Source organism: Nocardioides caldifontis (assembly GCF_008087345.1).
Lineage (GTDB): Bacteria > Actinomycetota > Actinomycetes > Propionibacteriales > Nocardioidaceae > Marmoricola_A > Marmoricola_A caldifontis.
The window spans coordinates 223,331-279,068 of the sequence record NZ_ML701735.1 but is presented as its reverse complement, the minus strand read 5'-3'; the positions used below and the strand labels follow the sequence as shown (position 1 = coordinate 279,068).

Here is a 55,738-nt window from a genome sequence, read left to right as displayed (position 1 = left end):
GGACGTGGCCCGCCGCGACGTCGTGCACGTGGGCACGACCGAGCCGGTGTGGCAGCCCCAGCAGTCGCTGCGCACCTTCCTCGACGTCGAGCACCCCGAGCGGCCGTACGTGAAGACCTCGCTGTCGATCCAGAACATGGGGTTCGTGCGCGGCCTGTCGCCGAAGTACATGCGGGGCACCCCGGCCATCAACGACTGGGTGGCCGGCGTCGTGGCGGACGACCCGGTGCTGCAGGAGGCCGGCTTCTCGGTGCTCCGCGAGTTCGCGGCGGTGGGCTACTCGGGCGACGTCTACCACTCGTTGGGGTTCCCGAACGGTCACCAGACCCTGCTCAGCTGCCTGTGGCGCGAGAGCCCGGTGCCCCGCCTGCAGGGAGGCGAGCGGCTGGCCACCATGGCGTCGCTCCTGCACCGCGACACCGAGGGCGGGGCCTTCGTCGCCGAGCTCGTCGCCGCCTCCGGTGTCGGTGGCCGTCGCTGGCTCCGCGCGTACCTCGACGCCTACCTGCTCCCGGTGGTGCACTGCCTCCTCCGCCACGACCTCGCCTTCATGCCGCACGGGGAGAACCTCATCCTCGTGCTCCGCGACCACGTGCCGGTCCGGGTGGTCATCAAGGACATCGGCGAGGAGGTCTGCCTGATGGGCGACACCCCGCTCCCGGCCGAGGCCGAACGGATCCGGCAGGACGTGCCCGAGCACCTCAAGGGGCTCTCGCTCCTCGTCGACGTCCTCGACGGTTTCCTCCGCCACCTCGCGGCCACGATGCACGAGGCAGGAGTCCTCGACGCGGACACGTTCTGGCGCGAGGTAGCCCAGGTGGTCCTCGACCACCGCGCGGCCCACCCCGAGCTCGAGCTGCAGGCCAAGCGCTACGACCTCTTCCGTCCGCGGATCGAGCGGTCGTGCCTCAACCGCCTGCAGCTGCGCAACCCGAAGCAGATGGTCGACCTCGCCGACCAGGCGCAGTCGCTGATCCTCGAGGGCACCCTGGCGAACCCGCTCGCGCCCTTCGGCCCCTAGGGTCGAAGGGGTGACGAGCCACGGCATCCCGCACCACACCGCCGGCGACGTCCTGACGGTCGCCCGGGAGCAGGGGCACTCCGTCGCCCTCGACCGCACGTGGCAGCTGGAGAGCGTCCGCCGCGAGGTGGAAGGGACCACGGCCGCCCTGCTCGGCGAGCGGGGGCTGGCCTGGGACCGGTTCTCCCGTCGCGCCCGGCTCGCCGCGCTCGCCCGCCGTGCGTACGACGCCCTGGACCCCGCGACCACCCGCTTCGTGCAGGCGTACGTCGACGGGGTGAACGCCGGCCTCGCCGAGGCCCCCGTCGTCCCGGAGCTCGAGGAGCTCGACGCCCGCCCCGGCCCGTGGGAGCCGTGGACGCCGCTCGGCGTCTTCCTCGTCCAGCACGTGCTGTTCGCGTCGTTCCCGCAGAAGCTGTTCCGCCGCCACGTCGAGCGGCTGGCCGGCTGCGACGTCGCCGCCCTGCTCCACCACGAGGGGCTGGCCACCGCGGGGAGCAACGCCTGGGTGGTCGGCGGCGGGCGGACCGCCTCCGGGCTGCCGCTGCTCGGCGGCGACCCGCACCGCACCTTCGAGATGCCCAACGGCTACCAGCAGGTCCGGCTGACCTGCACCGACCCCGACGACCCCTTCGACGTCGCCGGGTTCACCTTCCCGGGCGTGCCCGGCGTGCAGCACTTCGGCCATGCCGGAGCGGTCGCGTGGGGGATCACCAACGCGATGGGCGACTACCAGGACGTCTTCGTCGAGCGGCTCGAGCGGAGGGGCGACCAGGTCGTCGCCGCGACACCGGACGGGTGGGGTGCCGCGGAGCGGCACGTCGAGCACGTCGAGGTGCGCGGGGGAGACGTGGTCGAGGTGGAGGTCGTGACGACCCCGAACGGGCCGGTCGTCAGCGGCGGCCCCGACGGCGAGGCGTTCGCGCTGCGCACGCCGACGTGGGTGCTGGGCGAGGTCGGGTTCGCGGCCCTGCTGCCGCTGCTCCGGGCGCGGTGCACCCAGGACGTGGTCGACGCACTGGCGCACTGGGTGGAGCCGGTCAACAACCTCGTGGTCGCCGACGCCGCCGGCGACGTGCGGCAGCAGGTGGTCGGCCGGGTGCCGCGCCGGGCCGAGGAGAACCGCTGGCGCCCCGTCCCCGCGTGGGAGCCGGACCACGGCTGGGACGGCTGGGTGGCGCTGCCGGGACGCTCGGTCGGTCCTGACGAGCACCTGGTCACCGCCAACCACCGGATGGACGCCTCGTTCGACGCCGTCGGTGTCGACTTCGCCCCGCCCGGCCGGTCCCGCCGCCTCGATGCGCTGCTCGACGGCCGGAGCGACCTCACCCCGGACGACTTCGCGGCGATGCACCGCGACGTGCTCGCCGGGCAGCCGGCGGTCCTCGCCGAGGCGCTCGCCGCCCTCGACGCGTCGTCCGGCACCCCTGGGGCGCAGGCACTGCTCGCGGAGCTCCGCGCCTGGGACCAGCGGTTCGAGGTCGACAGCACCACCGCCGCGGCGTACGTCGACGTCCGCGACGCGTTCGTGCAGCGGCTCGCAGCCGCGCCGCCCCTCGACGCCGTGACGCGGGAGGAGCAGCCCCACGGGCCGCTCCTCGGGCTCTGGTTCGACCTGCCGCGCCAGCTGCAGGGCAGCCTCGGCAGCGTCCTCTCCGACCTCGGCCGGACCCTCGTCCCGGACCTCGACGACCACCTGCTGGCCGCCGTCGAGGAGGTCGCCGCCCGGCCGCGTCGCCCCTGGGGCGAGCGGCACCGCTACCGGCCCGCGCACGTCCTCGGCCACCGGCTGCCCGACGAGCCCGCGCTGCCCGGCGACAACGACTGCGTGCGCTGCGCCGGCGGCGTGCCCGGATCCGACGCCGTGGTCCGCGGCTCGGTGGCCCGCTACGTCTGGGACCTCGCCGGCCACGGCACGAGCGGCTGGGTGGTGCCGCTCGGCGCTTCCGGCGACCCGCGCAGCCCCCACCACCACAACCAGACCCGAACCTACGCGGAGGGAGGGCTGCTGCCGGTGACCCGTTGCTCTTCTCACAAGGAGTGGTCGGCCTCACGGAGCGGCTCCTAGGCTGGACGATCATGGAGCACCTGTCCCTCCTGGCTGACGGCCGGGAGCACGAGCACGGTCGTGAGCGGGCCCGCTGGGAGAAGGCGGCCGCCGACGTCCTCCGCAAGGCCGGCCGGATGAAGGCCGAGGACCCCGACTCCCTGGTCTGGGAGAAGCTCACCCGCACCACGCTCGACGGCATCGAGATCGCCCCGCTCGGCACGGTGGAGTCCCTCGACGGGCTCCCGGACGCCGGACTGCCGGGCGCCGCGCCGTACACCCGCGGCAGCGCGGTCTCGCGCACCGAGCAGGGATGGGACGTCCGGGCGCACCTGGCCGACCCCGACGCCGCGCAGGCGGCCGCGGCCGCCCTCGACGACCTGGAGAACGGCGTCACCAGCCTCTGGCTCACCGTCGGCCGGGGCGGGGTCGCGGCCGGCGACCTGCCCACGGTCCTCGAGAAGGTGTACGTCGACCTCGCGCCCGTGGTCCTCGACTCCCCGGACGACCCCGTGGCCGCCGCCGAGGCGTTCTGCGCCGTGCTGGCCGACCGTGACGTCACGCCGGCGCCCGGCACCTCGCTGGGCGGCGACCCCGTGGGCGCCGAGGTCCGCGGACACATCGGACGGGACCCGCAGGAGGTCGTCACCCGGCTGGTCGAGCTCGCGCGCGAGCACGGCACGCTGGCGCTGACGGTCGACGCGACCGCGGTCCACGACGCCGGTGCGACCGACGCCCAGGAGCTCGGCTACTCGCTCGCACTCGGTGCGGCGTACCTCCGGATGCTCACCGACCGCGCCGGCCCGGGGCTCGACGTCGCCACCGCGGCGGCGCTGGTCGAGTTCCGCTACGCCGCGACCGACGAGCAGTTCACGACGATCGCCAAGTTCCGCGCCGCCCGCCGCGCGTGGCACCGGGTGCTCGAGCTCTCCGGCGCGCCCGACGCTCCCGGCCAGCTCCAGCACGCCGTCACCAGCCGGCCGATGTACACCAAGTACGACCCTTGGGTGAACATGCTCCGCGGCACCGTCGCCGCCTTCGCGGCCGGCGTCGGCGGGGCGAGCGCGGTCACCGTCCTCCCGTTCGACCACGCGATCGGGCTGCCCGACGGCTTCTCGCGGCGCAACGCCCGCAACACCTCGCTGCTGCTGATCGCGGAGTCGCACGTCGCCCGGGTCACCGACCCCGGCGGTGGCTCCTACGCGCTCGAGAAGCTCACCGACGACCTCGCGCGCGCCGGCTGGGACCAGTTCCAGCGCATCGAGGCCGAGGGCGGCGCGCACGCGTCGGTCCGCAGCGACACCGGGCTGCTCACCCGGATCCGCACGCAGGCGGTCGAGCCGCGGCAGCGCCAGATCGCCAAGCGGCGCCGTCCGATCACCGGTGTCAGCGAGTTCCCGAACCTCGAGGAGACGCTCCCGGAGCGCCGCCCGCACCCCGAGGGCGCCGCGGTGGTGACGCGCTACGCCGAGCCGTACGAGGTGCTGCGCGACGAGCCGGCCGCCACGCCGGTCTTCCTGGCCACGATGGGCCCGGTCGCCCACCACACCGCCCGCGCCGGCTTCGCGGCCAACCTGCTCGCCGCCGGCGGTGTGGACACCGTCCAGGCCGGGGCGACGAACAGCGTCGAGGAGGTCGTGTCGGCCTACCGGTCGAGCGAGCCGATGAGCCCGGTGGTCTGCCTCGCCGGCACGGACCAGGCCTACGCGGAGTGGGGGAGCGAGCTCGCCGCCGAGCTGCGCGAGGCGGGTGCGTCGTACGTCGTCCTCGCGGGCAAGCCGGGGGACAGGACCGTGCCCGTCGGCAAGGTCGACGACAGCTGCGCGATGGGTGTCGATGCGCTCGCCTTCCTGGGCCGGGTGCGGAAGGAGCTCGCGAAGTGAGCATCCCGGAGTCGTTCGCCGACCTGACCCTGGACGGGGAGGCCCCCACCACGGCCGCCGCGCCCGAGCCCGGCGTGCCCTGGCAGTCGCCCGAGGGGATCGACGTCAAGCCGCTCTACACCGCGGCCGACCTCGAGGGGCTCGACGCCCTCGACACCTACCCGGGGCTGAGCCCGTTCCTGCGCGGCCCCTACCCGACGATGTACACCACCCAGCCGTGGACGATCCGCCAGTACGCCGGGTTCTCCACCGCCGAGGAGTCCAACGCCTTCTACCGCCGCAACCTCAAGGCGGGCCAGAAGGGGCTGTCGGTCGCCTTCGACCTCGCGACCCACCGGGGCTACGACTCCGACCACCCGCGGGTGCGCGGCGACGTCGGCATGGCGGGCGTGGCGATCGACTCGATCTACGACGCGCGGACCCTCTTCGACGGCATCCCGCTGGACCAGATGTCGGTGTCGATGACGATGAACGGCGCGGTGCTGCCGGTCATGGCGCTCTACATCGTCGCGGCCGAGGAGCAGGGGGTGAAGCCGGAGCAGCTCGCGGGGACCATCCAGAACGACATCCTCAAGGAGTTCATGGTCCGCAACACCTACATCTACCCGCCGCTGCCGAGCATGCGGGTGATCAGCGACATCTTCGCCTACACCGCCGAGAAGATGCCGCGGTTCAACTCGATCTCGATCTCCGGCTACCACATGCAGGAGGCCGGGGCGACCGCCGACCTCGAGCTCGCGTACACGCTGGCCGACGGCGTCGAGTACGTCCGCGCCGGCCTCGCCGCCGGGCTCGACATCGACCGCTTCGCACCGCGGCTCAGCTTCTTCTGGGCCATCGGGATGAACTTCTTCATGGAGGTCGCGAAGATGCGCGCGGCCCGGGCCCTGTGGGCGCGGCTGGTGAGCGACTTCGACCCGAAGAACCCCAAGTCGCTGTCGCTGCGCACCCACTCGCAGACCAGCGGCTGGTCCTTGACCGCGCAGGACGTCTTCAACAACGTCCAACGCACCTGCATCGAGGCGATGGCCGCGACCCAGGGCCACACCCAGTCGCTGCACACCAACGCGCTCGACGAGGCGATCGCGCTGCCGACCGACTTCTCGGCGCGCATCGCCCGCAACACCCAGCTGCTGCTCCAGCAGGAGTCCGGCACCACCGGGATCATCGACCCCTGGGCCGGCTCCTACTACGTCGAGCGGCTCACCCAGGACCTCGCCGAGCGGGCCTGGGCACACATCCAGGAGGCCGAGCAGGCCGGCGGGATGGCGAAGGCGATCGAGGCCGGGATCCCGAAGATGCGCATCGAGGAGGCGGCCGCCCGCACCCAGGCGCGGATCGACTCCGGGCTCCAGGCGGTCGTCGGCGTCAACACCTACCGGCCCGCCGAGGTCGACGAGCTCGACGTGCTCAAGGTCGACAACGCCGCGGTGCTCGCCTCCCAGGTCGCGAAGCTCGAGCGGCTCCGCGCGGAGCGCGACCCCGACGCCGTACGACGCGCACTGGCGGCGCTCACCGAGGCCGCCGAGAGGGGCGGGTCGGACGGCTCCATGGAGTCCAACCTGCTGAAGCTGTCCGTCGACGCCGCCCGCGCGAAGGCGACGGTCGGGGAGATCTCCGAGGCGCTGGAGAAGGTCTGGGGCCGCCACCAGGCGGTGATCCGTACGATCTCCGGTGTGTACCGCTCCGAGGCCGGCAGCGACAACGAGACCGTCCAGCGGGTGCTCGACGCCACCGCGAAGTTCGAGGAGGACGAGGGGCGCCGCCCCCGCATCCTCGTCGCCAAGATGGGGCAGGACGGCCACGACCGCGGCCAGAAGGTGATCGTCAGCGCCTTCGCCGACCTCGGCTTCGACGTCGACGTGGGCCCGCTGTTCTCCACCCCCGAGGAGGTCGCGCAGCAGGCGGTCGACGCGGACGTGCACATCGTCGGTGTCAACTCGCTCGCCGCGGGCCACCTCACGCTCGTCCCGGCGCTGCGCAAGGCGCTCGCCGACCTCGGGCGCGAGGACGTCATGGTGGTCGTGGGCGGCGTGATCCCGCCCGACGACGTCCCGGCGCTCCTCGACATGGGGGCCGCCGCGGTCTTCCCGCCGGGGACGGTGATCGCGGAGTCCGCGCTGACCCTGCTGGAGAAGTTGTCGGCGAGCCTCGGCCACTGATGGCCAGGGAGGTCGACGTCGACGGGCTCGTCGACGAGGTCCGCGCCGGCCGGCGCGCGGCGGTCGCCCGGGCGATCACGCTCGTCGAGTCCTCGCGGCCCGACCACCGTGCCGCTGCCCGGCGGCTCGTCGCGACGCTCAGCGAACGCGCGCCGGGCCACTCCTCGGGCGACCGCATGGTGCCGCGGGTCGGGATCTCCGGCGTGCCCGGGGTGGGGAAGTCGACGTTCATCGAGACCCTCGGCACCCAGCTGACCGGCGACGGGCTCAAGGTCGGCGTGCTGGCCGTCGACCCGTCGTCGGTGCGCACCGGCGGCTCCGTGCTCGGCGACAAGACCCGGATGGCCCGGCTCGCCGCCGACCCCCACGCGTTCATCCGTCCCTCCCCGTCGGCCGGCACTCTCGGCGGGGTCGCCAAGGCGACCTCCCAGGCGATGGTCGTGCTCGAGGCCGCCGGGTACGACGTCGTGCTGGTCGAGACCGTCGGCGTCGGCCAGTCCGAGGTGACCGTCGCCGGCATGGTCGACACCTTCCTGTTCCTCACCCTGGCCCGCACCGGCGACCAGCTGCAGGGGATCAAGAAGGGGATCCTCGAGATCGCCGACGTCATCGCGGTGAACAAGGCCGACGACCGCGAGGTCGAGACCCGGGCGGCCGCGAAGGAGCTGGCCGGCGCGCTGCGCTTCGTCCACCGCTCGCAGGGGAGCAAGCCCGGGTGGGTCCCGCCGGTGCTCACCTGCTCCGGGCTCTCCGGGCAGGGCGTGCCCGAGGTCTGGGAGCAGGTGCTCGCCCACCGCGAGTCGCTGGGGGAGGAGGGGCTGGCGCGGAAGCGGGCCGCCCAGCAGCTGGAGTTCACCTGGGCCCTGGTCCGCGACGAGCTCGAGCAGCGGCTCCGGAGCTCGCGCTCGGTGGCCGCGGTCCGGGACGAGCTGCGCGAGGAGCTGCTCTCCGGGCGGATGCAGGCCACGACCGCGGCGGACCGGATCATCGCCGCCTTCGACTCCGAGCTCGCCGGCGGGTCTGCGGCACCCGATACCGTGGGGAGGTCATGACCGTCCCTCCCAGCACCCACGCCCGGGCCCTCGCCGCCACGATCGACGCGCTCGAGGCCGAGATCGTCGACCTCCGCCGCGACCTGCACTGCCACCCGGAGCTGGCCTGGAACGAGTCGCGCACGACCGAGCTGATCGCCGACCGGCTCACCGCGGAAGGGATCAAGGTCGAGCGGCTCACGAAGTCGGGGCTGATCGCCGACCTCGGCTCGACGGAGGGGCCGGTCGTCGCGCTCCGCGCCGACCTGGACGCGCTCCCGGTCGAGGACCAGACCACCGACCCCTGGCGGAGCACGGTCGACGGGGTCGCGCACGCCTGCGGCCACGACGTCCACGCCGCCTGCCTGCTCGGCGCGGGGCTCGCCCTGCAGCGGCTGCACGTCGAGCACCCGCTCCCCGGCGGCGTGCGGCTGCTCTTCCAGCCGGCCGAGGAGGTGATGCCCGGGGGCGCCCTCGAGGTGATCGCCGCCGGCGGGCTCGAAGGGGTCACCCACGCGTTCGGGCTGCACTGCGACCCCTCGCTCGACGTCGGCCACGTCGGGCTCCGGGTCGGCCCGATCACCGGCGCCGCCGACCACGTCAAGGTCCGGCTCACCGGCCGCGGCGGCCACACCTCGCGGCCGCACCTCACCCAGGACCTCACCTATGCCCTCGGGGTGCTGATCACCCAGCTCCCGGCCGCGCTCAGCCGGCGGCTCGACCCGCGGGCCGGGGCGAGCGTCGTGTGGGGCGTGGTCCGCGCCGGCTCCGCCGTCAACGTCATCCCCGCCTCCGGCGAGGCCGCCGGGACCGTCCGGATGCTCGACCAGGTCGCCTGGGCCGACGCCGAGTCGCTGGTCCGCGAGACGGTCGACCAGCTCCTCGCGCCGTACGGCGTGGACGCGGACGTGCACTACGTGCGCGGCGTCCCCCCGGTCGTGAACGAGCCCCGCTCCACCGCCGTCCTCGCCGACGCGGTCGAGACGGTGCTGGGCGAGGACGGGATCGTCACCACCACGCAGAGCCTCGGCGGCGAGGACTTCGGGTGGTACCTCGAGACGGTCCGCGGCGCCATGGGTCGCCTCGGCACCCGGACGCCGGGCGGCCCGACGTTCGACCTGCACCAGGGCGACCTGCGCGTCGACGACCGGGCCGTGGCGATCGGGGCGAAGGTGCTCGCCCAGAGCGCCCGGCTCGCGCTCAACGCCTGACGGTCACCCCTTGACGTAGGGGACGCCGTCCGCGGCCGGCGGCCGCGAGCGGCCGACCAGCCCCGCCACCGCGAAGACCGTGACGACGTAGGGCAGCATCAGCATGAACTGGCTGGGCACCGGCGATCCGATCACCGACAGCACGCCCTGCAGCGTCGAGGCGAAGCCGAAGAGCAGCGCCGCGAGCGTCGCGCGGATCGGGTCCCACTTGCCGAAGATGACCGCCGCCAGCGCGATGTAGCCCGCGCCGCCGGTCATCTCGCGGTTGAACTGCGGCACCGACACCAGCGTGTAGAACGCACCACCGAGCCCGGCGATCGCGCCGGCGAGCAGGACCGCGCGGTAGCGGGTGCGGTTCACCTTGATGCCGACGGTGTCGGCGGCCTTCGGGTGCTCCCCGACCGCGCGGAGCCGCAGCCCCCAGCGGGAGCGGTAGAGCGCCCAGGCGATCACCGCGACCGCGACGTACATCAGGTAGACCACGGCGGTCTGCTGGAACAGCACGGGCCCGATCACCGGGATCTCGCCGAGCAGCGGGATCTCGATCGCCTTGAACCGCGGCGGGGAGTTCAGCTCGGCAGCGTTCGGCGCGAGCACCTGGCTGAACAGGAAGCTGGTCAGCCCGATCACCAGCACGTTGAGCACGACGCCGACGATCACCTGGTCGACGTGGTAGGAGATCGCGAAGACGCCGAGCAGGACGGCGACGAGCAGCCCGGCGAACGCGGCGCCGGCGAGGCCGGCCCAGGTGGAGCCGATCATCGAGCCGACCAGCGCGGCCGCGAAGGCGCCGGCGAGCAGCTGGCCGTCGATGGCGATGTTCACGACACCGGCCCGCTCGCCGATCACGCCCGACATCGCGCCGAAGACGAGCGGCACCGCCAGCGCGATGGCGCCGCCGAGGAGCCCGACGACGGGAATGGTGCCGCCCGCGGCGGCCCAGGCGAGGAACGACACGAGCGCGGCCACCGTGAAGAGCGCGACCAGCCACAGCGGCGTCGGCCGTTCCCGCAGGGTGAGCGCCCAGGACCAGCCGGCGATCGCCGCCATGACCACCACGAGGAGCCACGCGGTCACCATCGCCGGCACCGTGACCGCCGGGAGCTGGAAGAGGTCGTCGCGGGTCGACAGCCGGAACGTCGTGTCGCCGTCGTGGCTGCCGAGCAGCAGGACGAGCGCGAGCCCGACGGTGAAGATCGAGAGCACCACGGGGGCCTTGCGGCTCACCACGGTGACGACGGTCGGCGCCTCCTCCGCGGGGGTGGTCGTCGGCGCGGCCGAGATGGTCATGCGGCCTCCTTCGCGGGGAGCCGGAACACCGCGCGGACCAGCGGCGGCGCGGCGATGAAGAGCACGATCAGCGACTGCACGACGAGCACCAGGTCGATCGGGATCCCCTGGGAGGCCTGCATCGCGAAGCCGCCGGCCTTGAAGGCGCCGAAGAGCAGCCCCGCGGCGAGGATCCCCAGCGGCCGGGAGCGGCCGAGGAGCGCCACGGTGATCGCGTCGAAGCCGATGCCGGCGTCGAGGTCGACCGTGACGCCGCTGGTCACGGTGCCGAGCACCTGGTTGGCGCCGGCGAGCCCGACGAGCGCACCGGCGACCAGCATGACGACGGTGTACGTGCGGCCCACGTCGATGCCGGCCGTGCGGGCCGCCTCGGGGTTCTCGCCGGCCGCCCGGATCCGGAAGCCGAACGCGGACCGGTTGAGGATCCACCAGACGACCGCGACCGCGACCAGCGCGAGCAGGAAGCCCAGGTGGAGGGTGTACCGGTCGCCGAGGAGCCGGGGGAGCGTCGCGGAGTCCTGGATCGGCAGCGACTTGGGGTTCGCTGAGTTCGGCGCCTGGAGGATGCTCTCCTGCGACAGGGCGTAGAAGACCAGATAGAACCCGACGTAGTTGAGCATGATCGTGACGATCACCTCGTGGGCGCCGGTGCGGGCCTTGAGAAAGCCGGCCAGCGCGCCCCACAGGCCGCCGAAGAGCATCGCCACGAGCAGGGCCACGACGAGGTGGATCCCGGCGGGCAGGTCGGCCTTGACGCCGATCCACCCGGCAGCCGCGCCACCGAGGAGCATCTGGCCACGGCCGCCGATGTTGAAGAGCCCGGCCCGGAACGCGAGCCCCACGCCGAGCCCGGCGAGGATCAGCGGGCCCGCGAACTTCAGGGTCTCGGTGAGCGGCCGGATCGCCGTCGCCGGGTCGTCGACGCGGTTGTTGTAGACCGACCCCTGGAACAGCGCGGTGTAGGCGCCCCAGATCGCGTCGAACGCGGCGTCGACGGTGTCGCCGGGGCGCGAGAAGAAGTACTTCGACGCCTCCCGCACCTCGTCGTCGGTCACCGCGACGAGGAGCGACCCGACGATCACGGCCAGCACCAGCGCCAGGACCGCGGTCAGCACGTTGCCGGCCACGATCTCGCGCAGGGTCAGCCGCCACGACGGCGGATCGCCCGGGGCGGTGGTCCCCGACTTCGCCTCCGACGTCTCGCCGGGGATCTCGGGAGGTGCGCCGGTCACGCCACTGCTCCTTCCGGGGTCTCCCCGGTCATCATCAGCCCCAGCACGTCGCGGGGGGTGTCGGCGGGCACGATGCCGACCACGCGGCCGCGGTAGAGCACCATGATCCGGTCGGCGAGCGCGACCACCTCGTCGAGCTCGGTGGAGACCACCAGCACCGGGAGCCCGGAGTCGCGGGTGGCCACGACCTGCTTGTGGATGAACTCGATGGAGCCGACGTCGACGCCGCGGGTCGGCTGGGCGGCCACGAGGAGCCGCAGGTCGCGGGAGAGCTCACGGGCCACGACGACCTTCTGCTGGTTGCCGCCGGAGAGCTTGCCCACGAGGGTCTCGATCCCGGGGGTGCGCACGTCGTACTCGTGGACCATGCGCCGGGCGAACTCGTCGCGCGCCTTGAGCTGCAGGCTGCCGCGCCGGGTGAACGGCGAGCCGTGGCTGCGGTCGAGCATGAGGTTCTCGGCGACGCTCATCCCGGCGACCAGCCCGTCGACCTGGCGGTCCTCGGGGATGAACCCGACGCCCGCGTCGAGGATCTGGCGGACCGTGCGGCCGACGAGCTCCTTGCCGTCGAGCGTGATCGAGCCGCGCACGCGGCCCTGGAGCCCGAGCAGCGCCTCGGTCAGCTCGGTCTGGCCGTTGCCCTGCACACCCGCGACGCAGAGCACCTCGCCAGCGCGGATCTCGAAGCTGAGCCCGTCGACGTGGACGTGGCCGGTGTCGTCGATGACGGTGAGGTCGCGGACGACGAGCGCCTCCTTGCCGAGCTTCGGGGCGTCCTTGCGGACGGTGAGCTCGACCGGGCGGCCGACCATCATCGAGGCGAGCTCGGCGTTGCTCGCCGACGGGCTCGCCTCGCCGACGACCTTGCCGAGGCGGATCACGGTGATGCGGTCCGCGACCTCGCGGACCTCGCGCAGCTTGTGGGTGATGAAGACGATCGCCTTCCCGGCGGAGCGGAGCTGGCGCATGATCTCCATCAGCTCGTCGGTCTCCGACGGCGTGAGCACCGCGGTCGGCTCGTCGAAGACGAGCACCTCCGCGTCGCGGGAGAGCGCCTTGATGATCTCGACGCGCTGCTGGACGCCGACCGGGAGGTCCTCGACCAGCCGGTCGGGGTCGACGTGGAAGCCGAACCGGTCGGCGATCTCACGGACCCGCGCGCGGGAGGCGTCGAGGTCGAGCCGGCCGGCGAAGCCGGTCTGCTCGTTGCCGAGCATGACGTTCTCGGCGACGGTGAAGACGGGGATGAGCATGAAGTGCTGGTGCACCATGCCGATGCCGGCAGCCATGGCGTCGCCGGGCCCGGAGAAGCGCTGCACCTCGCCGTCGAGGACGATCTCACCCTCGTCGGCCTGGTAGAGGCCGTAGAGGACGTTCATCAGCGTCGACTTGCCGGCGCCGTTCTCCCCGAGAAGGCAGTGGATCTCGCCGGGCTCGACGGTCAGCGAGATCGAGTCGTTGGCGACCAGCGACCCGAACCGCTTGGTGATGTTGCGCAGCTCCAGCTTCATGGGGCGGGCTCCATGGTTCCTCGTTCCGCTCGGCGTGGATCGGGGGAGGCCCCGGAAGGGCCTCCCCCGATCGTGGCTGAAGGTATCTCGCGGTGGCGAGTCCTCACTGCTCCAGGTAGGAGGTCACCTCGATGGAACCGTCGATGATCCCGGCCTTGATCTGCTCCAGCTCGTCGGCGACGGTGTCGGACACCTTGCCCTCGAAGTTGTGGAACGGTGCCAGGCCCACACCGTCGTTCTCGAGGGTGCCGACGTACGGCGTGAAGTCGAGGTCGCCCTCGCCCGCCTGCTTGACGGCCTCGTAGGTCGAGACCTTCATGTTCTTCAGGATCGAGGTGAGCACGACGTCCTGGGTGTTCGGGTCGGTCTCGTAGAAGTCCGCGTCCACACCGATCAGCGCGATCTCCCGACCGGCGTCCTCGATGGCGGTCAGCGCGCCCTGGTAGATCGGGCCGCCGACCGGCAGGAGCACGTCGGCGTCCTGGTCGATCAGCCGCTGCGCGGTCTGCGTGGCGACGTTGTTGGCCTCGAAGCCGCCGGTGAAGGCGCCGTCCTTGCCGTCCCAGCCGATGACCTTGACGTTCTTGCCCTTCTCCTGGTTGTAGTAGTCGACGCCCTGCTTGAAGCCGTCCATGAAGATCGTCACGGTCGGGAACGGCTGGCCGCCGTAGGTGCCGACGACGCCGGTCTTGGAGTAGTCGGCCGCCAGGTAGCCGGCGAGGAACGCCGCCTCCGCGGTGTTGTAGAGGATCGGCTTGATGTTCGGCTGGTCGGGCTGGCCGTCGAAGGTCTCGCCGTCCTCGCCGCCGTCGGCCGCGTCGTCGATCAGGATGTACTCGAGGTCCGGGTTCGCGGCCGCGGACTCCTTGGTCGCCGAGGCGAGCGCGAAGCCGACGGTCACGATGGCCTGGCAGCCCTGGGAGACGAGGCTCTCGAGGTTCGGGCCGTAGTCGTTCTCGCTGTTGGACTCGACCTCGATCGCCTCGACGCCCAGCTCCTCGGCCGCCTGCGTGACGCCCTCGTAGCTCAGCTGGTTGAAGGACTTGTCGTCGAAGCCACCGGCGTCGGACACGATGCAGGGGATGAAGTCGCTGGCCGAGTCACCGCTGCCGCTCCCGTTCCCGCTGTCGTTGTCCTCCTCGGGAGCGTCCCCGCACGCAGCCAGTGCGGCGGTGGCCAGCAGGGTGGCAAGTCCGCCGGCGACGGCCCTCGTCTTCCTGTTCACAAGTTCCTCCATGTCCTTGCCCCGCGTTCGGTGGGGGCTGAGCGGTCGGGACGAATGCTGCCGGTTCGGACCACCCCGGGGAAGCGCACCGCCCCAGTGGTTATCAGGTTGGAACCTTCGGCGTCCCTCCGTAGGTCCTGAGAAGGGTCCCGACCGGCACTGTTGGGGCATAGTGTGCCGCGATGAGCGGGCAGACTGACGACTGGGACCGGCTGCTGGCGGCGGCGACGGACGTGATGCGGCGCGCCTACGCGCCCTACTCCGGCTACCGGGTGGGGGCGGCGGCCCTCGTGGACGACGGCCGGACGGTGGTCGGCTGCAACGTGGAGAACGCCGCCTACGGCGTCACGCTGTGTGCGGAGTGCGGGCTGGTCTCCGCCCTGCACGCGAGCGGGGGCGGTCGGTTGGTCAGGTTCGTCTGCGTCAACGGCGACGGCGAGGTGATCATGCCGTGCGGCCGGTGCCGTCAGCTGCTGTGGGAGAACGGCGGTCCGGCCCTCGAGGTCATGACCGTCCGCGGCGTACGGCCGATGACCGAGGTGCTGCCCGACGCCTTCGGGCCCGAGGACCTGGAGCACGGGAGCGGAGCATGAGCGAGAAGCAGGCCGAGAAGCGGACCGAGCCGTACGACGCCGTCGACGTGATCATCGCCAAGCGCGACGGCCACGCGCTGGAGGACGGCCAGGTCGACTGGGTGGTGGACGCCTACACGCGGGGCGTGGTCGCCGACGAGCAGATGTCCGCGCTGGCGATGGCGATCCTGCTCAACGGGATGACCCGCGACGAGATCAGCCGCTGGACCGCCGCGATGATCGCCTCGGGGGAGCGGATGGACTTCTCCGGGCTGTCGCGGCCGACCGCCGACAAGCACTCCACCGGCGGCGTCGGGGACAAGATCACGCTGCCGCTGGCGCCGCTCGTCGCGGCTTGCGGCGTCGCCGTGCCGCAGCTGTCGGGACGCGGCCTGGGGCACACCGGGGGCACGCTCGACAAGCTCGAGTCGATCCCGGGGTGGCGCGCCTCGCTCACCAACGACGAGATCATGGCCCAGCTCGAGGAGGTCGGCGCGGTGATCTGCGCCGCCGGGAGCGGGCTGGCCCCGGCGGACAAGAAGCTCTACGCGCTCCGCGACGTCACTGGCACGGTCGAGGCGATCCCGCTGATCGCCTCGTCGATCATGAGCAAGAAGATCGCCGAGGGCACCGGGTCGCTCGTGCTCGACGTGAAGGTCGGCTCGGGTGCGTTCATGAAGACCCGCGAGCGGGCGCAGGACCTCGCCGAGACGATGGTCGCGCTCGGCACCGACGCGGGGGTGCGGACGGTCGCGCTGCTCACCGACATGGACACGCCGCTCGGGCTCACCGCCGGAAACGCGCTGGAGGTGCGGGAGTCGGTCGAGGTGCTCGCCGGCGGGGGCCCGGCCGACGTGGTCGAGCTGACCCTGGCGCTGGCCCGGGAGATGCTCGCGGGCGCCGGCCGCGACGACGTGGACCCCGCCGACCGGCTGGCCGACGGCTCCGCGATGGACGTGTGGCGGCGGATGGTCGCCGCGCAGAACGGCGACCCGGACGCGGAGCTCCCGACCGCGAAGCACACCGAGGTCGTCACGGCCCCGGCGAGCGGGGTGCTGACCCGGCTCGACGCGATGGCCGTCGGCGTCGCCGCCTGGCGGCTCGGGGCGGGGCGCGCCGCGCAGGGCGAGCCCGTGCAGGCGGCCGCAGGCGTCGAGATGCACGCCAAGCCGGGCGACACCGTCACCGAGGGGCAGCCGCTGCTGACCCTGCACACCGACGAGCCGGGCCGCATCGAGCGGGCCCGCGCCGCGCTCGAGGGCGGGTTCGACGTGGGGGAGGGCCACGAGCCGGCGCCGCTGGTGCTCGGCCGCGTCGGCTGAGGGCTACGCCGGCAGCAGCAGGACCACGGTCTCCGCGACGCAGGCCGGCTTCTCGACGTCCTCGATCTCGACGACGTAGCGGGTCACCATCTGCTTGCCCGCCGGCACGTCGGTGACCTCGGCGATCGTCGCGCGGGCCCGGATCCGGGAGCCCACCGGCACCGGGTGCGGGAACCGCACCTTGTTGACGCCGTAGTTGAGCTTCGCGCCCATGGTGTCGAGGTGGAACAGCTGCGCGGCCAGCATCGGCACCAGCGACAGAGTGAGGTAGCCGTGCGCGATCGTCCCGCCGAAGGGCCCGGCGGCCGCGCGGGCCCGGTCGACGTGGATCCACTGGTGGTCGCCGGTCGCGTCGGCGAACATGTCGACCTGCTGCTGCGTCACCGTCACCCAGTCGGTGGGGCCGAGCTCCACGCCGACGGCGGCCGAGAGCTCCTCGAGACTCCGGAACACCCGCATCGCCCGTTCCTCCTCCTGCTCTGGTTCCATGACCTGCATGGTTGAACGTAGTCGACCCGACGTACGGCGGGCCCCCAAGGTGCTGCTCCACGACCACCTCGACGGAGGGCTCCGGCCGGCCACGGTCGCCGAGGTCGCCCGGGAGATCGGCCACGAGCTGCCGACGTACGACGTCGACGGGCTCGGCCGCTGGTTCCGCGACTCGGCCGACTCCGGCTCGCTGGAGCGCTACCTCGACACCTTCCAGCACACCGTGGCGGTCATGCAGCGCGCCGAGGACCTGCGCCGGGTGGCGCGGGAGTGCGTCGAGGACCTGGCCGCGGACAACGTGGTCTACGCCGAGGTGCGCTACGCCCCCGAGCAGCACCTGCGGGCCGGGCTGACGCTGCAGCAGGTGGTCGACGCGGTGCGCGAGGGGTTCCTCGAGGGCGAGGAGGCGGCCCGCCGCGACGGCCGCCCGATCACCGTGCGCCAGCTGCTGACCGCGATGCGCCACGAGGCGCGGTCGCGCGAGATCGCCGAGCTGATGATCGCCAACCGCGACCGCGGCGTCGCCGGGTTCGACATCGCGGGCGCCGAAGCGGGCTACCCGCCCACCCGCCACCTCGACGCGTTCGAGTACCTCCAGCGCGAGAACGCGCACTTCACGATCCACGCCGGCGAGGGGTTCGGGCTGCCGTCGATCTGGCAGGCGATCCAGTGGTGCGGCGCCGACCGGCTCGGCCACGGCGTACGCATCGTCGACGACCTGCGCGTCGGCAACGACGGCACCCCGGTGCTCGGCCGGCTCGCGGAGTACGTCCGCGACAAGCGGATCCCGCTCGAGATGTGCCCGTCGTCCAACGTGCAGACCGGGGCGGCGCCGTCCATCGAGGAGCACCCCATCGGGCTGCTCACGAAGCTGCGGTTCAGGGTCACGGTGAACACCGACAACCGGCTGATGAGCGGCACCTCGATGAGCCAGGAGATGGGCAAGCTCGTCGACGCGTTCGGCTACACCGCGGCCGACCTCCGCTGGTTCACGGTCAACGCGATGAAGTCGGCGTTCCTCCCCTTCGACGAGCGGCTGAAGATCATCGAGCACCAGATCAAGCCGGCGTACGCCGCGCTCGGGGGCTGAGCGCCCACTCGATGAGTTCCGGGACGGGGGATCGTCATGAGGAATGACGACAACCGCCGCCTCGAGGAGGACCGGGATGACCGCGACGTACACCTTCGACGTCTTCATGAGCCTGGACGGGTTCGGGGCCGCGCGCTCGGACTGGTCGGGGTACTGGGGCAAGCAGGGCCCGGAGCTGCTCGACCACCGGCTGGCGCTGTACACCCCCGACCAGCGGTTCGTGATGGGGGCGACCACCTACCGGGCGTTCACCGGGCTGCTGGCGTCCGGCGAGGAGGAGTCGGTCCACGACGCGTGGGTGACGCGGATGCGGGAGCTGCCGGCGACCGTGGTCTCGTCGATCCTCGAGGAGCCGCTCGACTGGCCGGACGCGACGCTCGAGAGGGGTGACGCCGTCGAGGTGGTCGCCCGGCTCAAGGAGGAGTCGGACGTGCCCCTGCGCTCCCACGGGAGCCTGTCGCTGAACCGGTCGCTGATGGCCGCGGGGCTCGTCGACCGTGTCGAGGTGTCCGTCTTCCCGGTCGTCACGGGCCGCACCGGTGTCGATGCGGTGTTCGCCGGCGCGGACGACTTCGACCTCGAGCTGCTCGACCAGCGCACGCTGGACGGCCGCGTGCAGGTGCTGACCTACCGGCCCACCCTGCACGCCGCGACGTAGCCTGCCTGGGTGCGCACCGCAGCCTCGTCGACCCGCCATGCCCGTGGCTCCGCCGGAAGCAGGCCAGCTGTTCCACGGGATTTTGTGTGTGATCAACAAGAACACGGTGCGTGGGCGTACTACCACACGGAGTACCCGGTCGAGACCTACCGTGAAGGAAAGCCCTGCACGTCCCTGAGGCGGGTGAGAATGGCTCGATGGACCCTCAGGCAGTGGAGCAGTGGGTGGAGCGGTACGAGCGGTCGTGGCGCTCGTCGGGGACGGACCACCTGAACGGGTTGTTCACGACGGACGCGACGTACCTGCCGTCCCCGTGGGCGCGCCCGGTCGAGGGGCTGGAGGCGATCGCCGCGTTCTGGGACGCCGAGCGCGACGGCCCCGACGAGGAATTCGTGATGGCCGCCGAGGTCGTCGCGGTCGACGGGAACACCGCGGTCGTGCGGGTCTCGGTCGACTACGGGGAGCCCGTCACCGACCGCTGGCGTGACCTCTGGGTGCTGCGCTTCGTCGACGACGGGCGGTGCTCGGCGTTCGAGGAGTGGCCCTTCGCGCCCGAGCAGGACGACGGGCACTAGCGGCGTCGCACGTAGGGCGTGGTGGTCGAGACCTTGACGAGGCCGTACCGCTCGAGGATCGGGCGTGAGTACTCGGTGGAGTCGCTGTGGATGAGGGTCTTGCCCATCCGGAGGGCCGATCGTGCGCGCGCGGCCGTCAGCGCCCGGTAGATCCCGCGGCCGCGCCAGTCCTCGCGCGTCGACCCGCCCCAGATGCCCGCGAAGTCGGTCCCGTCGACCGGCTCGAGCCGCCCGGCGCAGACGACCTGGCCGTCCGCCTCGGCGACCCACAATTCCATGCCGTAGTCGAGGGAGAGCCGGCCCAGCATGGCCTTCGTCATGGTCTCGGCCATGGCGGGGGAGTCCCCGAAGACCTGCGCGGTCATCGCGGACGCCGCGTAGACGTCGCTTCCCTCGGTGACCTGCCGCAGCGTCACGCCGTCCGGCAGCGGTACGTCCACCGCCAACCGCTCCGCCTCGCCGATCATGATCGACTCGGGGTCCTCCGCGACGAAGCCGTGGCCGAGCAGGGCGTCGTGCAGCCCCGGTGCGTCGTCGTGCGCCCGGGTCTTCCACTCGACCTCGTCGACCTCCGGAACGACCTCGTAGTGCGCCACCGCTGCGGCCACCAGCTCCTCGACCTCGACGGCGTCCGCGCCGCCGAGATCCCGGTAGGTGATCAGCCCGCGCCCGCCGGGGAAGGTCGCCAGACGCAGCGGACCGTGCACGGTCACCGCCTCCGCGTGGGCGGTCTCCGCCTCGGTGCGGAGCTGGTCGTCGTAGCTGGCGAGCAGCTGGTCACGGAGCTCCATGCCGTCCATCCTCGGTGAGCTCCTCACGTCGCCACCAACGATTTCTCGGAGGGCCGTGGTGCGCGGGTAGCGTGGTGGCGTGGTCGAGACGGGTCCGGTGCTGGTCGACCACCGCGAGCGAGGCAGCGCGATCCCGGAGGCCCTGGCCTCCGCCGGCCTCGACGTCCGTCTGACCGACCTGCCGGTGGGCGACTACGTGCTGGGGCCCGGGCTGGCTGTGGAGCGCAAGGGTCCCACCGACCTGGGCGCGTCGATCCGCGACGGACGGCTCTTCGACCAGGCGGTGCGGTTGCAGTCGGCGTTCCCCCAGGCGGTGCTGGTGCTCGAGGGTGAGCCGAGCGGGATCGCCGAGGACGCGTGGCGGGGCGCGGTGTGCAGGCTCATCGAGGACGGCTTCACGGTGCTGCACAGCCTGGACGCCGAGGACAGCGCCGCATGGATCGTCCGGCTCGCGAAGCGGGCCAGGCGTGCCGCGCCGACGGTTCGCAACGAGGGACCGCGCCGCGCTCCGCGTCACCCTTCCGCGCAGGCCGAGGTGATGCTCTCGGTCGTGCCCGGCATCAGCACGACGATGGCGCGCAGCCTGCTCGCCGCGTTCGGCAGCGTCGCAGGGGTCGCCGCGGCCGGGCCCGACGGGCTCCGTCGCCACCCCGGCATCGGCCCGGTGCGCGCTGCTCGGCTCGCCGAGGCGCTGCACGGCGGGTACGTCGCGCTCGCCGACCGTGACCCGGAGCACGGTCGGCGTGCCCGCGGGACGCGACCTCCGCGCCGCTGGGTCCTCACCGGACCGGACGACGGCGAGGAGGCGCAGTCGTTCGACCGTCGCGCCATCGCGCTCCGCGCCTTGCGGGCAGCCGGAGACGGCGCCCAGCTGATCGACAGCCTCACCGGTGAGGTCGTCGCGACGGGCTCCGTAAGTCACTCCTCCGCGGGCTGAGGACCCCGAGTCTGCATGGCTTCCGCGCCAGTTCTGGTGCCGCAGCGCATGGCATCTGCGGCATGTCAGGAGTCCAGCGTCTACCCCCTCGCCAGGTGCAGGGAGCTGACCGAACTCCCCCATCGCCACACCGCAGGCGGTGCCGAGTGTCCGTCCGCTCGGATTCATCGCAATGGCGTTTCGCCCTACTTAGCCTGCTGCTCGCGCCGTCGTACTTCTTGGCCCTGCTCGCGTACCTACCTGCCACACCTGCTGTGATTCTCGGCTTCGTCGCGCGCGGGACCAACCCACTCGTGCGATGGCCACCGCCGCCCTGGTGCTCGCGGGGGCTGCCATGGTGTGCGCGACGTGCGTCGTCCTCGTCTCGTACTGATCCGCACGACCGCGGACAGCGGCAGATCGGGGCGCCGCAGCGCACGCTATCTGCGGCAGATGCGGACGCTTGAAGACCAGGCGCGGTATCGGCGCTGGGTGCCGCGGTCCGCCACCGGCGAGCCCCGGGCGGCCGTCACCGCCTGGCAGTTCCCAGCGTCGACGTGCCGGCCAGCTGGGGCTCCTCGATGTCCGCGGGCCGGCTGCGCAGTGTGGCGAGCCCCAGTGCTGCCGCGGCGAGGAGTAGTCCGGTGGCCACGGTCAGGGCGGTGCTGTAGCCGGCGACGAGCCCGGTGGTCGGGTCGGCGGCGGCGTTCTCGGGCTGCGCGGTGACGGTGGCAGCGACCCCGGCGAGGACGGCGAGCCCGAGGGCGACGCCGATCTGCTGGGCGGAGTTGAGCAGCGCCGAGGCGACGCCGGCCTTGTCCGGGTCGACGTGGTAGACCGCCGCCTGGGTGAGCGCCATGACGCCGAAGCCGAACCCGAGCGCGAGGACCAGCATGGCGGGGGCGAGGTGGGTCCAATAGCTGGTGTCCACGCTGATGGCGGAGAACCACAGCGCTGCGCCGGCGCTGAGCAGGGCGCCCATTGCGGCGACGTAGCGGGGTCCGACCAGAAGCAGCAGCTTGGGCGCGGTGCCGGCGCCGAGGACGATGCCGATGGCGAACGGCAGCCAGGCAGCACCGGTCTGCAGCGGGGTGAACCCTTGAACCTGCTGCAGGTGGAGGGTGATGACGTAGAAGGTGCCCATGGGCCCGATGGCCAGTAGCAGCATGGTCAGGTAGGCGCCGCCGCGGTTGCGGTCGCGGACCAGACTCAAGGGCAGCAGCGGGTGGCGGCTGCGGGCCTGGGTGGCCACGAACGCGGTGAGAAGCACTGCGGCGGCAGCGAGCAGGGTGAGCGCGAGGGGGTCGGTGAAGCCGTGCTCCCCGAACCGGGTGACGGCGTAGACAAGGGCGACCATGCCACCGGTTCCGAGAGTCCCGCCGAGGACGCCGAGCTGACCCCGGTGCGGTGCGGCGGGCAGCAGCGTGCGGCTGCCGAGCAGGACGAGCAGCCCGATCGGGACGTTGATGAAGAACACCCACCGCCACCCGAGGATGTCGGTCAGCACGCCGCCGAGGAGCAGCCCGACCACAATGCCGAGCCCAGACATGGCGCCGTAGAGCGCGAGCGCGGAGTCGCGGGTCTTGCGCTCGGAGAACGTGGTGGAGATGAGAGCGAGAGCGTTCGGCGCGGTGAGCGCTGCGCCGACACCTTGGGCGGCGCGGGCGGCGATCAACATCTCGGCGTTCTGCCCTAGGCCGCCGGCCAGAGACCCGAGGACGAACAGGCCCAGTCCAACCTGGAGGGTGCCGCGGCGGCCCCACAGGTCCCCGACGCGTCCGCCCAGGAGGAGCAGCGCCCCGAACGCGAGGATGTAGGCGTTCACGATCCAGGGCAGGTGCACTGGGTCGACGCCGAGCTCGCGCTGGATGCTCGGCAACGCGATGTTCACGATGGAGTCGTCGAGCACCAGCATCAGCTGTGCCGTCGCGATGACTAGCAACGGCACCAGAGCGCGCTCGGTTCCTGCACGGGTCGTTGTCCCCTGGAACATGTCGGCCTCTCGGTAGATCCTTGTGACACGAGGCGAAAAGATACCCCCGGGGGGTACATTTCCGAATCCAGCGAAGTGCCAGAGTCCGTTCCTCGGCCGGCAGTCACGGGGCGTTCCTGGCCGGAGCGCCCCGAGACTTGGCCCATTCAGGCGGGCTGGAGTCGGTCCGCCAGCCCGACTGCCGCGAAGGCCGCCTCGGCGGCGGCGCGGTCCTCTGTGAAGTGGGCCCAGCTGTCGGTGTGGGCAACCACGGCGCGTCGGGCGCCGAGGAGGCGGACGGCCTCGGCCGCCTGCGCGGCGTCGAGGGTGAGCAGCGCCTGGTCGAAGAACGGCGTACGGACGGCTCCGGCGAAGATCACCGCGGTGTCCACCCGGCCGACGCGCTGGACGATCTCGCCGACGAGGTCGAGGGAGGCGTTGTCGCCGCTGACGTAGACCGTGGGCAGTTTCTCGCCGGAAAGCACGAATCCGGTCACCTCTCCGGTCACCGGCTCGCAGCCCACCGGGCCGTGCCGCGCAGGCGCCGCGGTTACCACTAGCGCCGAGCCGTCCGGGCGGGTCAGCTCGAGGCTCTCCCACGGCTGCAGGCCCCGGGCCGCGTCGCCGAGCTCACCTAGGTTGCCGGCGGCACTGGGCGTGGTGACGACCAGCGGCACCTGGGCGAGGTAGGCGCGGCCGGAGGTGTCGAGGTTGTCGGGGTGGTGCTCGTGAGACAGCAGCACCGCGTCCACGGCGCCGAGCTCCTCGGGGCTCACAGGCGAAGGTTCCGTCTTGGTCAGCACCGGCCCCGGGCCGCCGAGCCCGTAGTCGCCGGGGGCGTCGAAAGTCGGGTCGGTCAGCAGGCGCAGCCCGCCGATCTCGATCACGGTGGTCGGGCCGCTGAGCACGCGGACCTCGATCTGGGATTCAGTGTTGGACATGTCATCCTCACGGGTAGCAGGGAAGTCTCCCGTGAGAGACGGTAAGCGAGTTCTCATGGCAAAGCAAAATGGGTACCATGAGAGCGTGGCTACCGAGACCGCGACGACAGACCTGACCCCCGCACCGGGCGAGGTCGACCATGTCGCGCTCGCGCTGGCCAACAGCACCTACCTGCTGCCGAAGCACGGTCGCGTCGACCTGCTCGCCACCCCAGACGCCACGCGCGCCTGGCTGGCCGCCGTAGGCCTTGCGCCGGCCGCCGCGGATGTCCGGGAGCTGTGCGCCTCTCGCATGCGTCAGCTGCGGACGCACGTCCGAGCCCTGCTCGAGGCCCGCGTCGACAACCGGCCAGCACCGCCGGAGTCACTCGAGGCCGTCAACGCCGCGCTCACCAGCGTCCCGTCGGCCTCGCTGCTGCAGTACGACGAAGAGCGCCGGTGGCACCGGGCTGCGGCCCACCCCGTCACCCAGCTCGTGGACCGGGCACTCGCGGTGATCGCCGCCGACCTCGCCGACCTCCTCACCGGCCCCGACGGCGAGCTGGTTGCGCGTTGTGGCGCGCCCTCGTGCGAACGAGTGCTGCTGCGCACCCATGCCCGCCGCACCTGGTGCTCGGTCAGGTGCGGAGACCGCGTGCGAGCCGCCCGGTCCTACGCACGCCGCTCGCACGAGAGCGACTCTGCGCCCGCGACAGCCTGAGCCCGAACGACTGCTACAACCGCCCTCGTCCGGCAGCTGCGATGGGCGCCGGCCCTCATCTCGGCACGAGAGTGCGTTCGCGGTTCGAAGCGCTTGCTTTTCAATCACCGGCCTCAGCCGTCCATGCCTCCGCGCTGCACAGGCGGCTGCTGCGCAGGGTCGAGCGTCAGAGGATGCTGGTGGTTCCGGTGCCGTCGACGCGGTAGCAGTACCCGGCCGGTGATTGCCAGACCAGGGACTGGTCGGGTTGTCGGTGGTAGCGCCAGCTCCGGGTGTGGGTCTTGAGCCGGTGGTGGAACCTGCACAGCTTCGACAGGTTCAGGGTGTTGGTCTGGCCGGGTGGGCCGCCGTCCTCGGGTGGCACGTACTCGACGATGTGGTCGAGGTCGAACCGGCCGGTGCCGCCGCACCAGGGGAAGGAGCAGCAGGTGTCGCGTTCCTGCACTTGGAGGCGGATCGGGAGCGGGGCTTCGTAGGCGTCGACCTGGAGGTAGTCGTTGAGGTCGACCACCGGGGTCAGGGTGACCTCCGCGCCCGGGGCCAGCCCCTGGATCCAAGCCTGGACCGTCTCGACGCTGCGGGGGCCGTAGCCGTCGACCCGGGCCACCGGACCGACCGGGCCCACCGTGCCGACCGCGGGGCCGGTGGCGGTGGTGTGCAGGTGGACGTGCAGCACCGGCCCCTGCCGACCCTGCCTGCCGGCGGCGCGTCGCCGTGGCGGGCGGGGTGCCTCGGCACCGATCGCGGCGGCATCCGCGGTGGCGGCGAGGTCGAGGGCGTACTGCGGGTCCGCGAGCACCCCGACGGCAGGATCGCGGCCTGCACCGCGCGCTCGATGCGGCGCAGCGACAGCTTGTGCGCGAACCGGGCCAGGTGCCGGTCGACGAACGCCGCGGCACCGGGGTTGAGCGGGATGGTCTGCTCCGCGACCTGGCGCGCCTTCCACACCGGCACCGCCCCGGCGACCACCTGGCCGTAGAGGTCGGGGAGCCGGTCGTGCAGCTCGATCAGCTGCCCGACGTAGCGCCGCGCCGAGCCCTCGCTCATCGCCAGCACGGTCGCGATCTGGGCGACCGCGAACTCGGCGACCAAGAAGCTGCCCTGCCCGGCCAACCGAAGCTCACCCTCGGCGCCGTTCGGAGCCAGCCGGTGGATCGGGCCGGCACCGAACATCCCGCGAAGCGACGGCTCGATCGCACCATGCTCGAGGAACTCGCCCTCCTCGAGCCGGTGGGACGCGACGTAGTCGAGCACCGCGACCATCTCCGCGACCGCAGCCTGGTCGGCCTCCGCACGGTGCGCCGCGACCCGCGCCAGCACCCCCGCACCACCGTCGTCGGTGGACTCGAGGAAGGAGAGCGGGACGATCGCCATAGCAGGACGCTAGGCGGAGCCACCGACACTTCGGCGGAGCGGGCTGGACCGGTTATCCCCAAGCAGGCAAGGGGTTTCGTGGTTCCGACAAGCTCAACCACCGTGGGCGGGCACGATGGTCTCGACACGCTCAACCACCCTCAACCACCGAGGGGCGCGAGGCGCTCGTACGCCTGGTTCCCGGTGAGGGTGACGCAGCCGACGGCCTCCGCTCGCGCGACGACGCGCGGCTCGGCGCGGAGCAGGAGGAAGCCGCGCCGGACCAGCACCCACGGCGGCTTCCGGCTCTCGCGGAGGTCGCGGACCAGCCGCCGCCAGAAGGTGAGCAGCCGCGGGTTGGCGACGCAGACGGCGTCGGCGAGGAGCTCGCGGGAGCGGCAGGACGGGACGACGCGGTCGGCGAAGACCCCCTCCGCCAGGACGTACGGCGCCCCGGTGAGCGAGACCCTCCGGCTCCCGATCCGGCCGTCCCTGCTGAGCTCGTAGATCGGGATCTCGGCGTTACCCGACCGGCAGAGCTCCTCGAGGGCGTCGACCGCGGCGTCCTGGTGCCAGGAGGCCGGGTCGTCCCAGTCGACGATCGTGCCGCCGCCGGCGAGGTGCACGCGGGGGAGCGTCGGGTCGTCGCCGTCCTTGTAGAAGTCGTCGAGGTTGACGACGGGCCACCCGCGCCGCTCGTGGAGCCGGCGGCAGAGCCGCGACTTGCCCGAGCCCGACGGGCCCGCGACGACGATGACCCGTGCTCGCACAGGCCCCGAGGCTACTCGGTGGCGCTGCGGCGGCTGCGGGCGACGACCACGCCGGCAGCCGCGAGGGCCGCGACGCCGGCTCCGCCGAGCGCGAGCGCAGCGGGGTCGATCCCGCCGTCGTCGCCCGAGGACGAGCTGGTCGAGCCGCCGGACGAGGTCGGCCCGGAGGCGGTGCCGCTCGACGACGGGGTCGGCGACTCGACGGGCTCCGGCTCCTCGGCGTACGTCGGCTCACCGGCGACCGTGCCGGACGCACCGACGGAGAGGGTGAACGGCACGAGGTAGTCGTCGCCGTCCGGGTCCTCCTCGAGGTATACGGTCACGGTGTAGCTGCCGTCGATGTTGGCGCCACCGAACTGGTTCGACATCCCGCGGTTGCGGTAGGTGATCGGGCTGGTGGTCGCGCCGACCTCGTGGCCGTTGGTGTCGAGGAACGCCTGCATCGGTGGGCCGTCGACGGTGTTCGGTGCGGCGGCCACGCGACGGGTGGGGGAGAAGAGCGTGACCCGGCTGAGCACGTCGACCTTGCCGACCGCGTCGGCGAGCTTGCCGCTCATCGGCGCGAACTTCGCCAGCGCGCTCACCTGCTGCCCCCAGCCGGCCTCGACCTGGTAGGTGAGCACCTCGCCGGGGACGATCGTGTCGCGGTAGACGCCGGGCTCGAGCACCGGGGCGTCCTCGAAGGACGAGCCGCCGACGACCTTCGTGGCCTTGCCGCGCGGCGGCGCCGCCCACGTGCCGTCCTCGCTGGGCTCCGGCAGCGACGCGGCGTCCTCGACCGGCGGCTCCTCGTAGACGCGCACCTCGAGCTGCTTGGGCTCGTTGTCGTCGCGCAGCGTCTTGTCGGTGACGGTGGCGAACACCGAGTCCGCGGTGGCGCACGGGTCGTCCTCGACCACCCCGCCGGCGAGGTCGATGTCGTCGGCGCTGGTGCCGGCGGAGATCAGCTGCCCGGCGCTGAGCTGGGTGAAGTCGACCGCCTCGCCGCAGGTGGCGCCGTCCTCGGTGGTGAGCTCGATCCGGATCTCCTCGCCGTAGCTGGAGCTGTTGCGGACCGAGGCGCTCACGTGGAGCGTCGAGCCCGGGGTCTCGCGGGTCACCTCGTAGGTGCGGACGTCCTCCTGCTGCTCGCCGATCTCGTCGAGCCAGTCGCCCGCGCCGATCTCGGGGGCGCCGTCGGTGGTGGGGGTGCCCGTGACGGGCTGGCCGATGCCGGTGAACGGGCGGGCCGCACGGGTCGCGAGCTTGGTCAGCGACGAGCTGAGCTCCTCCGAGGAGGAGGCGTCGTAGTAGACGCCGCCGCCGGCACGGGCGACGCACTGGAGCACCGACTTCGCCTTGCCGTCGACGTCGAGCCCGACCACGTCGATGCGCAGGTCGATGCCGTCCTTCGCGAGCCCCCGCGCGACGACGCACGGGTCGGGTGCGCAGGTGGGCTCGCCGTCGGAGACGAGCACGATGTTGCGCTTGCCCTCGTTGCCGAGGTCCTTGCCGGCCTCCTGGAGCGCGTAGCCGATCGGGGTCTCGCCGTAGGGGCGGTACGACGAGATGGCCTGCCGGAGCTGGTCACGGTTGCCGGTCTCCACCGGCACGACGAGCTGGGAGTCCTCGCACGCGCCGGGGTCGTCGGCGGAGAACACCTCGGCCCCGTAGACGCGAAGCCCCACGGACTGGTCCTCGGGGAGGGAGTCGACGACGTCGCCGAGGGCCTTCTTCGCGGCGGCGATCTTGGTCTCGCCGCCGTTGGCCTGCTCCTTCATCGAGCCGGACGAGTCGAGGACCATGACCATCCGGCCGGACTCGTCGGCGTGGGCGGGCAGGGCGAGGTCCCAGCTGACCAGCCAGGCGGCCACCATGAGGGTCGCGAGCGGGAGTGCGACGACGCGCGCCATCGGGGCTCCTTCCGTGGGTTTGCAGTTGCAAACACTAGGTCGCGCCTCGGGAGGGTGCAACCCGGCGGTCTGCCGCCTATGCTCCTCCTCGCGGGATTCGCTCTTGCAAATCCGGCGGTCCCCGGAGGAAGGAGAGCCCATGGCCCGGGCCGTCACCGACGCCCAGCGCCGCGCGCAGGCGGAGCAGCTCCGACTGTACGGCGCGCCGCTCGGCGACCTCCTCCGCGACGTCGCCGGCGTGCTCGGGCTGTCCCAGGGCCGGCTCGCCGGGGTGCTCGGGATCTCCGCGCCGATGGTCTCCCAGCTCGCCTCCGGCCACCGGACCAAGATCGGGAACCCGGCGGCCGTCGCGCGGCTCCAGCGGCTCGTCGAGCTGGCCGCCGAGGTCCGCGACGGCGCGCTCGGCGCCGAGGAGGCGCTCGCCGTGCTGGCCGAGGAGACCGAGGGGCCGCTGCTCACCCGCAGCACCCGGATCAGCCCCCGCCGGGGCGCCGAGACGGTGCAGCGGCTCTTCCGTGCGGTGGCCCCCGCCTCGGACTACCTGGCGGCCGCCGAGCTGCTCGGGGAGCGCTACCCGGAGGTCGCCGAGCTGGTCCGCGTCTACGGAGCCGGTCGGCTCTCCGCGGCCGAGGAGCACTTCGGCCGTGCCCTGGCCCCATGACCCTGCTGTGGCATGCTGACCGCCGTGGGTGAGGTCATCGCCGGGCGCTACGAGCTCGTCGACCTCCTCGGGGCCGGCGGGGCCGGCGCCGTGTGGCGCGTCTGGGACCACCGCGAGGGGTGCTACCGCGCCGCCAAGATCCTTCGCCAGTCCGACAGCGACTCGCTGCTCCGGTTCGTGCAGGAGACGTCGCGACGGATCAGCCACCCGCACGTCGTGGCGCCCTACGGCTGGTCGGGCGAGGACGACCGGGTCCTGTTCACGATGCCGCTCGTCGACGGCGGCTCGCTCGCGCAGCTGCTCGCCGACCACGGTGCGCTCCCGGCGGGATGGGCCGGCGAGCTCGCCGCACAGGCGCTGGGCGCGCTCGCGCGGGTCCACGAGGCGGGGCTGGCGCACCGGGACGTGAAGCCCGGCAACCTGCTCCTCGACGCGACGGGGACGGGGGCGCCCCACGTGCGGCTCTCCGACTTCGGGGCCGCGGCGCAGGTCGGAGGCCCGCGGTTGACCTCGGTGGGCACCGTGATCGGCACCCCGGGGTACCTCGCCCCCGAGCAGGCCGAGGGCGCGGAGCCCGACCCGGCGCAGGACGTCTACGCCTTGGGCGTCGTGCTCCGCCAGATGCTCACCGGCACCCCGCCCGACGCCGCCGGCGCGCCACCGTCCCGCCCACCGGGGCTCGACGCCACGGCCGCCGCGCTGTGGGCAGTCGCCGAGCGGATGACCGCGCGGGAGCCGGGCGACCGGCCGACCGCGGAGGAGGCGCTCTGGCTGCTCGACGCCGTCCCCGGCGGGCGCGAGCTGTCCGCGGGAGCCGACCCGGACAACCCCGTCGAGGTCTTCCGCCAGCTGCCGCCGCTCCCGCCCGGCTGGGGGCCCGACGGGCCCGGGAGAGCCGGAGGGGCCGACGAACCCCGTCCCCCGACGCCGCCCGCCCACGAGTCGCCGCCGGCCACGCGGCTGATCCGGCAGACCGGTCCCGAGACGGCGCCGGAGCCACGGCGCACGATCCCGGCCGCCGCCTGGGTCCTCGCCCTGGTGGGCGTCGTCCTGCTCGTCCTCGCCGTGCTGGTCGCGCTGTGACCTTCCTCGTCCTCGTCTCCGGCGGCCTCCTGCTGGCCGGGCTCGGCCTGGCCGGCTACGGCCTCCGCGAGCTCAGGCGGTCCCGCACGTTCCGGGCCGGCAGCGCGCTGGCCGACGCCGAGGTCGTCGACGTGGCCTACCGCCGGCCCCGCACCACCGCGAACCCACGCAGCGGCCTGTTCCACCCCGTCGTCCGGTTCCGCACCGCCTCCGGCCAGGTCGTCGAGGCGCCCACGGTGGTCGGCGCGACCCCGGCGCCGGCGAAGCCGGGGGACCGGGTGCAGGTGCGCTACGACCCCAGCCGCCCCCGCCAGGTCGAGCTCGCCCGGGGCGCCACGTCCTCCACGCTGGCCCGCCTGCTCGTCGCGGCCGGCGTCGCCGTGGCTGTCTTCAGCGGCTTCGTCCTGGTCGTCGCGATCGTTCTTTACCGAACGTTCGCGTGACCTCCGTGGCCCTCGCGCGTTAGGCCGGATAGACCTGAGGGAGGGTCTGGTTGGGGACCTAAGTCACTGGTATGGTCCACTTCCTGGGAGTGCCCGAGGGGGTTCGGGCCTGCGTTGTTGGGGGGACCTGGGATGTACTCGGTCGTGGCGTGCGGCTTTTCGCCGGCCCGGCTCGAGTGGGTGGCCGACCCCTCGTCCGTGACCGTCCTGCCCTCGCCACAGGACCCCGAGTTCGTGCCCCGGGCCTTCGAGGCGCTCTCCGAGCGCCCCTTCGAGCGGGCCCTCCTCGTCCACGAGTCGAACCCGCTGGCCACCCGTCGCACCCGCACGCTCCGCGCGATGCTGCAGACCTCCGGCGTGGTCCCCGTGCCGCTGCGCCGCCCGCTCACCGGGCTCGCCGCGCACGCCACCTGGCTCGCCGGGCTCGCCGCCCGTGACGTCCCCGCCGGACTCGCACTGACCGCGGTCCCGATGATGGAGGCCCGGCTGCCGACGTACGCCGTCACCACCTCGGTCGCGCGGCTCGCGCTGCCCGAGGTCAAGATCCACCACCACGTGCTCTCCTGGCTGCCCGGCACGACCTTCGGGGTCGTCGCCGACACCGGCGTGCGGCTCGGCTCCGGCGCCCCCGAGCCCGGGCCCGGGCCCACCAACGACGAGAGCGCCGACCTCGTCTGGAGCGGCGACCGGCGGCTCGAGCCGCGGCTCGACCGCACCCGCCCCGGACGAGTGCTCGAGAGCCAGGAGCTCCGCCCCGAGGGCGACCGCCCCTGGTGGGGCAACGCCCGTGCCTTCGAGCACACCGTGGTGCCGCGTGACGTCGACGGCTTCGTCGCCGCGCTCCACGACTCCACCCCCGCCTCGTGCCCGCAGTGCGGCGAAGCCGTGCGCGGCCACTGCTCGTTCTGCAACTCCAGGGAAGGTGTCGCCGCATGAACCCGCGCCAACGTCGAGGAGTGCTCTTCCTCGCGTTCGCCGTCGTCGGAGCCGTCGCGGTCTTCTTCTCGGTGATCGGCTACGTCAACGACGTCGAGAGCCAGGTCGGCAACCGGGTCGTGGGGTACGTCGTCACCGACGACGTCGACGCCTACCAGGTGCTCACCGAGGACGACCTCGAGCAGGTCGAGATCCCGCAGCGCTGGCTCCCCGACGGCGCCGTACGCCGGCTCGCGGACCTCGCAGGGCAGGTGACCGCCTCGAAGATCTCGGAGGGCACGCTCCTCCAGGCGAGCAACCTGGTGCCGCGCCCCAGCCTCGAGGCCGGCCAGCGGGAGATCGCGATCCTCGTCGACGCCGAGACGGGCGTGGCCGGCAAGGTCCAGCCAGGCGACTTCGTCGACGTGTGGGCGACGTTCGACGAGGGCGTCACCGGCTCCGGGCCCCGGACGAAGCTGATCGCGCAGGGGCTGCTGGTCATCGACGTCGGCGTGCAGGTGAGCCGCGAGAAGGCCAGCTCCACCGGCGCGGTGTCGGAGGGGCAGGCGGTCCCGGTCACCTTCGCCACCGAGCGCGAGCAGATCCAGGCGCTGTCGTTCGCCGAGAGCTTCGCGGTCGAGACCCGGCTCGCGCTCCGGCCCCCGGGAGACGGCAGCGTCGTCCCGGGCGACCAGCGGACCTACGAGGAGACCTTCGCGGCTTCAGGAAGGGGCACCCCGTGATCGCCCGTGTCGTGCTCGCGATCAGCCGCGAGGACCTGCGCAGCCAGACGATGGCGTCGCTCGCCGAGATGCAGGACGTCGAGGTGCTCGGCGTCGTCGAGAACAGCAACGACCTGCTGCTCGCGATCGACACCAACGCCGAGATCGACCTCGTCGTCCTCGACGACCAGATCGGCGCGCTGCCCTACCTGGCGCTGACCCGCGAGCTGATCGCGCGCCAGCCCGACCTCGGCGTGCTGCTCCTGACCGCCGACCCGTCGCCCGCCTTCTACGCCTCCGCGATGGACGCCGGCGCCCGCGCGGTGCTCGAGGCGCCGCCGTCGGTCGACGAGCTCGCCGGCCGCATCCCGACGATCATCGGCTGGCAGCGCCAGGTGCGGGGGATGGGTGCGACCGGGCTGGCGGCGCAGAGCCCCGCAGGCCGGCTGATCGCCTTCACCGGCGCGAAGGGCGGCGTCGGCACCACCACGGCGGCCCTGCACGCCGCGCTCCTCGCGGCGGCGGCCAGCACCGCGCGCCGCGTCTGCCTCATCGACTTCGACCTCCAGCAGCGCGGCGTGCGCCAGCTGCTCGACCTCAACGGCCGGCGCACGGTCATCGACCTCGCCAACGTCGCCGACAGCCTCACCGGCCGCAACCTCGACGAGGCGGTCTTCGTCCACCAGAGCGGGCTGCGCGTGCTGCTCGCGCCGACCCAGGGCGAGCAGGCCGAGGACATCACCAGCGAGATCGCCCGGCAGGTGCTCGCCGCCGCGAAGTCCCACTTCGACCTCGTGATCGTCGACTGCGGCGCGGTCGTCACCGAGGCCAGCGCGGTCGGCATGGAGTTCGCCGACGACATCCTGCTGGTCACCACCTCCGACGTCCCGTCGCTGCGCGCCTCCCACGACAAGATCGAGCTGCTCTCGCGGCTCCAGGTCGCCAAGAGCAGCGAGGTCCACCTGCTGTTCAACAAGGTGAGCCCGCGCAACGAGGTGCAGCCCGAGCTCGGCCGCCGGATGACCGGCGCGCAGGCCTGCAAGGTCACCCTCCCCGAGGACTGGCGCCGGCTCGAGCCGGTGGCGAACTCGCTGTCCCCGCTCGAGCTCGAGGACGGCCCCTTCCGCCGCGCGGTCGTGGCGCTCGGTCGCGAGCTCGGCCTCGGCGCGGAGCGTCCGCGTCCCGAGCCGGTGGTCGCCGAGGCCGCGACCGGCACCGACGGCGCGCCGCCGCCGGTCCGCCGCCGCGGGCGCCGCCGCGCCAAGGACGAGGCCGGCCAGGTCACGATCGAGGCGATGGTCGGGATCGTCGCCGCGATGCTGATCTTCCTCGTCCTCATGCAGACCGCGCTCTACGCGATCGCCACCGTCAGCAGCCGCCGGGCGGCGGACGCGGCCGCGATCGTCGGGAGCCGCGGGGGCAGCAACTCCGAGGCCCTGAGGGCCGCGGAGCAGCGCACGCCTGGGATGTACCGGGTGCACGTGAAGCGGCACAGCGACGAGAAGTGGGAGGCCCGGCTCGAGGTCCCCTCGCTGGTGCCGTTCCTCGACCAGGACATCAGCGCCACCGCCGCCGCGACGGACTGAGGGGAGCAGATGAGCCAGCGAGCGCGCACCGAGCGGGGCCAGGCGACGATCGAGATCCTCGGGATCATCCCGATCGCGGCACTGATCCTCGGCGGCATCATCCAGCTGTTCCTCGTCGGGTACGCCGCGGTGTCGGCCGAGTCCGCGTCCCGGCTCGCCGCCCGCGAGTACTCCAAGGGCGCCTCCGCCGGGGCCGCCGAGGCCGCCGCACGCGCCGAGATCGGGTCGCTCTTCGAGCCGGTCGTCGAGGTCGCCCCGGGCAACCTGTCGGACGACTCCGAAGAGCCGGCGGTCGGCGACGGCACCGGGCTCGACGACCCCGTCTCCGCCCGGGTCAGCGTCAAGGTGCCGTTCCTCGGCATCGGCGTGGAGAACCTGAACATCCGGGTCACCCGCTACACCGTCATGCCGCGGACGGAGGACTGAGCCGTGTCGCTGCGCAACCGTCAGGCCGACCTGACGCTGAACTCCGTCGTCGACGACAACGGTGTCGCCTACCTCAAGACGCTGCTCCTGCAGGAGGTCGACCTCAGCGAGCTCTCCGCGCTCTCCGACGACCAGCGGCGGGCCCGGCTCGAGCGGGTGGTCAGCCACCTGCTCACCCGCGAGGGGCCGCTGCTCACCAACCGCGAGCGCGGACTGCTGGTGCGCCGCGTCGTCGACGAGGCGCTCGGGCTCGGCGTCCTCGAGCCGCTGCTCCGCGACGAGACGATCACCGAGATCATGGTCAACGGCCCCGACCAGATCTACGTCGAGCGCTCCGGCAGGCTCCAGCTGCTGCCGGTGCGGTTCAGCTCCGAGGAGCAGGTCTACCAGGCGATCGACCGCATCGTCGCCGGCGTCAACCGCCGCGTCGACGAGTCCAGCCCGATGGTCGACGCGCGGCTCCCCGGCGGCGAGCGCGTCAACGTCATCGTCCCGCCGCTCGCGGTCGACGGCCCGTCGATCACCATCCGCCGGTTCCCGCGGCCCTACTCGGTCAACCGGCTCATCGAGCTCGGCTCCTTCGACGAGGACACCGCCGCCCTGCTCTCCGGCATGGTCCGCGCCAAGCTCAACGTCGTCGTCTCCGGCGGCACCGGCTCCGGCAAGACCACGATGCTCAACGCGCTCTCGTCGTTCATCCCGCGCGACGAGCGCATCGTCACCATCGAGGACGCCGCCGAGCTCTCCCTGCAGCAGACCCACGTGATCCGGCTCGAGGCCCGGCCGGCCAACGTGGAGGGCACCGGCGAGGTCACGATCCGCGACCTGGTCCGCAACAGCCTCCGCATGCGCCCCGACCGGATCATCGTCGGTGAGACCCGTGGCGGCGAGGCGCTCGACATGCTGCAGGCGATGAACACCGGCCACGAGGGCTCGTTGGCCACCGTGCACGCCAACAGCGCGAAGGATGCGCTGCTGCGGTTCGAGACGCTGGCGACGATGGCCGACACGGTCCTCCCCGAGGCGACGCTCCGCGACCAGATCAACAGCGCCATCAACGTGATCGTGCAGCTGACCCGGCTCGCGGACGGCACCCGGCGGGTCACCGAGATCGCCGCGGTCACCTCCACCCACAAGGAGGACTACGCCCTTCAGGAGATCCTCCGGTTCGAGGCGGACGCGTGGGGCGGCGCCGGCCGGGTCACGGGGCGGTGGGTCACCGGCTCCCTCCCGGCCCGGTTCGCCGAGCGGCTCCGGCTCGCCGGCCAGCGGCTCCCGGCTGCCTTCCGCGAGGACGGCTGAGCCGTGCGGATCTCCGTCATCATCCTTCTGCTGCTCGGCACGCTCACCTTCGTCGTCGTCGGCCTCGCGGCGCTGCTGCGCGAGCGCGCCCGCCAGCAGTCGTTCACGGTGCTCACCAACATGGAGCGGCGCAGCTGGCTGATCCGGTTGCGGCGCACCGCCGAGCGCCGGCTCGTGCGCACGTCGTACGGGCGGAGGCTGCGGTGGCAGCTCGACAACGCCGACCTGTCGATCCCGGTCGCGGACGCCGTCCTGGGCAGCACGCTGGTCGCGCTGCTCGTCGCCGTCGTCTCCTTCAACATCGGCGGCCCGGTCTTCATGCTGATGATCGAGGCGCTGCTGTTCTTCGGCGTGCGCGCGTGGTTCCGCCGCCGCGAGGAGCAGCGCCGGGCCAAGTTCATCGAGCAGCTCCCCGAGCTGGCCCGCCTGCTCGCCAACGCCACCAGCGCAGGGCTGTCGCTGCGCGCCTCGCTCGGCGTGGCGGCGCAGGAGAGCATCGACCCGGTGCGCAGCGAGCTCGCCCGCGTCAACGACGAGCTGGCGCTCGGCGCCAGCATCGACGGGGCGCTGGAGCGGATGGTCGACCGGCTGCCGTCCCGCGAGCTCGGCGTGCTCGTCAACGTGCTGGTGATCCAGGCTCGAGCGGGTGGCCGTATCGTCACCGCGCTGCAGGGGATCACCGAGGCGCTCGAGGTGCGGCGCGACCTGCGCCGCGAGGTGAACACCCTGCTGGCGGGCTCCAAGGCGACGGCGTTCGCGGTCGCGATGCTCGCCGGGCTCATGGTCTTCCTCGTGCACAGCTCGATCGACGGCGGGCTCCGCACGCTGCTCGCCAACCCGATCGGCCTGGTCATCTTCTTCGTCAGCACCGGGCTGTTCCTGTTCGGCATGGCGATGATCCGCCGGGCGACGAAGGTCGACGTCTGATGGCGCTGCTGCTCGGCACCCTCACTCTCGGTGTCCTCGTCCTCGCTGCGGTCGGGCTGCGGATGGTCCGCGACCCCGGCGTCGCCTACGCCTCCAGCGCCTACACGGTCGAGAGCACCGCGCGCGAACGGCGGAGCCTGGTCGGCCGGTTCCTCGAGTTCCTGGACCGCGCCGTCGGCGGCCGCGTGCTCGGCCAGGTCTCCGGCGGCACCCGCGACAAGCTGCGCGACGCGATCGCGCGCGCCGGGACGCCCGGCGGGCTGACCGTCGAGGCGCTGATCCGGCGGCAGGCCACGTGGGCGTTCCTGGGCGCGGTCTCGGCGCTGATCCTGCTCGCCAACGGCATGGTGCTGGGGCTGGTCGCCCCGGTCGCCGGCTGGTTCCTGCCGCGGCTCGGGCTGTGGTCGCAGGGGCGTGCCCGCGCCGCCGCGATGGAGCGGGAGCTCCCCGACTTCCTCGACGTGCTGGCGGTGACGATCAGCGCCGGGCTCGGGTTCCGCGCCGCGCTGCGCCGGGTCTCGACACTGGTCGGCGGTCCGGTCAGCGAGGAGATGCTGGTGACGCTGCGCCAGATCGACCTCGGCGCCTCGCGCCGCCAGGCCTTCGAGGACATGCGGGACCGCACGGCCGCCCCGTCGCTGCACCACTTCGTCACCGCGTTCCTCCAGGCCGAGGAGCTCGGCACCCCGCTGCGCGGGTTCCTGGAGAGCTACGCCAAGGAGCTCCGGCGTACGGCGGGGCAGCGGGCGCGCACCGCCGCCGCCCGGGCCAACCCGAAGATCAGCCTGCTGCTCACGCTGGTGATCATGCCGGCGCTGTCGCTGTTCATGATCGGATCGCTGGCGCTCATGGCGTTCGGGCTGTGAGGCCGCGGTGAGGACGGCGCCGTGAGGGACGAGACGTTCGAGCGGGTCCGGTCGATGACCGGCATCGCACGGACCCTTCTCGACGTCCGGATCCTGCTCGGGCTGGTCGCCGTCTGCTGGCTGGTGCTGCGCGGCGAGGAGCCGTGGCTGGTGGCGGGGGTGGTGGCCGCGATGGGGTGGCTGCTGCTCGCGCTGCTGCGCTGGCGCACCGTCGGGCTGGTCATGTGCACCCACCCCGCGGTGCTCGCGGTCGACACCCTCGCCTGCCTGGCAGCACTCGCCGCGACCGAGGTGATGAGTCCGTTCCTGCTGCTGCTGGGCAGCGGCGCGCTGATGACCGGGCTGTGCCTGGACCGCACCGGCGCCTGGTTCTTCTCGCCGCTGCTGGTCGCCGGCTGGTGGTTCGTCTACACCGTGAACCCGCCGGACATCCTGCGCACCTCCGACGTGTTCCTCCAGATAGTCGCGGTCCCCGCCCTGCTCGCCGGGGTCGCCTTCCTGGGCGTGGGGATCCGCTCGTCGGTGCTGCGCGCGGCCGAGACCGAGCGGCTGCTCCGCGAGGAGATGCGCAGCACCGGCGTCGCCGAGGAGCGCGCCCGGATGGCGCGGGAGATGCACGACTCGCTGATCAAGTCGTTGCACGGACTCGCGATGCTCGCCGACAGCCTGCCGGCATGGGTGGAGCGCTCGCCCGAGCGCGCCGGCACGGTGGCGCGGCAGCTCTCCGAGCTGATCCGCACCGCCGGCCGGGAGTCGCGCGAGGTGGTGCTCGCGATGCGGCGCACCGACGCCCGCAGCTCGGTGGCCGAGCAGGTGCGGCAGACCGTCGACCGGTGGCGCGACACCGCGGGGCGCCCGGTCGGGCTCACCGTCGACCCGGAGGTCACCCTCGCCACGGAGTCGGCCTACGAGCTGGTCGCGATCCTCGGCGAGGCGCTCGAGAACGTGCGGCGCCACACGCCGGAGGACAGCTCGGTGGAGGTCACGCTCGCGGAGGACCACGGCTGGGCCTCGCTGGCCGTCACCGACAACGGGCCCGGGATGCCGCCCGAGCGGGCCGCCGACGGGCTCGCGGGGCACTTCGGGCTGCGGGGGATGAGGGAACGGGCCGCCCGGGTCGGCGGCCGGCTGACCGTCACGAGCCGGCCGGGGGTCGGCACCACGGTCGACGTGCGGCTGCCGGCGGCGGTCGAAGGAGCGGAAGAGCAGCGGGAGCTGACGAGGGAAGGGGGAGTCCGGTGAGCGTGAGGGTCCTGCTGGTGGACGACAACCCGGTCGTGCGGATCGGGCTGCGCAGCCTGCTCGAGCTCGACGACCGGATGGACGTGTGCGGCGAGGCGTCGTCGGGCCAGGAGGCGGTGGCGGTGGCCAGCCGGGAGCGCCCGGACGTGGTGCTGCTCGACGTACGCATGCCCGGGAGCGGGGGGCTCGACGTCCTGCCGGCGCTCACCCAGCTGTCGCGGGTGCTGATGCTGACCTACAGCGACGAGCCCGCGGTCGTCTCCGAGGCCTTGCGCGGCGGCGCGACCGGCTACCTCGTGCACGGCGCGTTCCAGAGCGACGAGCTGGCGATGGCGATCATCGACACCGCCGAGGGGCGCCCGCGGCTCTCGCCGGCGGCCGCGTCCGTGCTGCTGCAGGGGTTCCACGGCGGCGGCACCGCGGTCGCGGAGGCGCCGGCGACCCACGACCGGGCCGAACCCACGGTGGTGCCCGAGGTCGTCAAGCAGCACGCGCTGAGCCGCCGCGAGGTGGAGATCTGCCGGCTCCTCGTCGCCGGGATGAGCAACGGCGACATCGCACGCCGGCTCTTCATCGAGGAGAAGACCGTCAAGAACCACCTCAACCGGATCTTCGCCAAGCTCGGCGCGGCGAACCGGGCCGAGGCGATCGCCACCTGCCTCGGGACCAGGAGGGGCGCCTGACCCGGGAACGGGCCCGCACCTTGGGCCCGGATTGGGCCCTGGGGCCCTCGGGGGCCCGGTTCCGGGCACCTACCTTCACGTCACCTCGCCGACAAGCACCGGCACCGGAACCCACGGAGGAACCATGAACGACCTGCTCACCCGCATCCAGGCCACGCTCCTCGTCTTCGGCGCCCGCCGCGACGAGCGCGGGCAGACCACCGCCGAGTACGTCGGCATCATCGCCTTCGTCGCGCTGCTCATCGTCGCGCTGATGGGCACCACCGACCTGTTCGGCAGCCAGGTCAACTCGATCGTCACCGCGGCCTTCGGCAAGATCAAGGAAGCCCTCGGCTGATGTTCCGCCGACGTCGCGCGGGAGAGGAGGGCCAGGTCACCCCGGCCCTCCTCACCGCCGTCATCGGGGGGTTCGCCCTCGCGGTGGCGTTCGTCTCCTTGCAGGACGTGCTGGACCAGAGCGGCCGGGCGGCCACCGCCTCGGACGCCGCGGCCCTCGCGGTCGGCCAGGAGCACGAGGAGGCCCTCCTGGGCGTCTTCGGCAGCGGCGTCGGCAACCAGCTCGGCCAGCTGGCCGGGCTCCTGAGCGGCACCCCCACCCCGCGCGCCTCCGCGGTCGCGCAGCAGTACGCCGCGGCCAACGGCGCCGACGTCGTCGACCTCGACTTCGACGGCTTCGACGTCGGCCAGCGCAGGTGGGAGTACACCGTCACCACCCGGCAGAAGGACACCGTCGAGGGTGGTGGCACCACCGCCCGCTCCGAGAGCACCTCCCGGGTCGCGATCACGATCGCGTCCGGGTTCTGCAGCCCCGGCGGGGGCGTCGGCCTGATCGTCAACGGCGTCTGCGCCGGGCTGCCCGACCTCGTCACCCTGTGCGACCTCGAGCTCAACCCGCCGCCACCGCCACCACCGCCACCACCTCCCGAGGAGGAGGAGCCGGGGCCCGGAGGGCCGGCTCCCGAGGAGCCGGAGGAGCCCGAGGAGCCCGAGGAGCCCGAGTACACCCCGCCGCCCGGCCTGGAGGGCGTCGGCTGCGTCAACCCGCTCGAGATCCTCGAGATGGACGTGAAGCTCATCAACTGAGAGGGACGGCTGCCGCGATGACACGCGTGCCCCACCTGCGCCGCACCGAGCGCGGCGCCACGACTGCCGAGTACGTCGGCGTGGTCGGCGTGGTCGTGATCCTGGTGATCGCGCTGGTCGCCCTCACCCCGGTCTTCAGCAGCGACGCGAAGTCGGTCATCGACAAGGCGTTCTGCCGCATCGGCGCACCGCTCGGCTTCGCCGGCTGCAGCAACGACGCGCTCCCGGACTACGTGCCGACCAACTGCACGGTCTCCAGCCACGAGGGCAACGCCGGCGGCAGCGTCTCGATCATCGCCGACGTCGGCGGCGAGAGCGGCTACAAGCTGACCCGCATCCGCGAGCGCCAGGACGACGGCACCGTCAAGGACACCTACGTGGTGCGCACCAAGGGCCAGGTCGGCGGTGGCTACGAGTTCACCCTCGGCGGCGGCGCCGAGGTGAACACCGGCTCGGGCGACACTTCGGCCAAGGCCGGCGGCTCCGCCAAGATCGAGGGCGACGTCACCTGGGGCAAGGAGTTCAAGTTCGACAACCTCGACGACGCCGAGCGGTTCATCGAGCAGTACAAGGACAACTTCGGCGAGTTCGGCAGCGACCCCGAGGGCGCGCCGCCGGCCGACTCCGAGTACTACGAGCTCGGCGCCAAGGGCTCGCTCAAGGGCGAGGTCGGGCCGGCCGAGGTCAGCGGCGGTCTCCGCGGGGTGCTGGGCATCCAGACCTACGAGAACGGCGACCGCAAGGTGAAGGTGGCGATGACCGCCGACGCCGCGCTGAAGATCGGCATCCCGGTGCCGGAGTCGCTGCTCAAGCTCGGGGCCGAGGGCAAGATCAGCGCGATGGTCCTCGCCGACGTCACCTTCGACAAGGACGGCAACCTCGCGTCCTTCGCCGGCAGCATCCAGGCCACCCCGACCGTGGCCGGCGGCGTCGAGTGGAACACCGACCTCGCGAAGCCCTCGACCGGCAAGCACGCCAAGCCGCAGACCCTGCAGGGGCTGACGCTCCCGCCGATCCTGCGGATGGACTTCGGCCGCAACTACGTCATCAACTTCTCCACCGACTTCCGGCGCGACGACGGCAGCTACGACCACTCCGCGATCGACGCGCTGTCGCAGGAGATGGCCGGCTTCATCACCGGCGGCGACGGGATGTCGCCCGAGCAGGCGGCGGCGCTCCACGAGCAGCTCAACGAGCACTCGCAGATCACCTTCAACGAGTACGACTACTCCCGCAACGAGGAGAAGTACGGCGGCAAGGTGAAGGTGCTCTTCGTCAAGGTCGGCGCCGAGGTGCACGTGGTGACGATCGACCAGGACCTGCTCTCTGGGTACTACTACGACCCGGTGCAGGGACTCTGGGCGGAGAACGTGGTGTGCGAGTCGTGAGGACGTCGATGAGGAGCCTGGTGACGGCCGCGCTGGCGGCGGTGCTGCTGCTGAGCGGTTGCGGGAAGGACGAGGCGGACGTGGACGAGTCCCTGAGGTCGTCGGCCTCCCAGCCGTTCGAGCTGGGGGAGGCCGAGGGCGGCACCCGTCCGGTCACCGGTCACGGCATCGTGCTCGAGGTGCCGGAGGGCTGGACGGCGTACGACGAGCAGGAGTCCGCGGACGGCACCACCTACGAGTGGGCCGTCGCGGAACCGGACGGCGACCCCGCCCCGGCGTACGTGCAGTTCAGCATGGGGATGAAGGGCAAGGGCGGCGCCTTCGAGCAGCTCCGCGAGGGGGCGAAGCAGCTCGGCGCGCTCGACGAGGGGTTCGAGCTCCTCGACGAGGGCGAGGCCGACGTGCCCGGAGCCGAGCGGGCGGAGTTCCTCCGCTTCACGCACACGCAGACCTTCGAGGGGCAGGACGCCGTCGTCGAGCAGCTGCAGGTCTTCGTGGAGCTCCCCGAGGGGGAGGTCTCGACGGTCCGGTTCATCGCACCGGAGGGGGAGTGGGAGGACGCCATGCAGGACGTCTACGACAGCTTCGTGGTCGCGCAGTCGGAGGAGGCGTGATCACCCGCCCCGTCGCGCTGGCGCGCGCCCTCATCGTCACCGCCGTCCTCTGGGGCGGGGGTGCGGCCGCGGTGGCCGCCGCCTTCTCCGCGCTCGACGCCTCGGCGACCATCGAGCTCGCCGACCGTGACCGCGCCCAGGTCGTCTGGCTCGGCGCCCACGCGTTCGTCGCCTGCGTCGCCACGCTGGTCGGGGTCGTCCTCGGCGGCAACGCGCTGACCAAGGACCACCTCGCGACCTCCGGGCAGGCGGTGCGGGTCGTCGCCCTGCCCACCCTCGTGCTGGCCGTGGTCGCGGCGTTCGTGCTGGCCGCGACCGGGGTGCTGGAGGGTGCGTCGCTGTGGGCGGTGCTCGCCGGGCTGGCGATCGGCGCCGCCGCAGGTTCGGGCTACGTCCTGTTCACCGGCGACCAGTCGGAGCGTGGCCCCTACGGGCTGCCCGCCGCGCCGCAGAGGGCGAGCCGCAGCTGGAGCAGCCGCTGACGTAGCCTTCGCTCGTGCGGCGTTCCGGGGCTTCGCTGGTGGCGGTCCTGTCTCTCGTCCTCACGGTGCTGGTCGCACCCCGCGCCGCCGCGGAGGAGCCGCCGCTGCGGGTGATGGTGGTCCTCGACGTCTCCGGCTCCATGGGGCGCGACGACGGCACGGGGCGGACCCTCCTCCAGGGCGCCCGCACCGCGCTCGGCGAGCTGGTCGGCTCCCTGCCCTCCGACGCCGTCGTCGGGGTGCGCGTCTACGGCTCGGAGTACGCCGGCAAGGACCGGTCGGTGTCGTGCCGTGACACGCGGCTGCTGGTGGCGCCCCGACGTGTCGACCCGACCAGGATCCGCCGCGCCGCGGACGGGCTCCGTCCGACCGGCGACACCCCGATCGGGCTCGCGTTGCGGCGCGCCCACGCCGACCTCGGCGAGCAGCCGGCCTCCCGGCGCGTGATCGTGCTGGTCAGCGACGGCGAGGACAACTGCAGCCCACCCGACAGCCCGCCCTGCCAGGTGGCGCGCGACCTGACCCGCTCGGGGGTGAAGGTGCAGGTGCAGACCGTCGGGTTCGCGCTCGGCGGCGGCGGCGCGGCCCGCGACGCCCTGCGCTGCATCTCGACGGCGACCGCGGGCCAGTACTACGACGCCCGCAACGCCGACGCGCTCAGCGCCGCCCTGGAGCGGATCAGCGTCGAGTCGCTCGGCGGGCTCGGCTCCGGCACGGCGGTCACGGGCGGGCAGGCGCAGCGCAACGCCCCGCTCCTGGAGCCGGGCGCCTACCGCCTACGGCTGCGCCCCGGCGAGGCGACGTGGTTCCGGTTCCGGGCGCCGGAGGGGAGCCGGCCCCGGGTGCTCGCCACCGTGGAGGGGCAGCTCGCGCTGCAGGTGCCTGCGCAGAACCGCCGGTGCCCGGCCTGGCGGGTGGAGCTCTACAACCCGTACGGCGAGGGCGGGTCGTTCCCGCCGTACGGCAATTCGGGGGACTTCGACGGCGTCGGCTACGGCACCACCGGCGCGAGCTCGGCGGGGCGGCTCTCCCCGCGCAGCCTCGGGATCGACTACTCGGGCACCTGGGCCGTACAGCTCTCGCTCGCCCGGGACACCGCCGACACCTGCTCCGACCACCTGCCCGAGGGCCGTGCCTACAGCGCCCGCTTCTCGCTCTCCACCGGCCGGGGCGGCCAGCAGCCGCAGGAGTCCGCCACGCCGAGCCCGTCCGCGTCACCGGCGCCGGAGGAGGAGGACACCTCGGCCGCCGACAAGTTCCGCAACCCCGTCGAGGAGGGCACCCCGGCATGGCTCTACCCGGTGGTGGCCGTCGGGCTGCTGGTGCTCGCCGCGCTCCTCGCCGGCGGCGTGCTGCTTCTCAGGCGGCGGCGGACGCGAGGCTGGTGAACGTCACCGTCGACCCGGGAGCCAGCCCCCACGCCTCGAACGCGCCGGCCTCCGCCTCGACGACACCGCGGCTGCGCCACCGCCACGGCCCGAGCTTCCCCGGGGGCATCGTGCGGGTGACCAGCACGACGCCCTTGCGGTCGACGTAGGCGACGTCGATCGCGAACCTCATCCGGAAGGTGTGCACCTGCCGGGCCGGGGACAGCCACAACGCACCGTCGAGCCCGGTGCGGCCGAGGAGCCCCTTGCTGCGCGTGCGTGCGGTGGTGGCCATCGCGGCCGGCGCCACGTCGCGCCCGTCGACGACGAGCCGGTGCGTCTGCTCCACGCCGGCCTCAGATCCCGATCGGGTGCCAGACGGTCTTGGTCTCCAGCAGCCACGTCATCCGATCGAGGCCGGGCTCGGCGAGCCAGTCCTCGGCCGCCGGCCGGCGGACGCGCTTGAGGTTGTCCGCCGCTGCGGTCTCCCAGGCGGTGGCGTCCTCGTCGGTCCCCGCACCGGTCAGGTCGATCGCGTTGACGTCCATGTGCGAGGCCAGCGTCGGCGCGGTGTCCGCGAGCGGCCCCGTCAGCACGTTCACCACGCCGCCGGGCACGTCGGAGGTCGCCAGCACCTCGGAGAAGGTGATCGCCGGCAGCGGGCGCAGCTGCGAGGTCGCCACCACGCAGGTGTTGCCGGTGACCACGACCGGGGCGACGACGCTCACCAGCCCCAGCAGCGAGGAGTCCTGCGGCGCGAGGACCGCGACGACACCGGTCGGCTCGGGGACGCTGAAGTCGAAGTACGGCGCCGCCACGGGGTTCGTCCCGCCGACCACCTGGGCGACCTTGTCCGCCCAGCCGGCATACCAGACGAGCCGGTCGACCGAGGCGTCGACGACCGCCTCGGCCTGCCGGCGGGTGCCGCCCTCGGAGCGCATGACCTCCTCGGCGAACTGCGCGCGCCGCCCCTCGAGCACCTCGGCGACGCGGTAGAGCACCTGCCCCCGGTTGTACGGCGTCTTGCCCGCCCAGCCTCCGAACGCCTTGCGGGCCGCCACGACGGCGTCCCGGGCGTCCTTGCGCGAGGCGCGCGAGGCGTTCGCGAGGAACTTGCCGCCCGCGTCGGTGACCTCGTAGGTGCGTCCCGACTCCGAGCGCGGGAACTGCCCGCCGATCGCGAGCTTGTAGGTCTTGCGCACGTCGACCCGGCTCACGCCTTGCCCTCCCAGGTCAGGTACCCCTCGAGGCCGTGCCGGCCGCCCTCGCGGCCGTAGCCGGACTCCTTGTAGCCGCCGAAGGGCGACGTCGGGTCGAACTTGTTGAACGTGTTGGCCCACACCACGCCGGCGCGGAGCTTGTCCGCTGCCCAGAGGATCCGTGACCCCTTGTCGGTCCACACACCGGCCGAGAGACCGTAGGGGGTGTTGTTCGCCTTCTCGACCGCCTCGGCGGGGGTGCGGAAGGTGAGCACGGAGAGCACCGGACCGAAGATCTCCTCCCGGGCGATGCGGTGCGCCTGCGAGACGCCGGTGAAGATCGTCGGCGGGAACCAGAACCCGTTGGTGGGCAGGTCGCACGGCGGCGACCAGCGGCCGGCGCCCTCCTGCTCGCCCACGTCGGAGAGCTCCTTGATGCGCGTCAGCTGCTCGGCGCTGTTGATCGCGCCGACGTCGGTGTTCTTGTCCAGCGGGTCGCCGAGCCGCAGCGTGCCCATCCGTCGCTTGAGCCGCTCGAGGACCTCGTCGGCGACGGACTCCTGCACCAGCAGACGGGAGCCCGCGCAGCAGACGTGGCCCTGGTTGAAGAAGATCCCGTTGACGATCCCCTCGACCGCCTGGTCGACGGGGGCGTCGTCGAAGACGATGTTCGCCGCCTTGCCCCCGAGCTCGAGGGTCACCTTCTTGCGAGTGCCGGCCACCGCCCGGGCGATCTGCTTGCCCACCTCGGTGGAGCCGGTGAACGCGACCTTGTCGACGTCGGGGTGGGCGACGACCGCGCGCCCCGTCTCGCCCGCACCGGTGAGGATGTTGACCACGCCCGGCGGGAGGTCGGCCTGCTGGCAGATCTCGGCGAAGAGCAGCGCGCTCAGCGGCGTGGTCTCCGCGGGCTTGAGCACCACGGTGTTGCCGGCCGCGAGCGCGGGCGCGACCTTCCAGGCCAGCATCAGCAGCGGGAAGTTCCACGGGATGACCTGGCCGGCCACCCCGAGCGGGCGCGGGTCGGCCGCGGGCACGGCGTAGCGGAGCTTGTCGGCCCACCCCGCGTAGTAGAAGAAGTGCGCCGCCGCCTGCGGCACGTCGAAGTCACGGGACTCGCGGATCGGCTTGCCGTTGTCGATCGACTCCAGCACCGCCAGCTCGCGGGAGCGCTCCTGCAGGAGCCGGGCGATGCGGAAGAGGTACTTCCCGCGCTCGCGCCCCGACATCCGGCCCCACGTCCGGGTGTACGCGCGGCGGGCCGCACGCACGGCCAGGTCGACGTCGTCCTCGCCGGCCTCGGCGACCTCGGCGAGCACCTCCTCGGTGGCCGGGTTGACGGTCTTGAACGACCGGCCCCCGGTGGGGTCGACGAACTCGCCGTCGACGAAGAGCCCGTAGGAGGAGCGGATGTCGACGATCGCCGTCGACTCGGGTGCGGGGGCGTACTCGAACACGGTGCCCGTCGGTGTGCTGGTCATGTCAGTCCATCGTCACGTAGTCGGGGCCGGAGTAGCGGCCGGTGCGCATCTTCATCCGCTGCATCAGCAGGTCGTTGAGGAGCGTGGAGGCGCCGAAGCGGAACCAGTCGGGGTCGAGCCAGTCGGTGCCGGCGACCTCGTTGACCATCACGAGGTACTTGATCGCCTCCTTCGCGGACCGGATCCCGCCGGCCGGCTTCACGCCGACCATCCGGCCGGTCGCCTCGCGGAAGTCGCGCACCGCCTCGAGCATCACCAGCGTGCCCGGCATGGTCGCCGCCGGCTGCACCTTGCCGGTGGAGGTCTTGATGAAGTGGGCGCCGGCCATCATCGCCAGCCAGGAGATCCGGCGGATGTTGTCGAAGGTCTGCAGCTCGCCGGTCTCGAAGATCACCTTGAGGTGCGCACCGTGCCCATCCTCTCTGGCGCAGGCCTCGCGGACCGCGACGATCTCCTCGTAGACCTGGAGGTAGCGCCCCGCGAGGAACGCGCCACGGTCGATCACCATGTCGATCTCGTCGGCGCCCGCCTCGACGGCGTCACGGGTGTCGGCGAGCTTGATGTCCAGCGCCGCGCGGCCGGAGGGGAACGCGGTCGCCACGGAGGCGACGTGCACGCCGCTGCCTCCCAGCGCCTCCTTCGCCACCCCGACCATGTCGGGGTAGACGCAGACCGCCGCGGTCGGCGGGCAGCTCGGGTCGGTCGGGTCGGGGCGCATCGCCTTGCTGCACAGGGCGCGCACCTTGCCCGGGGTGTCCTGCCCCTCGAGCGTGGTGAGGTCGACCATCCGGATCGCGAGCTCGAGGGCGAGCTCCTTGGAGGTCGTCTTGATCGACCGCGTGCCGAGCATCGCGGCCCGCGCCTCGGCGCCCACCTGGTCGACGCCGGGCAGCCCGTGCAGGAACCGGCGCAGCGCGGAGTCGGAGGAGGTGGCCTCCGACAGCTCCGTCGGGTCGGGGGTGAGTGTTGCCGTCACCGAGCCAGCATAGGTGCGCAGCCCCCCGCCGGGCACAATCGGGCGCATGGCCTCCTCCTCGCCCGCCGCCACCCCCGTCGAGCGGTTCCGCCCGACCAGCGGCCGGTTCGTGGGTGGTGCCTCGCTGGTCGCCGCGGCGTTCGTGCTGGTGCTCACCGCGGTGACCGAACCGAACCTCACCGGGGTGCGGATCTGCCTGCTCGTCGCCCTCGCCGGGGTGGTGGTGTGGGCGGTGCTGCTGAGGCCCCGCGCGACGGCGTACGACGACACGCTGGTGCTGCACAACCAGGTGAGCGACTGGCACCTGCCGCTCGCGAAGGTCGACGACGTCGCGGTCCGCCACACGCTCAACGTGTGGGTCGGCGGGAAGCGGTACTCCTGCCCCGGCATCGGCCGCGCCTCCCGGCAGATGGTCCGCGGCTCCGACGGGAACCCGACCTCCGTCTTCGCGCGCAGGAACGACGCGCGACAGGGCGGCGGTGACGCGGCCTCGATCGGCGAGGTGGACTACGCGACCTTCGTGGAGAACCGCATCGACGAGCTCGCCCGCATCGCACGGCGCGACGGCGGCGAGCCGCCGGCCGTGCGCCGCTCGTGGGCGGTGCCGGAGCTCACCGCGATGGCGGTGCTCGCGCTCGCCGCCGTGGTGGCGTTCTCGGTCTGAACCTTGGTCGGGCTACAGCCCGGCCGCGTGCGCCAGGTCGGTGCGGATCCGGTCGAGCCGTTGCGCCGCGACGATCCGCGCCGCCCCGACGGCCGCTTCCGCGCCCTCGTCGGCGCGCGTCGCCTCGTCGATCGGGACGACGACCTCCAGGTAGCACTTGAGCTTCGGCTCCGTGCCGGACGGGCGCACGACAACCCGCGCCCCCTCGGCGAGCCGGTAGCGCAGCCCGTCGGTCGGCGGCAGTGACGCCGTCCCCTGGGTGAGGTCCTCGACCTCCTCCACGGCGAGCCCGCCGAGCTCCACCGGCGGCTGCGAGCGCAGCGTCGCCATCGCCTCGCGGATCACCGCGAGGTCGGTCACCCGCACGCTGAGCTGGTCGGTGGCGTGGACGCCGTGCTCGGCGGCGATCTCGTCGAGCCGGTCGGTGAGGGTGCGCCCCTCCGCCTTGAGCAGCGCGGCGAGCTCGACGACCCGCAGGGCGGCCGAGACGCCGTCCTTGTCGCGGACCTGGTCGGGGGCGACGCAGTAGCCGAGCGCCTCCTCGTAGCCGAAGGCCAGCCCGTCGACCCGGGCGATCCACTTGAACCCCGTCAGCGTCTCGGCGTACGCGCGGCCCCGGCTCACGGCCATCCTGCCGAGCAGCGACGAGGAGACGATCGAGGCGGCGTAGACGCCCTCCTTGCCCTGGCGGAGCAGGAAGTCGCCGAGCAGCGCCCCGACCTCGTCGCCGCGCAGCATCCGCCAGCCGTGCAGGTCGGGGACCGCGACCGCGCACCGGTCGGCGTCGGGGTCGTTGGCGACCACCAGGTCCGCGTCGACCTCCGCGGCGAGCGCCATCGCGAGGTCCATCGCGCCGGGCTCCTCGGGGTTCGGGAACCCCACGGTCGGGAAGTCGGGGTCCGGGTCGGCCTGCGCCGGGACGACGTGCGGGGCCGGGAAGCCCGCGCGCCGCAGCGCCTCGACGAGCGTCGTGCCGCCCACGCCGTGCATCGGGGTGTAGACGACCCGGACGTCCCTCGGGCCGGCCGGGTCGGGGAGCGAGGCGACCGCGTCGAGGTAGGCCTCGAGGAGCTCCTCGCCGAGCACCTCACCACCAGCACCGCGGGGTACGTCTGCCAGCGCGCCGACCGCCTCGATCTCGGCGGCGATCCCGCTGTCGGCCGGCGGCACGATCTGGCTGCCGTCGCCGAGGTACACCTTGTAGCCGTTGTCCTGCGGCGGGTTGTGGCTCGCGGTCACCATCACGCCGGCGACGCAGCCGAGGTGGCGGATCGCGAACGCCAGCACGGGGGTCGGGAGCGGGCGGGGGAGCACCAGCGCCCGGAGCCCGGCCCCGGTCACCACCTCGGCGGTGTCACGGGCGAACACGTCGGAGTTGTGGCGGGCGTCGTACCCGATCACGACGGCGTCGCCGTCGCCGGCGCCCTGGGCCCGCAGGTAGGCCGCGAGCCCGGCCGCGGCGCGGGTGACCACCACCCGGTTCATCCGCATCGGCCCGGCACCGAGGGCGCCGCGGAGCCCGGCGGTGCCGAACTCGAGGGTGCCGGAGAACCGCTCGGCGAGGTCGGCGGCGGCTTGGCCCTCCGGCTCCGCCTCGGCAGCGGCGACCAGCGCCTCCAGCTCGGCGCGCGTCTGCTCGTCGGGGTCCTCGGCGGCCCAGGCGCGGGCTCGGTCGAGCAGCATGTCAGCGCTTCCGGGCGACGAACTCGGGGACCTCGCGGCGGAACGCCGCCTCCCGCGCGATCTTGGTGTTCGCGTTGAGCAGCAGCGCGAGCTGCTCGGCGCGCTCCCGGGAGAACACCTTGCGCGGGGTGCTGGTCCAGGTGCCGTCGAAGAGCCGCTTCGCCGCGGCGATCGCGTCGGGGGAGCGGCTCTTCAGCTGCTCCACCAGCTCGTCCGCGGCGGCGAGCGGGTCGTCGGCGAGCTCGGTGACCAGCCCGAGCTCGTGGGCGCGGGTGCCGTCGAAGGTCTCCCCGGTCATCGTCAGCTTCTTCGCGACGTCGATGCCGACCAGCTCGGCGAGGCTCCTGATCCCGGACATGTCCGGGATCAGCCCCCACTTGGCCTCCATCACCGACCACTGCGAGCCGGGCGTGGCGATCCGGAAGTCGGCGCCGAGCGCGATCTGCACCCCGCCGCCGTAGCAGTGGCCCTGGACCACGGCGATCACCGGGACCGGGAGCCGGCGCCATCCCCAGGCGGCCTCCTGGAAGATGTTCGTCCCACGGAGCAGCGACGGCAGGAAGCAGCGCGCGACCTGCTTGGGGTCGCGGAGCGCGGAGGCGAAGTCGAGCCCGGCGCTGAAGGAGTCGCCCGCGCCGGTGAGGACCACCGCCCGCAGGGTCTTGTCCTTGCGGAGCCGGCGGCTCACCGCGGTGAGCTCGGCCAGCATCTCCAGGGTCAGCCCGTTGAGCTTGTCCGGGCGGTCGAGCCAGACCCGGGCGACCCCCTCGTCGAGGGTCCAGGTGACGTTGTGGGCCGAGGTGCTGCTCATGCTGGGTCCTGCCTTTTCCGAGAGTGTCAGATGCGGGGGACGACGGCGCCGAGCAGGTCGCCCATCCGGCTGGCCGCGGCGCGACCGGCCTCGAGGACCTCCGCGTGGTCGAGCGGCTCGGGGCTGATGCCGGCGGCGAGGTTGGTCACCAGCGAGATGCCGAGGACCTCCAGGCCGGCCTCGCGGGCGGCGATCGCCTCGAGGGTCGTCGACATGCCGACGAGGTGACCGCCGAGGATCCCGGCCATCCGCACCTCGGCGGGGGTCTCGTAGTGCGGCCCGCGGAACTGCACGTAGACCCCCTCGTCGAGGGTCGGGTCGACCTCGCGGCACAGCTCGCGGAGCCGGGGGGAGTAGAGGTCGGTGAGGTCGACGAAGTTCGCGCCCTCGATCGGAGAGGTGCCGGTGAGGTTGAGGTGGTCGCTGATCAGCACGGGCGTGCCTGGGCTCCACGACTCCTTGAGCCCGCCGCAGCCGTTGGTCAGCACGACCGCCCGGCACCCCGCCGCAGCGGCGGTGCGGACCCCGTGCACGACCGCGCGCACGCCGTGGTCCTCGTAGAGGTGGGTGCGCCCCAGGAAGACCAGCAGCGACCGGTCCCCGGCGCGCACCGAACGGATCTTGCCCGCGTGGCCGGCCACCGCGGGCGGCGCGAACCCCGGCAGGTCGGCGGCGGACACCTCTGCCACCGTCTCGCCGAGCGCGTCGACCGCGGGCAGCCAGCCGGAGCCGAGGACCAGGGCGACGTCGTGGGCGGCCACCCCGGTGAGGTCGCGCAACCGGTCCGCGGCCTCGCGGGCCGCCTCAGCAGGGGATCGGGTCATCCGCCGACCCTAGTCACAGCCCGCTCGAGCGGCACGGGCGGGCACGGAGCGCGGCGACGTAGTCCACCGGGGCGTCGGCGGCCTCGGCGGCGTCCGCGAGGATCCCGAGGTACGACGCGGAGGGGAGCCCGCCCTCGTAGGCGTCGAGGACGTAGGTCCAGGCCAGCTCCTCGCCGTTCATGGTGGCGATCCGGACCCGGGTCTTGCGGTAGAGCCCGGTGGAGACGCTCTGCCACTGGTCGAGCAGCGCGGCGTCCTCGTCGGTGACGTCGTACAACGCGACGAAGACCTGCTCGAAGTGGTCCTCGACGATGGTGGCGAGCGCGCCGTCCCAGCCGAACTCCTCGCCGCCGAAGGTGAGCCGCCACCCCAGCAGCCACCCCGTGCCCTCGAGCGGGGAGTGCGGGCAGCGCTCGCTCATCAGCCGCGGGTCCATGTTCGGCCCGTACGCCGCGTAGAGGGTCACGGGCGGCAGGGTAGTCGGTGGCAGTCGGTGGTGGAGGGGGTTGGGCCCGGAGGCGGGTGGGAGAATGCCGGCGTGACTCACGTGGCGATCATCGGCGGTGGACCGGGAGGCTACGAGGCGGCTCTCGTGGCAGCACAGCTCGGGGCGGAGGTCACCGTCGTGGACTCCGAGGGCATCGGCGGCTCGGCGGTCCTGACCGACTGCGTGCCGAGCAAGACGCTGATCGCCACCGCGGAGGTGATGACCACCTTCGAGGTGGCCTCCGAGCTCGGCATCGACCTCTCGTGCAACGACCCAGACGCGGAGGTGGCGCCGGTGGTCGACCTCGGCGCGGTGAACCGCCGGGTGCTCGACCTCGCCCGGGCACAGTCCGCCGACATCGCCCAGCGGCTCACCCGTGAGGGGGTCCGCGTCCTCCAGGCACGCGGCCGGCTCGACGGGGCGCAGCGGGTCGTCGCCACGCTGCCCGACGGCAGCGAGGAGACGCTCGACGCCGACGTGGTGCTGGTCGCGACCGGCGCCTCGCCCCGCACCCTCCCCACCGCGCAGCCCGACGGCGAGCGGGTGCTCACCTGGGAGCAGGTCTACGACCTCGACGAGCGCCCCGAGCACCTCGTGGTCGTGGGCTCGGGCGTCACCGGCGCCGAGTTCGCCGGCGCCTACAACGCGCTCGGCATCGACGTCACGCTCGTCAGCAGCCGCGACCGGGTGCTCCCCGGCGAGGACGCGGACGCGGCGGAGGTGCTCGAGGAGGTCTTCCAGCGCCGCGGCATGACGGTGCTGTCGAAGTCCCGGATGGCAGCGGTCGAGCGGAAGGGTGACCGGGTCGTGGTCCGCCTCGAGGACGGCCGCGAGGTCGAGGGTTCGCACTGCCTGCTGGCGCTCGGCTCGATCCCGAACACCGAGGGGATCGGGCTCGAGGACGTCGGGGTGGTCACCGACCGCGGGTTCGTCAAGGTCGACCGCGTCTCGCGGACCTCCGCCCGCGGCGTCTACGCCGCCGGCGACTGCACCGGCGTGCTGATGCTCGCCTCCGTCGCGGCGATGCAGGGCCGGATCGCGATGTGGCACGCGCTCGGCGACGCCGTCCAGCCGCTCAACCTCAAGACCGTCTCCTCCAACGTCTTCACCGCCCCCGAGATCGCGACCGTCGGCTGGAGCCAGCGCGCGGTCTCGGCCGGCGAGATCGAGGCGGAGCCGGTGATGCTGCCGCTCTCCACCAACGCCCGCGCGAAGATGCAGGGGGTGCAGGACGGCTTCGTGAAGCTCTTCTGCCGCCCGGGCACGGGGATCGTCGTGGGCGGCGTGGTCGTCGCCCCGCGGGCGAGCGAGCTGATCCACGCGATCGCCGTGGCGGTCGCGGAGAACCTGACGGCGGACCAGCTGGCCCACGCGTTCACGGTCTACCCGTCGATGAGCGGCTCGGTGGCGGAGGCGGCGCGGCGACTTCACCGCGTCGAGTGACTATTTGACCCGTTCGGGTGGCGTGTCGCGCTTGACTGACGCAGGATGGGACGTCCCACCAGTCACACCACTCACGGAGGCCCCGTGCGGTTGTCCCGCCTCGCCCTTCCCCTGGCCGCTGCCGTCACGGCGGCGCTGCTCGTCCCGTCTCTGACCGGGTCACGCCCCGCCGGCGCAGCCCAGTCCCGGGCCGCGGTGAACGTCGACCAGGTCTACAAGGTGCCGGCCTCCCGCACGTTCACGGTGACCGGCCGGGGCTACGGCCACGGCCGCGGGATGTCGCAGTACGGCGCCGAGGGCGCGGCCCGCGAGGGGCTCACGCACGAGCAGATCCTGGCGTTCTACTACCCGGGCACCGAGCTGTCGAAGGCGAAGGGCCGGATCCGGGTGCTGATCACCGCGGACACCACCTCGGACGTCGTCGTCGTGGCGCGCCCGAAGCTCAAGGTGTACGACGCCGGCTCGAGCACCGTCCACCGGTTGCCGGCCAACGGCGCCGGCCAGTGGCGGCTCCGCGTGACCAACGCCAACCGCAACGTCGTCGAGCACCTCTCGGGCGGCACCTGGAAGCGGTGGCGGACCCTCGAGGGCGAGGGCGTCTTCCGCGCGCCGGGCGGCATCACCCTGGTCACGCCGTCGGGCCGGACCACCTACCGCGGCTGGCTCCACGCGGCCGCGCCCTCCGCCGGCTCGCGTGACCGCGACACCGTGAACGTCCTCCCGCTCGACGGCTACGTCAAGGGCGTGGTCGCGCGGGAGATCCCCGCGTCGTGGTCGCCCGAGGCGGTCCAGTCGCAGGCGGTGGCGGCCCGCACGTACGCCCTCTCGCGCCGCAAGGGCACCGGCCACTACGACCTGTGCGACACCACCGCCTGCCAGGTGTACGGCGGCAAGGACGACGAGCACCCGGCCAGCAACAAGGCCGTCGCGGAGACCGCACGGCAGGTGCTCACCCACGGCGGCAAGCCGGCGTTCACCGAGTTCTCCTCCAGCAACGGCGGGTGGACCGTCGCGAGCTCGATCGCCTACCAGGTCGCGAAGAAGGACCCCTACGACACCTGGAGCGGCAACCCCAACCGCAGCTGGTCGGTGAAGGTGGGCGCGGCAGCGATCCAGAAGGCCTGGCCGAAGGTCGGCAAGCTGCAGCGGATCAAAGTCACCTCGCGCGACGGCAACGGGTCGTGGAAGGGGCGCGTGCTGAAGATGAAGCTCGTCGGCAAGAAGGGCAGCGTCACGGTGAGCGGCGACGACTTCCGCTGGACGTTCCGGCTGAAGTCGAGCTGGTTCACCTTCAGCTGACCGCGCCCGGCGCGAACTCCACGACCAGCGCGACGCCGGCCGCGACGAGCAGCACGGCGGCACCCTGGAGCGAGCGCCGGTAGCCGGTGCTGCCCAGCCGGTCCCGCCCGCGCGCGACGAGGACGGCGAGCACCGCCTTCGCGCCGACCAGCGTGACGTAGAACCCGGCGACCAGGGCGGCGCCGTCGACGTGGGACTCCCGCCACGACCGGACCGTCATCGGCCCGAGCGCGGTGGCCCACGCGACCCACGGGTGCGGGCTGAGCAGGTTGACCGTCACCGCACGCCGGAGGGCGGCGGGGAGACTCACGCCGCCGCCCTCGGGGCGCACCGTCGCGGCGCCCGCCTCGCGCCACGTGGTGACGCCGGACCAGGCGACGTAGAGCCCGCCGAGGACCCCGACCACCGGGAGCACCCGGGTGGGCAG

The 55,738-nt window shown here is 72.9% G+C and carries 55 protein-coding genes (2 of these 55 cut by a window edge); 34 read left to right on the top strand and 21 right to left on the bottom strand.

Translation table 11 applies throughout. The features are described from left to right. The 6 genes in view from FIP57_RS01360 to FIP57_RS01335 are tightly spaced (at most 11 nt apart) and all read left to right on the top strand, a layout consistent with a single transcriptional unit that may run on beyond the window. Window positions 1-1,021, top strand: the 3' portion of a protein-coding gene (locus tag FIP57_RS01360) for an IucA/IucC family protein (RefSeq protein WP_148571173.1). 740 nt of this gene lie to the left of the window's left edge; 1,021 of the gene's 1,761 nt are visible here — the last part of the coding sequence; its start codon lies off the left edge, out of view; the stop codon is at window positions 1,019-1,021. Window positions 1,022-1,031: 10 nt separating this feature from the next. Further along, window positions 1,032-3,089: a penicillin acylase family protein gene (locus FIP57_RS01355; protein ID WP_148571171.1), complete on the top strand. Its 2,058-nt coding sequence runs from the start codon at window positions 1,032-1,034 to the stop codon at window positions 3,087-3,089. Between the two features lie 11 nt (window positions 3,090-3,100). Continuing rightward, window positions 3,101-4,951 (top strand): methylmalonyl-CoA mutase family protein, encoded by a 1,851-nt coding sequence (locus FIP57_RS01350; RefSeq protein ID WP_148571169.1) that lies wholly within the window; start codon window positions 3,101-3,103, stop codon window positions 4,949-4,951. After that, the gene (scpA, locus tag FIP57_RS01345; RefSeq protein WP_148571167.1) at window positions 4,948-7,113 is read left to right on the top strand and encodes a methylmalonyl-CoA mutase; all 2,166 of its coding nucleotides are present in this window, start codon (window positions 4,948-4,950) and stop codon (window positions 7,111-7,113) included. The genes FIP57_RS01350 and scpA overlap by 4 nt, the downstream gene beginning before the upstream one ends. After that, complete coding sequence (gene meaB / locus FIP57_RS01340) at window positions 7,113-8,165, top strand: methylmalonyl Co-A mutase-associated GTPase MeaB (protein WP_148571165.1); 1,053 nt, start codon at window positions 7,113-7,115, stop codon at window positions 8,163-8,165. Before scpA ends, meaB begins: the two co-directional genes overlap by 1 nt. Then, window positions 8,162-9,355, top strand: a complete 1,194-nt coding sequence (locus tag FIP57_RS01335; RefSeq protein WP_148571163.1) for an amidohydrolase — start codon at window positions 8,162-8,164, stop codon at window positions 9,353-9,355. The genes meaB and FIP57_RS01335 overlap by 4 nt, the downstream gene beginning before the upstream one ends. Window positions 9,356-9,358: 3 nt before the next feature. On the opposite strand, the gene FIP57_RS01330 is transcribed toward FIP57_RS01335, so the two are convergent. From FIP57_RS01330 to FIP57_RS01315, 4 genes are all read right to left on the bottom strand, one after another. After that, window positions 9,359-10,645, bottom strand: coding sequence for an ABC transporter permease (locus FIP57_RS01330; protein WP_148571161.1), 1,287 nt, complete (start codon window positions 10,643-10,645; stop codon window positions 9,359-9,361). Beyond that, window positions 10,642-11,877 (bottom strand): ABC transporter permease, encoded by a 1,236-nt coding sequence (locus tag FIP57_RS01325; protein WP_203230984.1) that lies wholly within the window; start codon window positions 11,875-11,877, stop codon window positions 10,642-10,644. The genes FIP57_RS01330 and FIP57_RS01325 overlap by 4 nt, the downstream gene beginning before the upstream one ends. After that, window positions 11,874-13,388 (bottom strand): ABC transporter ATP-binding protein, encoded by a 1,515-nt coding sequence (locus FIP57_RS01320; protein ID WP_148571158.1) that lies wholly within the window; start codon window positions 13,386-13,388, stop codon window positions 11,874-11,876. The genes FIP57_RS01325 and FIP57_RS01320 overlap by 4 nt, the downstream gene beginning before the upstream one ends. Window positions 13,389-13,491: 103 nt before the next feature. Beyond that, window positions 13,492-14,613 carry a BMP family lipoprotein gene (locus FIP57_RS01315; RefSeq protein ID WP_238993200.1) on the bottom strand — a complete coding sequence of 374 codons (1,122 nt, stop codon included), beginning with the start codon at window positions 14,611-14,613 and terminating at the stop codon, window positions 13,492-13,494. A gap of 182 nt (window positions 14,614-14,795) precedes the next feature. Between FIP57_RS01315 and FIP57_RS01310 the strand changes: the two genes are divergently transcribed. Together FIP57_RS01310 and FIP57_RS01305 are read left to right on the top strand one after the other, a co-directional pair. Further along, entirely contained in the window at window positions 14,796-15,206 is a 411-nt protein-coding gene (locus FIP57_RS01310; RefSeq protein ID WP_148571154.1) for a cytidine deaminase, read from the top strand. Further along, a complete protein-coding gene (locus FIP57_RS01305; RefSeq protein WP_148571152.1) occupies window positions 15,203-16,507 on the top strand; it encodes a thymidine phosphorylase in 1,305 nt (434 codons plus the stop codon). Before FIP57_RS01310 ends, FIP57_RS01305 begins: the two co-directional genes overlap by 4 nt. A gap of 3 nt (window positions 16,508-16,510) precedes the next feature. Here the strand turns inward: FIP57_RS01305 and FIP57_RS01300 are convergent, their stop codons facing one another. Then, window positions 16,511-16,966 (bottom strand): MaoC family dehydratase, encoded by a 456-nt coding sequence (locus FIP57_RS01300; RefSeq protein ID WP_148571776.1) that lies wholly within the window; start codon window positions 16,964-16,966, stop codon window positions 16,511-16,513. Window positions 16,967-17,003: 37 nt separating this feature from the next. On the opposite strand from FIP57_RS01300, the gene FIP57_RS01295 reads away from it, so the two are divergent. The 3 genes from FIP57_RS01295 (at window position 17,004) to FIP57_RS01285 (ending at window position 19,319) form a co-directional block, all read left to right on the top strand. Continuing rightward, window positions 17,004-18,086 carry an adenosine deaminase gene (locus tag FIP57_RS01295; RefSeq protein ID WP_148571150.1) on the top strand — a complete coding sequence of 361 codons (1,083 nt, stop codon included), beginning with the start codon at window positions 17,004-17,006 and terminating at the stop codon, window positions 18,084-18,086. Window positions 18,087-18,162: 76 nt separating this feature from the next. After that, window positions 18,163-18,744 (top strand): dihydrofolate reductase family protein, encoded by a 582-nt coding sequence (locus FIP57_RS01290; protein ID WP_148571148.1) that lies wholly within the window; start codon window positions 18,163-18,165, stop codon window positions 18,742-18,744. Between the two features lie 197 nt (window positions 18,745-18,941). Further along, the gene (locus tag FIP57_RS01285) at window positions 18,942-19,319 is read left to right on the top strand and encodes a YybH family protein (protein ID WP_148571146.1); all 378 of its coding nucleotides are present in this window, start codon (window positions 18,942-18,944) and stop codon (window positions 19,317-19,319) included. On the opposite strand, the gene FIP57_RS01280 is transcribed toward FIP57_RS01285, so the two are convergent. Further along, entirely contained in the window at window positions 19,316-20,110 is a 795-nt protein-coding gene (locus tag FIP57_RS01280; RefSeq protein WP_148571144.1) for a GNAT family N-acetyltransferase, read from the bottom strand. The two genes, FIP57_RS01285 and FIP57_RS01280, sit on opposite strands and share 4 nt — an antisense overlap. A gap of 79 nt (window positions 20,111-20,189) precedes the next feature. Here FIP57_RS01280 and FIP57_RS01275 point away from each other — a divergent pair, with 79 nt between their 5' ends. Further along, window positions 20,190-21,047: an ERCC4 domain-containing protein gene (locus tag FIP57_RS01275; protein ID WP_148571142.1), complete on the top strand. Its 858-nt coding sequence runs from the start codon at window positions 20,190-20,192 to the stop codon at window positions 21,045-21,047. A gap of 508 nt (window positions 21,048-21,555) precedes the next feature. On the opposite strand, the gene FIP57_RS01270 is transcribed toward FIP57_RS01275, so the two are convergent. Both FIP57_RS01270 and FIP57_RS01265 read right to left on the bottom strand, forming a co-directional pair. Continuing rightward, window positions 21,556-23,019, bottom strand: coding sequence for an MFS transporter (locus FIP57_RS01270; RefSeq protein ID WP_148571140.1), 1,464 nt, complete (start codon window positions 23,017-23,019; stop codon window positions 21,556-21,558). 146 nt (window positions 23,020-23,165) lie between these two features. Further along, window positions 23,166-23,939 (bottom strand): MBL fold metallo-hydrolase, encoded by a 774-nt coding sequence (locus FIP57_RS01265; RefSeq protein ID WP_148571138.1) that lies wholly within the window; start codon window positions 23,937-23,939, stop codon window positions 23,166-23,168. Between the two features lie 85 nt (window positions 23,940-24,024). Between FIP57_RS01265 and FIP57_RS01260 the strand changes: the two genes are divergently transcribed. Further along, a complete protein-coding gene (locus tag FIP57_RS01260; RefSeq protein WP_203230983.1) occupies window positions 24,025-24,639 on the top strand; it encodes a CGNR zinc finger domain-containing protein in 615 nt (204 codons plus the stop codon). A gap of 166 nt (window positions 24,640-24,805) precedes the next feature. Here the strand turns inward: FIP57_RS01260 and FIP57_RS01255 are convergent, their stop codons facing one another. The 4 genes from FIP57_RS01255 to FIP57_RS01240 form a co-directional block, all read right to left on the bottom strand. After that, window positions 24,806-25,150 (bottom strand): HNH endonuclease signature motif containing protein, encoded by a 345-nt coding sequence (locus FIP57_RS01255; RefSeq protein ID WP_148571134.1) that lies wholly within the window; start codon window positions 25,148-25,150, stop codon window positions 24,806-24,808. A 5-nt stretch (window positions 25,151-25,155) separates the two neighbouring features. Next, on the bottom strand, window positions 25,156-26,013 hold the full coding sequence (locus FIP57_RS01250; protein ID WP_148571131.1) for a hypothetical protein: 858 nt from the start codon (window positions 26,011-26,013) through the stop codon (window positions 25,156-25,158). A gap of 140 nt (window positions 26,014-26,153) precedes the next feature. After that, complete coding sequence (locus FIP57_RS01245; RefSeq protein ID WP_148571129.1) at window positions 26,154-26,762, bottom strand: uridine kinase family protein; 609 nt, start codon at window positions 26,760-26,762, stop codon at window positions 26,154-26,156. 11 nt (window positions 26,763-26,773) lie between these two features. Continuing rightward, window positions 26,774-28,654, bottom strand: a complete 1,881-nt coding sequence (locus FIP57_RS01240; protein WP_162529642.1) for a vWA domain-containing protein — start codon at window positions 28,652-28,654, stop codon at window positions 26,774-26,776. A gap of 139 nt (window positions 28,655-28,793) precedes the next feature. Here FIP57_RS01240 and FIP57_RS01235 point away from each other — a divergent pair, with 139 nt between their 5' ends. The 18 genes from FIP57_RS01235 (at window position 28,794) to FIP57_RS01150 (ending at window position 44,465) form a co-directional block, all read left to right on the top strand. Next, entirely contained in the window at window positions 28,794-29,315 is a 522-nt protein-coding gene (locus tag FIP57_RS01235) for a DNA-binding protein (protein ID WP_148571126.1), read from the top strand. Window positions 29,316-29,327: 12 nt separating this feature from the next. Next, window positions 29,328-30,398, top strand: a complete 1,071-nt coding sequence (locus FIP57_RS01230; protein ID WP_148571124.1) for a serine/threonine-protein kinase — start codon at window positions 29,328-29,330, stop codon at window positions 30,396-30,398. Then, the gene (locus FIP57_RS23010; RefSeq protein ID WP_162529641.1) at window positions 30,395-30,841 is read left to right on the top strand and encodes a DUF3592 domain-containing protein; all 447 of its coding nucleotides are present in this window, start codon (window positions 30,395-30,397) and stop codon (window positions 30,839-30,841) included. The genes FIP57_RS01230 and FIP57_RS23010 overlap by 4 nt, the downstream gene beginning before the upstream one ends. Window positions 30,842-30,973: 132 nt before the next feature. Beyond that, on the top strand, window positions 30,974-31,777 hold the full coding sequence (locus FIP57_RS01220; protein ID WP_148571120.1) for a hypothetical protein: 804 nt from the start codon (window positions 30,974-30,976) through the stop codon (window positions 31,775-31,777). Continuing rightward, window positions 31,774-32,499 (top strand): Flp pilus assembly protein CpaB, encoded by a 726-nt coding sequence (cpaB, locus tag FIP57_RS01215; RefSeq protein ID WP_148571117.1) that lies wholly within the window; start codon window positions 31,774-31,776, stop codon window positions 32,497-32,499. Before FIP57_RS01220 ends, cpaB begins: the two co-directional genes overlap by 4 nt. After that, entirely contained in the window at window positions 32,496-34,064 is a 1,569-nt protein-coding gene (locus FIP57_RS01210) for a CpaE/TadZ family protein (protein ID WP_148571115.1), read from the top strand. The genes cpaB and FIP57_RS01210 overlap by 4 nt, the downstream gene beginning before the upstream one ends. Before the next feature lie 9 nt (window positions 34,065-34,073). Beyond that, window positions 34,074-34,490, top strand: coding sequence for a TadE family protein (locus FIP57_RS01205; protein WP_148571113.1), 417 nt, complete (start codon window positions 34,074-34,076; stop codon window positions 34,488-34,490). A 3-nt stretch (window positions 34,491-34,493) separates the two neighbouring features. After that, entirely contained in the window at window positions 34,494-35,792 is a 1,299-nt protein-coding gene (locus FIP57_RS01200; protein ID WP_148571111.1) for a TadA family conjugal transfer-associated ATPase, read from the top strand. 3 nt (window positions 35,793-35,795) lie between these two features. After that, window positions 35,796-36,719, top strand: a complete 924-nt coding sequence (locus FIP57_RS01195; RefSeq protein WP_148571108.1) for a type II secretion system F family protein — start codon at window positions 35,796-35,798, stop codon at window positions 36,717-36,719. Then, a complete protein-coding gene (locus FIP57_RS01190; RefSeq protein WP_148571106.1) occupies window positions 36,719-37,585 on the top strand; it encodes a type II secretion system F family protein in 867 nt (288 codons plus the stop codon). The genes FIP57_RS01195 and FIP57_RS01190 overlap by 1 nt, the downstream gene beginning before the upstream one ends. 21 nt (window positions 37,586-37,606) lie before the next feature. Beyond that, window positions 37,607-38,827, top strand: coding sequence for a sensor histidine kinase (locus FIP57_RS01185; RefSeq protein WP_148571104.1), 1,221 nt, complete (start codon window positions 37,607-37,609; stop codon window positions 38,825-38,827). After that, the gene (locus FIP57_RS01180) at window positions 38,824-39,510 is read left to right on the top strand and encodes a response regulator (protein WP_203230982.1); all 687 of its coding nucleotides are present in this window, start codon (window positions 38,824-38,826) and stop codon (window positions 39,508-39,510) included. The genes FIP57_RS01185 and FIP57_RS01180 overlap by 4 nt, the downstream gene beginning before the upstream one ends. A gap of 124 nt (window positions 39,511-39,634) precedes the next feature. Continuing rightward, a complete protein-coding gene (locus FIP57_RS01175) occupies window positions 39,635-39,847 on the top strand; it encodes a Flp family type IVb pilin (protein WP_148571102.1) in 213 nt (70 codons plus the stop codon). Further along, window positions 39,847-40,593, top strand: coding sequence for a hypothetical protein (locus FIP57_RS01170; protein WP_148571099.1), 747 nt, complete (start codon window positions 39,847-39,849; stop codon window positions 40,591-40,593). The genes FIP57_RS01175 and FIP57_RS01170 overlap by 1 nt, the downstream gene beginning before the upstream one ends. A gap of 17 nt (window positions 40,594-40,610) precedes the next feature. Further along, entirely contained in the window at window positions 40,611-41,981 is a 1,371-nt protein-coding gene (locus tag FIP57_RS01165) for a hypothetical protein (RefSeq protein ID WP_148571097.1), read from the top strand. A gap of 8 nt (window positions 41,982-41,989) precedes the next feature. After that, window positions 41,990-42,595, top strand: coding sequence for a hypothetical protein (locus tag FIP57_RS01160; RefSeq protein WP_148571095.1), 606 nt, complete (start codon window positions 41,990-41,992; stop codon window positions 42,593-42,595). Further along, window positions 42,592-43,077: a hypothetical protein gene (locus FIP57_RS01155; protein WP_148571093.1), complete on the top strand. Its 486-nt coding sequence runs from the start codon at window positions 42,592-42,594 to the stop codon at window positions 43,075-43,077. Before FIP57_RS01160 ends, FIP57_RS01155 begins: the two co-directional genes overlap by 4 nt. Before the next feature lie 14 nt (window positions 43,078-43,091). Next, window positions 43,092-44,465 (top strand): vWA domain-containing protein, encoded by a 1,374-nt coding sequence (locus FIP57_RS01150; protein WP_148571091.1) that lies wholly within the window; start codon window positions 43,092-43,094, stop codon window positions 44,463-44,465. On the opposite strand, the gene FIP57_RS01145 is transcribed toward FIP57_RS01150, so the two are convergent. Genes FIP57_RS01145 through deoC form a run of 4 tightly spaced genes read right to left on the bottom strand, consistent with a single transcriptional unit; the run spans window position 44,437 to window position 48,100 of the window. Then, the gene (locus FIP57_RS01145) at window positions 44,437-44,793 is read right to left on the bottom strand and encodes a DUF192 domain-containing protein (protein WP_203230981.1); all 357 of its coding nucleotides are present in this window, start codon (window positions 44,791-44,793) and stop codon (window positions 44,437-44,439) included. The genes FIP57_RS01150 and FIP57_RS01145 overlap by 29 nt on opposite strands. Window positions 44,794-44,800: 7 nt before the next feature. Continuing rightward, on the bottom strand, window positions 44,801-45,661 hold the full coding sequence (locus FIP57_RS01140) for an aldehyde dehydrogenase family protein (RefSeq protein ID WP_148571088.1): 861 nt from the start codon (window positions 45,659-45,661) through the stop codon (window positions 44,801-44,803). After that, the gene (locus FIP57_RS01135) at window positions 45,658-47,124 is read right to left on the bottom strand and encodes an aldehyde dehydrogenase family protein (protein ID WP_203230980.1); all 1,467 of its coding nucleotides are present in this window, start codon (window positions 47,122-47,124) and stop codon (window positions 45,658-45,660) included. Before FIP57_RS01135 ends, FIP57_RS01140 begins: the two co-directional genes overlap by 4 nt. A gap of 1 nt (window position 47,125) precedes the next feature. Then, a complete protein-coding gene (gene deoC / locus FIP57_RS01130; protein WP_238993199.1) occupies window positions 47,126-48,100 on the bottom strand; it encodes a deoxyribose-phosphate aldolase in 975 nt (324 codons plus the stop codon). Window positions 48,101-48,146: 46 nt separating this feature from the next. On the opposite strand from deoC, the gene FIP57_RS01125 reads away from it, so the two are divergent. Continuing rightward, a complete protein-coding gene (locus tag FIP57_RS01125; protein ID WP_148571083.1) occupies window positions 48,147-48,764 on the top strand; it encodes a hypothetical protein in 618 nt (205 codons plus the stop codon). A gap of 12 nt (window positions 48,765-48,776) precedes the next feature. Here FIP57_RS01125 and FIP57_RS01120 read toward each other — a convergent pair whose 3' ends face one another. From FIP57_RS01120 to FIP57_RS01105, 4 genes are read right to left on the bottom strand one after another with little or no spacing between them, the layout of a single operon-like run. Continuing rightward, window positions 48,777-50,447 (bottom strand): phospho-sugar mutase, encoded by a 1,671-nt coding sequence (locus FIP57_RS01120; protein ID WP_148571081.1) that lies wholly within the window; start codon window positions 50,445-50,447, stop codon window positions 48,777-48,779. Between the two features lies 1 nt (window position 50,448). Then, window positions 50,449-51,258 carry a crotonase/enoyl-CoA hydratase family protein gene (locus tag FIP57_RS01115; RefSeq protein ID WP_148571079.1) on the bottom strand — a complete coding sequence of 270 codons (810 nt, stop codon included), beginning with the start codon at window positions 51,256-51,258 and terminating at the stop codon, window positions 50,449-50,451. A 26-nt stretch (window positions 51,259-51,284) separates the two neighbouring features. Continuing rightward, window positions 51,285-52,082 carry a purine-nucleoside phosphorylase gene (locus FIP57_RS01110; RefSeq protein ID WP_148571076.1) on the bottom strand — a complete coding sequence of 266 codons (798 nt, stop codon included), beginning with the start codon at window positions 52,080-52,082 and terminating at the stop codon, window positions 51,285-51,287. Between the two features lie 13 nt (window positions 52,083-52,095). Then, a complete protein-coding gene (locus tag FIP57_RS01105; protein ID WP_148571074.1) occupies window positions 52,096-52,548 on the bottom strand; it encodes a gamma-glutamylcyclotransferase in 453 nt (150 codons plus the stop codon). A 72-nt stretch (window positions 52,549-52,620) separates the two neighbouring features. Between FIP57_RS01105 and FIP57_RS01100 the strand changes: the two genes are divergently transcribed. Both FIP57_RS01100 and FIP57_RS01095 read left to right on the top strand, forming a co-directional pair. Further along, a complete protein-coding gene (locus tag FIP57_RS01100; protein ID WP_148571072.1) occupies window positions 52,621-54,012 on the top strand; it encodes an NAD(P)H-quinone dehydrogenase in 1,392 nt (463 codons plus the stop codon). Window positions 54,013-54,096: 84 nt separating this feature from the next. After that, complete coding sequence (locus tag FIP57_RS01095) at window positions 54,097-55,311, top strand: SpoIID/LytB domain-containing protein (protein WP_148571070.1); 1,215 nt, start codon at window positions 54,097-54,099, stop codon at window positions 55,309-55,311. On the opposite strand, the gene FIP57_RS01090 is transcribed toward FIP57_RS01095, so the two are convergent. Beyond that, window positions 55,304-55,738, bottom strand: partial view of a LysE family translocator gene (locus FIP57_RS01090; RefSeq protein ID WP_148571068.1) — the 3' portion only. It continues 183 nt past the right edge of the window; the window shows 435 of its 618 coding nt (coding positions 184-618); its start codon lies off the right edge, out of view; the stop codon is at window positions 55,304-55,306. The two genes, FIP57_RS01095 and FIP57_RS01090, sit on opposite strands and share 8 nt — an antisense overlap.

Bases quoted from the DNA above. Each gene is read 5' to 3' on its own strand.
- FIP57_RS01335 (WP_148571163.1), top strand. From the start codon at position 8,162: ATGACCGTCCCTCCCAGCACCCACGCCCGGGCCCTCGCCGCCACGATC.
- FIP57_RS01135 (WP_203230980.1), bottom strand. From the start codon at position 47,124: ATGACCAGCACACCGACGGGCACCGTGTTCGAGTACGCCCCCGCACCC.
- FIP57_RS01115 (WP_148571079.1), bottom strand. From the start codon at position 51,258: ATGAGCAGCACCTCGGCCCACAACGTCACCTGGACCCTCGACGAGGGG.
- FIP57_RS01265 (WP_148571138.1), bottom strand. From the start codon at position 23,939: ATGTCCAACACTGAATCCCAGATCGAGGTCCGCGTGCTCAGCGGCCCG.
- FIP57_RS01230 (WP_148571124.1), top strand. From the start codon at position 29,328: ATGCTGACCGCCGTGGGTGAGGTCATCGCCGGGCGCTACGAGCTCGTC.
- FIP57_RS01220 (WP_148571120.1), top strand. From the start codon at position 30,974: ATGTACTCGGTCGTGGCGTGCGGCTTTTCGCCGGCCCGGCTCGAGTGG.
- FIP57_RS01270 (WP_148571140.1), bottom strand. From the start codon at position 23,019: ATGTTCCAGGGGACAACGACCCGTGCAGGAACCGAGCGCGCTCTGGTG.
- FIP57_RS01170 (WP_148571099.1), top strand. From the start codon at position 39,847: ATGTTCCGCCGACGTCGCGCGGGAGAGGAGGGCCAGGTCACCCCGGCC.
- FIP57_RS01300 (WP_148571776.1), bottom strand. From the start codon at position 16,966: ATGCGGGTGTTCCGGAGTCTCGAGGAGCTCTCGGCCGCCGTCGGCGTG.
- FIP57_RS01175 (WP_148571102.1), top strand. From the start codon at position 39,635: ATGAACGACCTGCTCACCCGCATCCAGGCCACGCTCCTCGTCTTCGGC.
- FIP57_RS01165 (WP_148571097.1), top strand. From the start codon at position 40,611: ATGACACGCGTGCCCCACCTGCGCCGCACCGAGCGCGGCGCCACGACT.
- FIP57_RS01285 (WP_148571146.1), top strand. From the start codon at position 18,942: ATGGACCCTCAGGCAGTGGAGCAGTGGGTGGAGCGGTACGAGCGGTCG.
- FIP57_RS01125 (WP_148571083.1), top strand. From the start codon at position 48,147: ATGGCCTCCTCCTCGCCCGCCGCCACCCCCGTCGAGCGGTTCCGCCCG.
- FIP57_RS01240 (WP_162529642.1), bottom strand. From the start codon at position 28,654: ATGGCGCGCGTCGTCGCACTCCCGCTCGCGACCCTCATGGTGGCCGCC.
- FIP57_RS01205 (WP_148571113.1), top strand. From the start codon at position 34,074: ATGAGCCAGCGAGCGCGCACCGAGCGGGGCCAGGCGACGATCGAGATC.
- FIP57_RS01280 (WP_148571144.1), bottom strand. From the start codon at position 20,110: ATGGAGCTCCGTGACCAGCTGCTCGCCAGCTACGACGACCAGCTCCGC.
- FIP57_RS01160 (WP_148571095.1), top strand. From the start codon at position 41,990: ATGAGGAGCCTGGTGACGGCCGCGCTGGCGGCGGTGCTGCTGCTGAGC.
- FIP57_RS01310 (WP_148571154.1), top strand. From the start codon at position 14,796: ATGAGCGGGCAGACTGACGACTGGGACCGGCTGCTGGCGGCGGCGACG.
- FIP57_RS01295 (WP_148571150.1), top strand. From the start codon at position 17,004: ATGGTTGAACGTAGTCGACCCGACGTACGGCGGGCCCCCAAGGTGCTG.
- meaB (WP_148571165.1), top strand. From the start codon at position 7,113: ATGGCCAGGGAGGTCGACGTCGACGGGCTCGTCGACGAGGTCCGCGCC.
- cpaB (WP_148571117.1), top strand. From the start codon at position 31,774: ATGAACCCGCGCCAACGTCGAGGAGTGCTCTTCCTCGCGTTCGCCGTC.
- FIP57_RS01350 (WP_148571169.1), top strand. From the start codon at position 3,101: ATGGAGCACCTGTCCCTCCTGGCTGACGGCCGGGAGCACGAGCACGGT.
- FIP57_RS01235 (WP_148571126.1), top strand. From the start codon at position 28,794: ATGGCCCGGGCCGTCACCGACGCCCAGCGCCGCGCGCAGGCGGAGCAG.
- FIP57_RS01120 (WP_148571081.1), bottom strand. From the start codon at position 50,447: ATGCTGCTCGACCGAGCCCGCGCCTGGGCCGCCGAGGACCCCGACGAG.
- FIP57_RS01305 (WP_148571152.1), top strand. From the start codon at position 15,203: ATGAGCGAGAAGCAGGCCGAGAAGCGGACCGAGCCGTACGACGCCGTC.
- FIP57_RS01330 (WP_148571161.1), bottom strand. From the start codon at position 10,645: ATGACCATCTCGGCCGCGCCGACGACCACCCCCGCGGAGGAGGCGCCG.
- FIP57_RS01250 (WP_148571131.1), bottom strand. From the start codon at position 26,013: ATGGCGATCGTCCCGCTCTCCTTCCTCGAGTCCACCGACGACGGTGGT.
- FIP57_RS01190 (WP_148571106.1), top strand. From the start codon at position 36,719: ATGGCGCTGCTGCTCGGCACCCTCACTCTCGGTGTCCTCGTCCTCGCT.
- FIP57_RS01110 (WP_148571076.1), bottom strand. From the start codon at position 52,082: ATGACCCGATCCCCTGCTGAGGCGGCCCGCGAGGCCGCGGACCGGTTG.
- FIP57_RS01320 (WP_148571158.1), bottom strand. From the start codon at position 13,388: ATGAAGCTGGAGCTGCGCAACATCACCAAGCGGTTCGGGTCGCTGGTC.
- FIP57_RS01290 (WP_148571148.1), top strand. From the start codon at position 18,163: ATGACCGCGACGTACACCTTCGACGTCTTCATGAGCCTGGACGGGTTC.